Consider the following 54325-nt stretch of genomic DNA (forward strand, 5'->3'; position numbering starts at 1 on the left):
GACGTCCAGGGCAGGGGTTTGCGGTCTCATGTCTCTCTCTTCTGATTGTTGGGGTGGTACGGCTGTTTTGTTTTTTTGTGCGAAAAGTATAAAACAATGCCGAACGAATGTGTTCGGTCATTGCGCATCTGTGCGGTAAGCGAACAAAATCGTGTTTTGTGAAGGAAAGCACAAAGGCCCCCGTCGGCCGGACCGCGGCAGGCAGGGGGAGAAGCTTGGATGAAGGAAATTGTCCAAAACCGGAGCGCAGCATGCGCGCCGGCCTCAGCCGGTTCTGCTCAGGGCGTGCGGATATGATCGATCAGCGCGATGGTGGCTTCATCCGGCGGCGGAGTGAGCAGGCTGACGATGACCATGGCGGCGATGCCGACCGGCACGCCGAAGATGCCTGCCGAGATCGGTGCGATATGGAACCACTGCCCGGCCACGCTGCCGCCGAAGGAGGGATTGGTATGCAGCATGTAATACACGCACATGAGGAAGCCGCAGACGATGCCGGCAATCGCTCCGGGCTGGTTGGCGCGTTTCCAGAAGACCCCCAGCACCAGTGCCGGGAACAGCGTGGAGGCTGCCAGCGAAAAGGCTGCGCCGACCATGGAGAGGATGTCGCCCGGTTTGAGCGAGGCCGCATAGGCCGCCAGCAAGGCCACCACCAGCAAGAGCAGCTTGGAGATGGTCACGCGCTTCTGTGTGGAGGCGCTCGGGTCGACCACCTTGTAATAGACGTCGTGCGAGAGGGCATTGGAGATGGTCAGCAGCAGTCCGTCCGCCGTCGACAGCGCCGCGGCCAGGCCACCTGCGGCCACCAGTCCGGAAACGAAATACGGCAGCCCGGCGATCTCCGGCATGGCCAGCACGATGATGTCGCCATCCATGGAAATCTCGCCCAGCTGCACCAGTCCGTCGTGGTTGAGATCATGGATGGAGACCAGCGGATTGAGCTTGTCCATGTTGGCCCAGTAATACACCCAGTCCGGCAAATGGCTGTAGCTGCTGCCCACCAGCGAGGTGTAGATGTCGTATTTCACCAGTACCGTCAGCGCCGGCACGGTGAGGTAGATCAGCATGATGAAGAACAGCGTCCAGAATACCGAACTGCGCGCCCCCGCCACGGTGGGCGTGGTGTAGTAGCGCATGAGGATGTGCGGCAAGGCGGCGGTGCCCAGCATCAGGCAGAACACCAGCGCCAGGAAGTTGTTGCGCTTGATGTCCGAGCTTTGCTGGTCGCGCCCGGGGAAGGGTTCGGTCTGCGACACCGGTGGCTGCGCTCGCGCCAGATTGGCCGCACGCGCCTCGGTCCATTTGCGTTCGGCTTCCTCGGGCGACTTGGGATAGGCCGACAGCGCCCGGCTGGCGGCCTTGATGTCGGCCAGCGAGGCGTGCGTATTGCGACGCACCTGGTCGGCGTGGTTCTGCGCTTCCACGCGGCCGTCAAGCCAGGACTGCGGCAGGTGCTTCAGGCGGCGGTCGTAGTCATCGGCCTGCGCCTGGAAGATCTGACGCACTTCCTGTTCCTTGGGATCACTCTCCAGCCGGTGTTCCAGCGCCGAGAGCTTGGGCAGCACCGCGCCATAGGCCACCGGCGGTACCGGTACGGTGGCATGCTTGGCCGACAGCCAGATTACCGGGATCAGGTATGCCAACAGGATGATGATGTATTGCGCCACCTGGGTCCAGGTGATGGCGCGCATGCCACCGAGGAAGGAGCACACCAGGATGCTGGCCAGTCCGAGGAAGATGCCGATGGAAAAGTCGATGCCGGTAAAGCGCGAGGTGATCAGGCCCACGCCATAGATCTGCGCGACCACATAGGTGAAGGAGATCAGGATGGTTGCTGCCACCGCCAGGATGCGGATCACGTTCACACCGTGGCTGCCGGGTTTGCCCGGATAGCGCGCGGCGAGGAAATCGGCGATGGTGTATTGCCCGAACTTGCGCAGGTAGGGTGCGATCAGCAAGGCCACCAGGCAGTAGCCGCCGGTCCAGCCGATGATGTAGGCCAGGCCGTCGAAGCCCTGCAGGTAGAGGCCGCCGGCCAGGCTGATGAAGGTCGCCGCCGAGATCCAGTCGGCGGCGGTGGCCATGCCGTTGAACAGCGGCGGCACGCGTCGTCCGGCGACATAGTATTCGGGCACGTCGGAGGTGCGGCAGACCACACCGATGCCGGCATACAGGCCGATGGTGACGAACAGGAACAGATAGCCGATCCATGAGCGCGGCATGCCTTCGTGCTCCAGGATGGCCAGTACGCAAAGGAAGATGATGAAGCCCAGCGTGTAGAGGCCGTAGTAACGGCACAGGCGCCGGAAGAAATCCTTGTTACTCTCCATGCCAGGGCTCACCTTGTTCACGTCTGACCAGTTGTTCGATGCGGCGCATGCGGCGCAGGTAGATCACCACGATGGCCAGGTAGACCAGCATCATGCCCTGCGCGGCCATGTAGAAGGAGATCGGCCAGCCGAACAGGTGTACCTGATCCAGCTCGCGCGCGAAATAGATGAAGAAGAACGTGGCCAGGAACCACAGTGCCAGCAGCCAGGCCGTCATGCGGCGAGTGCGGTGCCATTGGTTGCCGGGGTCGTTGGGAGGGGCGCCGTGGTCCATGTCAGGTGATGTCGTCGAAGAAGGGCGTGTGCGGCATCATGCGAAAGCACACGCGAAACAGGCTGCCCGGGTAGCGAGGATCGGTACTGCGCGGATTGTGCGTGACCTCGACTGCGGCCTCATGCTGCTGCGCAATCTCGCGCACGATGGCCAGACCCAGGCCGCTGCCGGTGCTGGGTGTGCCGAGGATGCGATAGAAGCGCTCGAAGACGTTGGTGCGTTCGGCGGCCGGGATGCCGGGACCGTTGTCTTCCACTTCGAGGATGGCCAGGCCACCGCCCTCGTCGGTACGGGCGCGCACCGTGACCCGGCCATTGCCATCGTGCGGTGTGTAATGCAGGGCATTGTCCAGCAGGTTGGACAATAGTTCGCGCAGCATCACCGCATTGCCGGTGATGAGGATGGGGTGATCGGGCTGCTCGAAACCCAGATCGATGCGCTGGGTGAAGGACATCGGCACCCAGTCCTGCACCACGCTGCGCGCCAGTTCGTTGAGTTCCAGCGGCAACATGCCACCGGATTGTGATTGCTGGTTTTCGGCACGTGCCAGGGAGAGCAACTGATTGACCAGGCGGGTGGCGGTTTCCGAACTCTTGGCCAGTTGCTCCAGCGAGCGGCGCACGTCGTCCTGGTCCTCCTGGCGCAGCGCCAGTTCGGACTGCATGCGCATACCGGCCAGTGGGGTTTTCATCTGGTGCGCAGCATCGGCGATGAAGCGCTTCTGGATGGCGATGGTCTGCGACAGCCGCGCCAGCATGTCGTTGAGCGAGCGCACCAGGGGCGAGATTTCTTCGGGGACCTGGCCGGAATCGATGGGGGAGAGATCATCGGGGCGGCGTGCGCGGATGCGTTGCTGCAATTCCGACAGCGGAGACAGCCCGCGCGAGAGCGCGAACCACACCAGCGCCAGCGCCACCGGCAGGATCACGAACTGGGGCAGGATCACGCCCTTGATGATTTCATTGGCCAGCTGGGCGCGCTTTTCCAGCGTCTCGCCGACCTGCACCGTGGCCAGGCGCGGCTCGTGCTGGGCAGCGCGCTGGGCCGGGCTGCGGCGCAGGTCTACTTGCAGGGTGGCGATGCGCACGTCGCTGCCGTGCAGGATGTCATTGCGGAACTGCACCGTGCCCAGCGTGGCGCGCTCATCTTCTCCAGGTGGCTGGGGCATGTCGACGTCGCCCTCCACATATTCGCCGTTGGGGCCGGTGACCTTGTAGTAGATGTTGTCGATGTCATCGGCCCGCAGCAGGTCGCGCGCCGACACCGGCAATCTCGCCACCACCTTGCCATTGACTTCGGAGACCTGCTGCGCGAGCACGGTCACGCTGTCTTCCAGGGCGCGGTCGAAGGGCTGGTTGGCGATCGACTGTGCAATCAGATAGGTGATGGCGATGCTCATCGGCCATAGCAGCAGCAGCGGCGCCAGCATCCAGTCAAGGATCTCGCCGAAGAGCGAACGCTGGATGCGTTCGACCGGCTGCGTGGCCAGGGCGGCGCGGCGTTTCTTGCGGGGGGCTGGGGCGGCAGGCGCCTCCTGTGCCGGCTCGGCAGGTGAGGCAGCCGCAGGGGAGGGATCGCGCGCGGTCATCGGTTCTCAGCGCGCGGCTGTCGGGGCCAGTGCCGCGCAGGGCGCGCCGTCAAGCCGCGCCGCTGGAGACTGCCAGCGGTGCGGCACCGGTCTCGGGCAGCTTTTCCAGGCAATAGCCGAGTCCGCGCACGGTGGCGATGCGTACGCCGCCGACCTCGATTTTCTTGCGCAGACGATGGACATAGACCTCGATGGCATTGTTGCTGACTTCCTCTCCCCATTCGCACAGGTGGTCCACCAGCTGTTCCTTGGAGACCAGGCGACCCGTACGTTGCAATAATACTTCCAGCAGGCCCAGTTCCCGTGCCGACAGCTCCAGCATCTGCTCGCCGATGTAGGCGATGCGGCCGACCTGGTCGAAGGACAGCGGTCCATGCCGGATGACGGTCGGACCACCACCGGCACCGCGCCGGGTCAGGGCGCGCACCCGCGCTTCCAGTTCGGAGAGGGCGAAGGGCTTGGCCATGTAATCATCGGCACCGAGATCGAGTCCCTGGACGCGCTGTTCGACCGAGTCCGCCGCCGTCAGGATCAGCACCGGCAGGCGCGAATTGCGCGCGCGCAGGCGGCGCAGTACTTCCAGACCGGACATCTTGGGCAGGCCCAGGTCCAGGATCAGCAGGTCGAAATCCTGGGTGGACAGGGCCGAATCAGCTTCCACCCCGTTCTTGACACAGTCGGCTGCATAGCCGGAATGGCGCAGGGAACGGGTCAGGCCGTCGGCCAGTACGCTGTCGTCTTCAGCAAGGAGGATGCGCATAGGAATCGGTCAGCGGGGCGGCCCGGCTGAAATGTCTCGGATGGTTGAATTATTGTGCTGGCTTTTCATTCATATTCCACTAATTGCAATCTCAATGCAAATCAGGGATATCCTGAGGCAGCCTGTCCTTGACGGAGGTCATCTTGTTGCCTTTAAGTGTAACAATTGAAGGCGGGTCATTGAAGTTGGGCGCTTAGGCCTTATAGTAGTGAGCGTCAGCAAGATTTACTTGCTGACGGCGCAATTTTTGTTGATATAATTTCTCGCATCCATTGCTGGAAAAATCTGATGAAACGTTTGTGGGTCCTCCTGCTGATCTGTCTGTTACCGGTGCAAGTTTTTGCAGCGGTGCTGACGTACGCCAGCTCGATGGCCGCCACCGACTTCTCGGTACCGGCCCCGGTGCAAGCCGCCGTGGCGACCCAGCATCTGGTTTCCAAGACCGTTTCCCTGTCCGACCAGGCCCCCGCCGTGGGTGAGGACCAGTCCCATGCCGCGCTCTCCGACGTGGCTGGCAACGACGACGACAGCACCGGCTATGCCGACAACGGTGAAGACTTCTCCACGCACGCCGGCATCGGTGACGAGCCCGTGCTGATGCAATCCCTGGCCATGGTGCCGCAAACCTCCCGCCTGGCGCCCGCTCTGCGTAGCGATGCCGCCCTGCAACCCCCGTTCCTGCCGCGCGCAGGACGTCCTCCCCGGGCCTGATTCCGTCGCCACGCGCGACAGGACTTGCTGCGCCCGCTGAACTGCCCCTGATTGCCTGAGGCTTCGCGTCGTGCGACAGCAGGATCCTGCGCGTGTGCGACCAGCGCCGGCCTGCCCGCGCCGCTGCTGATCCCGCCGGGCACACCTGTTCCAGACATTCCAGAATCACGGCCGATGTGACCGCATCACATCATCAGAATCCTCTAGGAGATAGCATGAAAAAAGCATTTGTCGCGCTGATAGTGGCGGTCATGACGCTGTCTGTTGGCATGTCGGCCGTCGAAGCCAAGCGTCTTGGCGGTGGCGGTTCGATCGGCAAACAGTCTTCCAGCGCCAGCCGTCAGGCGCAGAGCCCTGCCCCGATGCAGCAGAACCAGGCCGCCGCTGCCAAGCCGGCCGCTCCTGCTGCGGCTCCGGCTGCCGCAGCCGCCAAACCGAGCATGTGGAAGGGCCTGCTGGGTGGCGCCCTGCTGGGCCTGGGTCTGGGCGCGCTGCTGTCGCACTTCGGCCTGGGTGGCGCACTGGCCAGCATGATCAGCACCATCCTGACCGTGGCCCTGATCGCCCTGGCGATCATGTTCGTCATCCGCATGTTCCGCCGCAAGTCGGAGTCGGCACAAGCCTCGCAACCGGCACCGGCCTGGGCCAGCGCCGCACCGCAAGCAGCTGATACCCAATCGGCCACGCCGCAGATCGGCTCCATGCTCAAGACCGACCAGTCCGCCGCAGCGACCACCCAGAGCGGTTTTGGTGGCGGTTTCGGCAACGCCGAGGCAGCCCCTGCCTACGGCATCCCGGCCGGTTTCGACACCGTGGGCTTCGTGCGCAATGCCAAGACCTACTTCATCCGCCTGCAAGCGGCATGGGACAAGGCTGACATCAACGACATCCGCGAATTCACCACCCCCGAGATGTTTGCCGAGCTGCGCCTGCAGATCCAGGAACGCGGTGCGGTCGCCAATCAGACCGATGTGGTCTCGCTGGATGCGGAAGTGCTGGGCGTGGAAACGGTGGGCAATGATTACCTTGCCAGCGTGAAGTTCTTCGGCTTCATCAAGGAAGACCCGACCGCCTCGCCAGTCCAGTTCGCCGAGATCTGGAACCTGTCCAAGCCGGCTGCCGGTCAGGGCGGCTGGGTGCTGGCAGGTATCCAGCAGCTCGATGCAGTCCAGGCCTGAGCTCTGGGCCAGTAGCCTGCAAGAATTGGCAAGAACGTTCACGTAGTACGTATTTGTTTGGCGCGGAAGGCGGCGGTTAGTGGATGAGCGTCGCCAGTCCGTTTTACCGCCGGCTTTTGCCGGCGGTTTTTTTTGTTCACTTCGTTTGTCATTGCGCGCCTGAATTTCTCTTCATTTCGGCCCGGAACCGCCCAGATGGCGCGGCTTTCCTCTGCGCTCCCGTCCTTTTCCTTCCTGTTGCTGCTCGCCAATAAAAAAGCACCGCCTTGGCGGTGCTTGTGGTGCTTGTGGTGCTAGTGGTGCTGGTGCCCGGGGACCTCCCATGGACTTACGGCAGGCACAATTCGAACAGCGCACCGCCCTCGGGATGATTGGATAGCCGCGCTTCCCCGTGCCGGGTCTCCTTGTTGTGGGCGGTGGCAATCGCATTGCACAAGTCCATGCCCAGTCCGGTGGAGGGCTTCTTTTCCTGGGTGCCGATGCCGGGGCCGTCGTCGCGTACCGTGAAGATCACCCCACCCTCCGGATGCTTGCGGCAGCCCAGCGCGATCTGCGAACGCGCAAAGCGGCTGGCATTCTGGAGTGCCGCTTCCAGCGCCAGTGCCACCAGGTGTTCATCGAAGAAGCCGATGAGCGGCATGTCGGTTTCGTCCACCTGCAGCAGGATGTCACTGCTGCGGGCCACGCCGTGCTCGCGCACCAGCGCATCGAGGAAGTCCAGCGGCGAGACCGCCTCGACCTGCGCGCGCAGGCCCTGGGAGTCGGCCTTGTAGAGGGTCAGGAAGGCGATCAGCTTTTCCTGCAGGGCCAGGCAGGTGACATGGGCCTGCTGGACGCGCGGCACGTCGTCGGACAGGCGGCGCAATTCCCCCTCCAGCACGCCCAGGGAGTTTTTGATGTCGTGAATGATGATCGCGGCAAGCTTGGGATCCATGGTCAGCTCTTCGGGGCTACTTTGGTCAGGGTGTCGCGCAGGAACTTGTGCATCTTGGCGACTCTATCGTTGCCGGGAATCAGACGGTCCAGGGTGGCCAGGTAGCGGCGCACGCGCTTGACATAGTCTTCGTTCCAGCCGCGCTGGCTCATCCAGAGCAGGTGCAACTGGGCCGAGGCCAGCAGCACGCCGGTGTTCTCGGGCATGCTGGCCAGCGCTTCCTCCAGCTTGGCCAGCGACTCGTCGGGCTTGGCGCTGCGCATCAAGGCATTGGCTTCGGCGATGATGCTCATGCACTGCTTGACGGCACCGTCGATGAGTTCCTCGGCCAGGTTGGCGCGACCGGTATCGGCCAGCACCTTGCGCGCCAGCATCTGCAGGGTCTTGTTCTCGTGGTCGGACTTGACTGCCTCGGCGATCAGCTTGGCGCCTTCCTCGTCCTTGCCCATCGAGAAGGCGGCCTTGGCCAGGGCCAGGGTGGCGGTATCCGAGGCTTCCTTGCCGGCGGCCTGGCGGGCCGTCTCGAAGGCCTGCTGGGCCGAAATGGTATCCCCCAACTGAACGTAGGCCTGGGCTTGCACTGCGGCCTGGGCGGAGACGAAGATGTTGGATTCCTCGTAGCGACGTGGCGCGCTTTCCAGCAGACGCAGGGCGGCATCGGGATCGCCGCTGTCGATGTGGACCTGGGCCAGCGAGAGCAGGTCGGTCGGCTGTGCCGTGAGCGAACCCTTGGTGTGCTTGAGGACGCGGTCATAGGCTTCGCGCGCCTGATCCAGGTGGCCGCTGCGGTAGGCCACGTCGCCTACCAGCCGACTGCGGCGCGCCGAGGGAATGATCTCGGAGGACTTGGTCAGCGCCTCCAGCGCGCCTTCCTGGTTGCCCTGGGCTTCGTCGATCTGCGCCAGCAGGTCGTAGGCGGCGATGAACTGCTTGTTCTGCGCTAGCACGTCCTCCACGATCACGCGCGCATCATCCATCTGGCCGGCCACGATATTGCAGCGGGCCAGTCCGATCTTGGCCCACACCAGGTCGTCGCGCATGGCCAGGGCCTGCTTGTAGACCTCGCGCGCCTCGTCGATGCGGCGCTGCTCGATCAAGAGCGTGCCCTTGGTCTTCATGATTTCCACGATCCACTTGGGCGCAGCCTTGAGCACGCTGTCGCATTCGAGGATGGCACCGGCGAAGTCCTTGCGCTTCATCTTCTCGGTCACCGGCAGCATGGCGTGCTGCTTTTCCAGCAGGCGGTCCACGCGCTCGGCGATGCGGCTGGCCGTCAGCGGCTTCAACATGTAGGCGTCGGGCTGGAACTCGGCTGCGCTGGCTACCAGGTTGTAGCCGCTCTCGGCGGTCACCATGATGAACATGCAGGTCGGCGAGAGCATGTTCTGCGTACGGAAGAACTCCAGCAGCTGCTGGCCGTTGCTTTCCTTGTTGAGGTTGTAGTCGCAGATGATCAGGTCATAGGTACCGGATTGCACGAAGCGGATCGCTTCGTCGGGCGTGGCGGCCTGGTCGACCTTGGTCACGCCAAGCTGCCCGAGGTGCATGCGGATGTTCTGGCGCATCGTCGGCATGTCGTCGATGACCAGGCAGCGCAGGGCGCTGATATGGCTGAAAGGCACTAAACTCATGAGAACGTTCTGTAAAGCGATCTGTGAGACGATCTGTTCGGGATTGCGGAAAGCCAGGGCAGCATGATTGCCGCAGCGCAATATCGTGCACGATGACGACGATTGCATGCCAGTTGACCTCGGCTGACCAATTATTCCTACCAATGCGCGAGTGTGCCGCTTTTTTTCCTTCCACGCATCATTCCTCTGCGATTTATGAAGTTTTTGGCTGGGCGGGCTCTCGTATAATTGTGGTTTTCGCCTCGGGATGAATCGAGAGCCGAGAAAAAGGCTTGCACCGGGCACTGTTTTTTTATACAGTATCGCTCTATCGGGGCGGTCATCCACTGCCGCCGAGCAACATCAGCAAGACCTATCAGCAAGACCTCCCCCTGACACCCGTCTTCACGACATTTTGCCGAGAGAGATTTATGGACGACAAAAAAGCTGCGAACAACTCTGAAAAGAGCAAGGCGCTGGCCGCCGCGTTGGCACAGATTGAAAAGCAGTTTGGCAAGGGCTCGGTGATGCGCATGGAAGACGGCGTCATCGCCGAGGAAATCCAGGCCGTTTCCACCGGCTCCCTGGGCCTGGACATCGCCCTGGGCATCGGTGGCCTGCCGCGTGGCCGGGTCATCGAGATCTACGGTCCGGAATCCTCCGGCAAGACCACCCTGACCCTGCAGTCGATCGCCGAGATGCAGAAGCTGGGCGGTACCTGCGCCTTCATCGACGCCGAGCACGCCCTCGACGTCACCTACGCCCAGAAGCTGGGCGTGAACCTGAACGACCTGCTGATTTCGCAGCCAGATACCGGCGAACAGGCCCTGGAAATCTGCGACGCCCTGGTGCGTTCGGGTGCCGTGGATCTGATCGTGGTCGACTCCGTGGCCGCGCTGACCCCCAAGGCTGAAATCGAAGGCGACATGGGCGATTCCCTGCCCGGCCTGCAGGCCCGCCTGATGTCGCAGGCGCTGCGCAAGCTGACCGGTAGCATCAACCGTACCAACACCACTGTCATCTTCATCAACCAGATCCGCATGAAGATCGGCGTCATGTTCGGCAACCCGGAAACCACCACCGGCGGCAATGCGCTGAAGTTCTACGCCTCCGTGCGCCTGGATATCCGCCGCACCGGGTCGATCAAGTCGGGTGACGAAGTCATCGGCAGCGAAACCAAGGTCAAGGTCGTCAAGAACAAGGTCGCGCCGCCGTTCCGCGAAGCCCACTTCGACATCCTGTATGGCGAAGGCACTTCCCGCGAAGGCGAAATTCTGGACCTGGGTTCCGAGCACAAGGTAGTCGAGAAGTCCGGCGCCTGGTACAGCTATAACGGCGAACGTATCGGCCAGGGCAAGGACAACGCCCGCAACTATCTCAAGGAACATCCGGAACTGGCCCGCGAAATCGAGAACAAGGTCCGCGTCGCCCTGGGCGTGCCGGAACTGGCCGGTGGCGAAGCGGAAGCCAAGGCTTCCTGAGTCCCCGCCTAAAGGATTCAAGCGCTATCCCGGCGACAGGGTTTGCCTGAGCCTTGGAGGTCGTGATGGTGCTTGTTGATCTCTCTGTGCCGCGCCGTGTTGGCGGTCTCGGAGAGAGGCAATACCGCAGTACTGCAAGTTCGCAACATGCCAAGACCCCCGATCAGCCTGAAAGCACGGGCGCTCAAATATCTCTCTTCACGTGAGCATAGTCGCCTGGAACTTGCGCGTAAGCTTGCCCCTTACGCGCAAGAGGGCGATGACATCGAAGCCCTCCTGCAATGGCTGGAGCAATCCCGTTTTCTCTCCCAGGAACGTTTTTCCGAATCGCTGGTGCATCGTCGCTCGGCGCGTTACGGCAATCAGCGCATCTTTTCCGAGCTTCATGGTCACGGCATCGAAGGTGAAGCCATTGCCGAATTGAAGGCCGATCTGGCGGCAGGCGAGGGCGAGCGTGCCGCGCAGGTGTTGCGCCGCAAGTATGACGCCCCCCCAGCGGATGCCGAAACCCGGGCGAAACAGATGCGTTTCCTGCAGCAGCGCGGCTTTTCCCATCGCAGCATCCGCGAAGCCTTCCAGAAGGCCTGGGCGGATGATGAAGACGCCCTCTGACAGCGCCAATAGCAGGATAGACCTGCTCGGTACAGCTTTCCCGTTGTTCTCACAAAATCCGCCAGGACAGCCCGTCCTGATCCCGTCACATGGTAATCCAGTGGCTTTGCAGTTGCTGATAGCGCTACCAGCCAACAGGCTGCGTGGCGTGTGCTAGAATTCGGAAGTTTTTGCTGCGGCGCGCAAGCCTGAGGAGATACTGCATGTTGCCGGTTCGTTAAAACGGCGCAACGGTGCAAGGCCCACGTCAGGAGCAGGAATGGATAATGCGAACGCTTCGGCGCAAGCTGGCGCGTTTCGAATATCAGACCAACTAAAGCAGACGGCATGAACATGCCCAATTCTACGAATTCACTCGCAACCCGCGCAGCTCACGCCTGCGCCCGACTCCATCCGGCAACGGATGCGACACCCGCCTGCGGGTTGCAGTCTGCTTTCTGGTCGGCCGGCTCGATGCCGGCTACCGAATTTCAATCCGGCAAGTTTCATTCATTCAGTGTCTAAAGGGAAGCTCCCATGAAAATCCATGAGTATCAGGGTAAAGAAATCCTGCGCCAGTTCGGCGTAACCGTGCCGCGCGGCATTCCTTGCATGTCGGTCGACGAAGTCGAAGCGGCAGCCCAGAAGCTCGGCGGCCCGGTGTGGGTCGTCAAGGCCCAGATCCATGCAGGCGGTCGCGGCAAGGGCGGTGGCGTGAAGGTGGCCAAGTCCATCGAGCAGGTCAAGGAATACGCCAACCAGATCATGGGCATGCAGCTGATCACCCACCAGACTGGCCCTGAAGGCCAGAAGGTCCGTCGCCTGCTGATCGAAGAAGGCGCTGACATCAAGAAGGAACTGTACGTTTCCCTGGTGACCGACCGCGTTTCGCAAAAGGTCGTGCTGATGGCCTCCAGCGAAGGCGGCATGGACATTGAAGAAGTCGCCCACAGCAACCCGGAAAAGATCCACAACGTCATCATCGATCCGATCGATGGCCTGACCGACGCGCAAGCCGACGACGTGGCCGCCAAGATCGGCGTGCCTGCCGAATCGATCCCGGCTGCCCGCCAGAACCTGCAAGGTCTGTACAAGGCCTACTGGGAAACCGACGCTTCCCTGGCTGAAATCAACCCCCTGATCCTGACCGGCGACGGCAAGGTCATCGCCCTGGACGCCAAGTTCAACTTCGACTCCAACGCCCTGTTCCGTCACCCGGAAATCGTCGCCTACCGCGACCTGGACGAAGAAGATCCGGCTGAAGTCGAAGCCTCCAAGTTCGATCTGGCCTACATCTCCCTGGACGGCAACATCGGCTGCCTGGTCAACGGCGCCGGCCTGGCCATGGCCACCATGGATACCATCAAGCTGTTCGGCGGCGAGCCGGCCAACTTCCTGGACGTGGGCGGCGGTGCCACCACCGAGAAGGTCACCGAAGCCTTCAAGATCATGCTGAAGAACCCCGAACTGAAGGCCATCCTGGTCAACATCTTCGGCGGCATCATGCGCTGTGACGTGATCGCCGAAGGCGTGATCGCGGCTTCCAAGGCCGTTTCGCTGAAGGTGCCCCTGGTGGTCCGCATGAAGGGCACCAACGAAGACCTGGGCAAGAAGCTGTTGGCCGATTCCGGTCTGCCGATCATCTCGGCCGATTCCATGGAAGAAGCCGCCCAAAAGGTCGTGGCAGCTGCCAAGTAAGTAACCCAACACGCAAGCCTGCGCGGCGCGAGCCGCCGGCTGCAAGCCATTGCAGCCCAGGCGCCGCCCGCGGCGCAGGCATCACAGTCAAGGAAGAGAAATGTCGATCCTCATCAACAAAGACACCAAGGTCATCACCCAAGGTATCACCGGCAAGACCGGCCAGTTCCACACCCGCATGTGCCGCGACTACGCGAACGGCAAGAATGCCTTCGTCGCAGGCGTGAACCCGAAGAAGGCCGGTGAAGACTTCGAAGGCATCCCCATCTATGCCAACGTCACCGAAGCCAAGAACGCCACCGGCGCAACCGTTTCCGTGATCTACGTGCCGCCCGCCGGCGCTGCTGCTGCCATCTGGGAAGCCGTTGAAGCCGAGCTGGACCTGGCCATCTGTATCACCGAAGGCATCCCCGTGCGCGACATGCTGGCCCTGAAGGACCGCATGGCCAAGGCCGGTTCCAAGACCCTGCTGCTGGGCCCGAACTGCCCCGGCCTGATCACCCCGGACGAAATCAAGATCGGCATCATGCCCGGCCACATCCACAAGAAGGGCCGCATCGGCGTGGTTTCCCGCTCGGGCACCCTGACCTATGAAGCCGTGGGTCAGCTGACCGCCCTGGGTCTGGGCCAGTCCTCCGCCGTCGGTATCGGTGGCGACCCGATCAACGGTCTGAAGCACATCGACGTCATGAAGGCCTTCAACGACGATCCGGAAACCGATGCCGTCATCATGATCGGTGAAATCGGTGGTCCTGACGAAGCCAACGCTGCGCGCTGGATCAAGGACAACATGAAGAAGCCGGTGGTTGGCTTCATCGCCGGCGTGACCGCGCCCCCGGGCAAGCGCATGGGCCACGCAGGTGCCCTGATCTCCGGTGGTGCCGACACCGCCGAAGCCAAGCTGGCCATCATGGAAGAGTGCGGCATCAAGGTCACCCGCAACCCGTCCGAAATGGGCCGTCTGCTGAAGTCCGTGCTGTAATCGGCGTCTGGCTGAACCAGCCACAGCAGCAAGATCAGTACCCGCAAGACCAGCATGGGGAGCTCCGGCTCCCCATGTCATTTTTGGAGAGCTGCCCTAAAGGGCGGGCACTCATCGCGCACGGCGCGGTCATCCAGCCATGTGCCCGATCCGAGGCGCTGTTTTTCCAAGAGGACATACATGGAATTCCTGACCAACCTGAACTGGGTGGCAGTGGCGCAGATCATCCTGATCGACATCCTGCTCGGCGGCGACAATGCCATCGTCATTGCGCTGGCCTGTCGCAACCTGCCCGACCAGCTGCGCATGAAGGGGATCGTCTGGGGTACCGTGGGCGCCATCGGCATCCGCATTGCGCTCATCGCCTTTGCCGTGACGATGCTGCAATTGCCTTTCCTGAAGCTGGTCGGCGGCGTCCTGTTGCTGTGGATCGGCATCAAGCTGCTCAATGAAGACGACGATCACGCCGACATCAACGGCAGTGACCGCCTGTGGGGTGCGGTCAAGACGGTGATCGTGGCGGACCTGGTGATGAGCCTGGACAACGTGATTGCCATCGCCAGTGCAGCCGAGCAAGCGGCGGGCGAGCACCAGTTGCTGCTGGTGGTGTTCGGCATTGTGGTCAGTATCCCCATCATCGTCTGGGGCAGCACCCTGGTATTGAAGCTGATGGAGAAATTCCCGGTCATCGTCACCCTCGGCGCGGCCTTGCTGGGCTACATCGCAGGTGGCATGATCTTCAGCGACGTGGCCGTGCAGGGCTGGCTCAAGGGCCTCATCGCCGACACCGAATTCGTGCTGCCGGGGGCAGCCGTCCACCTGAGTCTGCCGGGCCTGGTCGGCGCGCTGGGGGTGGTGCTGACCGGCTTCACGCTCAAGCGCAGGAAGCAGGAGCGGCAGGGGCCTGCCCTCTGATCCGCCCAAGCCCGCTCTCCCTGCTTGAGCCATATCAGCGCCATGGCCCCACAAACCTGATAGCTTTGCAATTTTTTCGCTAGTGCGCATGACCGGCGCTGCCGATACTGGCAACGCCCTTTTCTTTTTTACGAGGATCCCATGAAACCCGTCGTCACCCGTCGCCCCCAACAAGGCTTTACTTTGCTCGAACTGATGGTCACGCTGGCCATCATCGGCATTCTTGCGATGCTGGGCGCCTCGCAATATCAGGACTACATCGCCCGTGCGCGCGTTTCGGAAGGCTTCAACCTGGCCGAGCCCTACAAGCTGGCCGTGACCGAGCAGATCAGCTCCAACAATGGTGTCTTCACCGTGGCGCAACTGGGCCTGCCGGCCTTCACGGCGACCGACAACGTCAGCAAGATCGAGGTCTCTCCCATGGAAAAGCGTGGCGTGGGCGGCGTCATCACCATCACCTACGGCCCGCGCGTGGGTGACGGCGGCACCCTGACACTGACGCCCACCATCACCTCCGGCACCATTCAGTGGCAGTGCGCAGCCAAGGATGTCAAGCAAGCCCCCACTCCGGAAGGCGCCACGCCCAACACCGGTTTCGTCGCCGGTACCCTGCCGGCCAAATTTGCACCGGCCAACTGCCGCGGTTGATTCGCAGGTGCACGCTGCGGATTCCGGCAAGAAAAAACGCGCCCTCGGGCGCGTTTGTCTTATCCACGGGAGCATCGGACCGCAGCCCCGGCTCAGGGCCGCGCCATACTGATGTCACTCTTGCCGCCGCGCTTTTCGGTCACGCAGATATCGGTCATGACCATGCTCTTGTCGACCGCCTTGCTCATGTCATAGACCGTCAACAGTCCTACCTGGACGGCCGTCAGCGCTTCCATCTCCACCCCGGTCTTGCCGAAGGTTTCCACGCGCGCGGTACAGCGCACCGATGAGCTGGCCGCATCAGTCTCGAACTCCACCGACACATGCGTCAACGCCAGCGGATGGCACAGCGGGATCAGTTCACCGGTACGCTTGGCCGCCATGATGGCGGCGATGCGGGCGATGCCCAGGACGTCTCCCTTCTTGGCGGTGCCGGCTTCGATGATGGCCAGCGTGGCCGGCTGCATGCGGATCACGCCCGTGGCCAGGGCCACGCGGTGAGTCTCGTTCTTGCCGCCGACATCGACCATGTGCGCTTGTCCGCCCTGGTCGAAGTGAGTGAGGCCGCCGTTGGGCGCGGGTTCGCCGGATGTGCTCATGGTGATGTACTGAAGATGAAATGAAGGGAAAGGAGCGGGTATCATAGCAGGCAGCCCGCAGCGCACGCTGCCTCTCCTTTTTCCTGTCCGACATTGATGACTGGTCCATGCAGCGAACCGTGACTGATCCTTCCCGCCGACCCTTGCGTCGCCTGCTCATGCCTGCCGTGAGTGCCGCCTGTTTCTTGCTGCCCGCTGCCCCGTTGACGCTGCTGCCGCATCCCGGCGTGGCCCAGGGTTTGCCGACGCTGGGCGATACCGAACGGGAAGGGCTCTCGCCACTGATGGAGCGCAAGCTGGGCGAAGAGATCATGCGCGACATCCGCACCGATCGTGATTACGTCGACGATGGTCCGGTCTCGGAATACCTCAACAATTTCGGCCAGCACCTGGTCTCGATTCATCCTGAAGTGCGTGGCGAGGCGGGGTTCGACTTCCAGTTCTTCATGGTCCGTGATCCCATGCTCAACGCCTTCGCGCTGCCGGGCGGCTTCATCGGCGTCAACAGCGGGCTGCTGCTGGCGGCGCAGTCGGAGTCCGAACTGGCCGGTGTGATGTCGCACGAAATCGGCCACGTGGCCCAGCGCCACATCGCCCGCATGCTGGGCCAGCAGAAGCAGAATTCGATGATCCAGCTGGCCGCCATCGTGCTGGGCGCACTGGCCGGCGTGTCCAAGGCCGGGGGCGATGCCGCCATGGCGACCATGATGGGCGGCACCGGGCTGGCCGTGCAGCGCCAGCTCAACTTCAGCCGCGACGCCGAACGCGAAGCCGATCGCATCGGCCTGCAGATCATGCGCGACGGCGGTTTTGATCCGTCCGGCATGGTGACCTTCTTCGGTCGACTGCAAGCGGCTTCGCGCAACTACAGCGATGCCGTGCCGCCCTACCTGATGACGCACCCGCTGACCACCGAACGCATCGCCGACATCCAGGCCCGCATCCGCGAGCAGCGCTACAAGCAGCGGGTGGACAGCCCCGAATTCCAGCTGGCGCGCGCCCGTACCCAGGTCTTGCAGAATGACGGCGTACAGGGATTGCGCGACAACGTCGCCAAGTTCACCGACCAGGCCAAAGGCAATACCAAGCTCATGACGGCCGCCGCCAAGTACGGACTGGCCTACGCCTACTATCGCCAGAACCGTTTCGAGCAGGCCGAGACGGCCTTGAAGGAGGCGCAGGAGGCAGCCGTTCCGATGAAGACCGGCATCTTCTTCGGCAGTCTGGACATCGATATCAAGATCGCCCGCAAGCAGACCCAGCAGGCTCTGCAGGTGGCGGAGACCTTGCGCCAGCAGTTTCCCATCTCGCGCGCCATCGCGCGCCAGTATGCCGATGCCCTGATCGCCGCCAGGCGCTATGACCAGGCCGTGGCCTACCTGCGCGACCAGGCACAGCTGTATCGGTCGGACGCCCAGGTGCAGGAGTTGCTGGCCAAGGTCTACGCCGCCCAGGGCAAGCAGGCCTTGCAGCACCTGGCACTGGCGCAATCCTATGCACTCAACGGCAGCCTGCTGGCCGCCATCGATCAGCTGGGAATTGCACGCAAGGCACCGGATGCGACCTTCTACGACCAGTCGCAGGTCGACGCCCTCGAGCGCGAATGGAAGGCGCGCTGGAAGGATGAGCAGAAAGATCTGAAAGAGCGCGGCTGAGCACCGGCCGGAAAGTCAGTACTGGCGGGGGGTGGCGACGAATCTGAAGGTTTCTTCCAGGTGGTCGCTGGCGATGCGTTGCAGCGCCAGTTCCTGTCCCTTCCAGATGAAGGAAAGTGTCAAATCGTCGCTGCCCTCCAGCCACCGCAGCAGGGCGTCTTCGTCGGCATGATCGGCCGGATGCAGACAGGGCAGCAAGCTGGCCAGGTCACGGTCATCGACCCCGGCAACGATCTGGTCACTGCGCAGATAGAGCCGTCCGCGCTCATCCATCCAGGCGGCATCAACCTGCTCCACCGCGCCCTGCGTATGCAGCAGCAGGGCGGGGGCATTCTGGTCCGCGCCGGGCTGGGTGCGCAGCAGATGCGGCATCCATTCCAGATCGACATAGACCCGCTGCGGCCCGTTCTGGAAATACCAGCGTCCCGTGTCGTCGACGGCATAGTTGCGTTCGATGAAGGCCAGCAGGGCGGGGTGGCGAATCGGATCGCCGGCCAGCTTCAGTTGCTGCGCGCGTTCATCGCGCATGCGCCACTGGCCGCGCGCGTCCAGCCGCAGCCAGCCGAAGCAGTGCGGTACGTTGGGCCAGCGGGCCATGGCCTGGTGGACGATCTCATCCATGGGCCAGCTCCGGGCGGACGTCGAAGGCACTCTCGGCCCGGCCTTCGAGGAAATGCAGTAGTCGCTGCGGCAGCCACGCCAGGCTGCCCGGCGGCCCCCCTGCGGCAAAGCCGACATGTCCGCCCTGTTCGGGATATTCCAGCACCACTTCCGGCGCCGCCGAGCGTGGCAGATGGCGGGCCGGCAGGAAGGGATCGTTCTGCGCATTCAATACCAGCGTGGGCACGCTGATGTCGTGCAGGATGTGCTTGGCGCTGGCGCGGTCCCAGTAGTCCTCGGTATTGCGATAGCCGTGCAGGGGCGCGGTGACCACGTTGTCGAAGGCATACAGATCGCGCGCCGACAGCAGGGCATCGCGGTCGAACAGGCCCGGGAACTGCTCCAGCTTGGCCAGGCACTTGGGCCGCATGGTGCGCAGGAAGACCCAGGTATAGAGCCGGTTGAAGCCGCTGGCCAGGGCCGCGCCGCCACCGGCCAGATCCAGCGGGGCCGATACCGCGCAGGCGGCATCGACGATCTCGGCCTCGTGCTGCGATTCGCCCAGCCAGCGCAGCAGCGCATTGGCACCGAGCGACACGCCGCAGGCGTACAGGTGGGTGGCGGCCAGGTCTTGCTGGCGCAGCTTGAGGCGACGGATGATCCAGTCCAGCTCGGCGCTATCGCCCGAGTGATAGAAGCGCGGTGCCAGGTTGATTTCACCCGAGCAACCGCGAAAATGCGGAATTGCCCCATGCCAGCCACGCCGCTCTACCTCGGCCATGAGTGCGCGGCTGTAGTGGCTGTCGGACGAGCCTTCCAGCCCGTGGAACAGCAGCAGCAGCGGTCGTCCCGGCTGACCATCGACGAAATCGATGTCGATGAAGTCGCCATCCGGGGCTGCCCAGCGCTCGCGCCGGTAGGCCACCTGCGGCTTGGGCAGGAAGGTGGACGGATAGATGGTCTGGAGATGGCCGCCGGGAAGCCAGCGGGGCGGGACGTAAAGCATGATGCAGCCTTGCTCGGAATCGGATGGCGCAAGCGCCTGTGGATAAATCAGGCCGCCGTCAATGCAGCATGGCCCCGCTGATCACCGGCTCCACCGGTGCCGCACCGGGGGCTACCGACGCGTGGTGCATCACCAGGCGCCAGCCCAGGGCAGTCTTGAGGTAGACATTGGTGGCGATGACGTGCACGTCGGGTTGCGGCTCGCCGCCGTGGTCGATGTCTTCCACCACGCTGTGCACGGCGGTCATCATGTTCTGGGTGGCGTGCAGCTGGCGCGGGCGGATATGCAGGCCGCCGTTGGAGAGGATGTCTTCCCACACGGCGCGGATGTCCGCATGGCCGACCAGGCGTTGTGCGCCGGGATGGATGCAGACGATTTCCTCATCCTCGGCCCACAGGTCCATCAGCGCGTCCAGATCGGCGCGGGCCAGGGCGTCGTAGTAGGCAGCTTCGATTTCATCGGGCGAACCATGGATCAGTTTGTTGCGGGACATGAGAATCTCCGGATCAGATGAAAAGAGGGCCTTGTGGGCCCTCTCGTGTCTGGTGCGAAACCTGAATCTTAATGGCCTTTGACCACGGTGCCCGGTTTGAGCTGGTACTGGGTTCCGCAGTAAGGACATTTGGCCGCGCCGTGCGCGTCCAGTTCCAGGAACACGCGCGGGTGCGAATTCCAGGCCGACATGCTGGGGTTGGGGCAATGGGCCGGGAGGTCCTTGCCTTCGAGCAGGATCACGCCCTGCGATGCTTGAGCTTGGCTCATGTTGTTCTCCGTTGCTTGCAATTGACTGAAGTTGATACGTGAAAACCCGCGCTGATCGGCCGCGCTTACACCAGCGTGAGCCAGTGCTTGTACTGCGGTGCCCGGCCCGAGACCACGTCGAAGAACAGGGTCTGCAGCTTCTCGGTGATGGGGCCGCGGGCGCCGTTGCCGATGATGCGGCGATCCAGTTCGCGGATCGGCGTGACCTCGGCGGCGGTGCCGGTGAAGAAAGCTTCATCGGCGCAATACATTTCGTCGCGGGTGATGCGTTTCTCGATGACCTCGATGCCCAGGTCGCGCGCCATGGTCAGCACGGCGTCGCGGGTGATGCCATCCAGGCAGGAGGCCAGGTCGGGAGTATAGATCTTGCCGTTCTTGACGATGAAGACATTTTCACCCGAACCTTCCGAGACGTAGCCGTCGGTATCCAGCAGCAGGGCTTCATCATAGCCGTCGGCCAGCGCTTCCTGGTTGGCCAGGATGGAATTGATGTAGTAGCCGCTGGCCTTGGCGCGCACCAGCGAGACATTGACATGATGGCGGGTGAAGGAAGAGGTCTTCACGCGGATGCCCTTGTTGATGCCGTCCTCGCCCAGGTAGGCGCCCCACGGCCAGGCGGCGATGGCCACGTGGATCTGGTTGCCCTTGGCGGACACGCCCAGCTTTTCCGAGCCGATCCAGATCAAGGGGCGGATGTAGCAGGATTCCAGCTTGTTCTCGCGCACCACCTGGCATTGCGCCTCGGCCAGGGTGGCCTGGTCGAACGGAACTTCCATCTGGAAGATCTTGGCCGAGTTGAACAGGCGCTGGGTATGCTCCTTGAGGCGGAAGATGGCCGTGCCTTCCGGGGTCTTGTAGGCGCGCACGCCCTCGAAGACACCCATGCCGTAGTGCAGGGTGTGGGTCAGTACGTGGATGGTGGCGTCTCGCCAGTCGATCAGCGCGCCATCCTTCCAGATCTTGCCGTCGCGGTCAGCCATGGACATGGTGGTCTCCCTCTGTGCAGTGATTGCAGATTTCCTGAAATGGACCTCAGTTCGGTCATGAAGAACTGAGCAAAGAGCTCCATTCTAGCGGATTCACGCGAGTAAAAACTTTCATCTGTAGAATGAAAGTACTGAGCGAAAATGCACACATCACCGCGCGCCCCGACGCCGGTCGCGTCATCCATCCCGTCACGGAACAAGCATGCAGAAGGAGACAGGCGAGGACGATTCAGGAGCAGCGCCGCGCACCCACGCGCCCGATTCCGAAGCCGCCCGCCGCATCGAGAAGGAAGCTTTCCAGGAAGGCTGGCGCGCCAGTGCCTCGACCATTCCGGCCGTGCTGGCCTGGGGCATGGTCTCGGGCATGGCCATGGTCAAGTCGGGACTGACGATCTACCAGTCGCTGGGCATGAGCCTCCTGGTCTACGCCGGTTCGGCCCAGTTTGCCGCGCTGCCGCTGCTGGCGGCCGGGGTGCCGCTCTTGGTGGTGTTCTTCACGGCCATGATCGTCAACCTGCGCTTCGTGATCTTCTCGGCGGCGGTGGCGCCGCACTTCGAACATCTGCCCTGGTATCGCCGGGTCTGGTACGGCTTCTTCAATGGCGATATCTCGATGGCCTTCTTTCCGCAGCGCTATCCTCCGTCTACGTTTCATCAACCCGCTGGCAAAGTCGGTTATTTTGCGGCGATCTGTTACCCCGGCTGGCTTGCCTGGCAATTGGGGGCGACCATCGGCATCCTGCTGGGCAGCCAGATTCCGGAAAGCTGGAACATCGGCTTTGCCGGCACCCTGGCCCTGATTGCGGTGATGATTCCGATGACCAGCAGTCTGCCGGCCCTGGCCGGCGTGGTGGTGTCGGGCACGGTGGCGGTGCTGGCGCTGGGGCTGCCCTACCGGCTGGGCCTGTTGCTGGCCATGGTGCTGGGCATGGCCACGGCAATGCTGGTCGACAAATTGCTTCCCGGTAATGATGGCGATGCGGAGGCGGCAGCATGAATGAGTGGTATGTCTGGGGTGCCATCGTGCTGATGACCGTTTCCACCGTCATCACCCGCAGCGGTTTCTTCCTGTTCGGCCATGCGGTCAAGCTGCCACCTCGGCTCAAGCATGCGCTGAGCTATGCGCCGGCGGCCGCCATGGCGGCCATCATCTTCCCCGATCTGGTGACCACGGGCGGTGCCGTCGAGATCAGCCTGGCCAATCCCAAGTTGCTGGCCGGCATCGGTGCCGGCGCTTTCTTTTTGGCAACACGTCATCTTTTGGGAACTATTGTGGCAGGAATGTCACTCTTTACACTGCTGCGCTGGTTCTTGTGAAGTTTTGCGCAGATCCGCAGGCGCCGCTCCGGATGTTGTTCAGGCTGCCAAAAAGCCGTCAGGAGCGGGTCAGGCTGGAGTAAAATACGACGTTTTTCGCCCCCTTCTTCGAATTCCTACCTATGAAATTCAACCGACTGAGCGATCTGATTTCCGCTGGCCAATTGCAAGGCAAACGCGTCTTTATCCGTGCTGATCTGAACGTCCCGCAGGATGATGCCGGCAATATCACCGAAGATACGCGTATCCGCGCGTCGGTCCCGGCCATTCGCGAGGCCCAGCAGGCAGGTGCTGCAGTGATGGTGACCTCCCACCTGGGCCGTCCCACCGAAGGCGAGTTCAAGCCCGAGGATTCGCTGGCCCCGGTGGCCCGGCGTCTCTCCGAACTGCTGGGCAGTGAAGTCAAGCTGATCGCCAACTGGGTTGATGGCGTGGATGTGCAGCCGGGCCAGGTCGTGTTGCTGGAAAATTGCCGCCTGAACAAGGGCGAAAAGAAGAACAGCGACGAGCTGGCACAAAAGATCGCCAAGCTCTGCGATATCTACGTCAACGATGCTTTCGGTACCGCACACCGTGCCGAAGCCACCACCTATGGTGTAGCCAGGTTTGCCCCCATCGCCTGCGCCGGCCCGCTGCTGGCCGCCGAGCTCGATGCCCTGGGCCAGGCACTGAATCAGCCGGCCCGTCCGCTGGTGGCCATCGTGGCCGGTTCCAAGGTCTCCACCAAGCTGACCATCCTGAAGACCCTGGCCGAGAAGGTCGACAATCTCATCGTCGGTGGCGGCATCGCCAACACCTTCATGCTGGCTGCCGGTTTGAAGATCGGCAAGTCGCTGGCCGAGCCTGACCTGGTGGATGACGCCAAGGCCATCATCGAGTTGATGGCCAAGCGCGGCGCTTCGGTGCCCATCCCCACCGACGTCGTGGTGGGCAAGGAATTCTCCCCGACCGCAGCGGCCACCGTGAAGGCGGCCAGCGACGTGGCCGACGACGACATGATCTTCGACATCGGCCCCGAAACTGCGGCCGCCCTGGCCGAGCAGCTGGGCCGCGCCGGTACCATCGTCTGGAACGGTCCGGTGGGCGTGTTCGAGTTTGACCAGTTCGGCCGTGGCACCGAGACCCTGGCCCGCGCCATCGCGGCTTCCCCGGGCTTCTCGATTGCCGGTGGTGGCGACACCCTGGCCGCCATTGCCAAGTACGACATCGCCGACAAGGTCGGCTACATCTCCACCGGTGGTGGCGCTTTCCTGGAATTCCTGGAAGGCAAGACCCTGCCGGCTGTCGAGATCCTGCTGCAACGCGCGCAGTAAGCATGACCGGCGCTGCGCCCTGTTGCCGGGCGCGGCGCCCGGCTGTTCCATCCGGATTCTGAGTCTGTAGCACCACCAATGATGAACGCGTCCGAGACGCGCGTTCGGGGCGGAAGCTCTCCGCCTGATCGGCCCTGCATCGGGCCGGGCAGCGGGCTTCTATCACCAAGTCGCAACCAGAAGGTATTCATGTCCAGAGCAACAAAAATCGTCGCCACCATCGGTCCCGCTTCCAGCGACCGTGAGACCCTGACCCGCATGATCCGCGCCGGCGTTGACGTCGTGCGCCTCAATTTCTCGCACGGCAAGCCGCAGGACCACATCGACCGCGCTACCCTGGTGCGCGAAGTGGCCGACGAATGCGGCAAGAAGGTCGCCATCATGGCCGACCTGCAAGGTCCCAAGATCCGCGTGGGCAAGTTCGAGAATGGCAAGATCATGCTGGCCAACGGCGACAAGTTCATCCTCGATTCCGATTGCCAGATGGGCAACCAGGAACGCGTGGGCCTGGACTACAAGGCTCTGCCGCGTGACCTGAAGGGCAACGACATCCTGCTGTTGAACGATGGCCTGATCGTGCTCAAGGTCGAGCGCGTGATCGGCAACGAGATTCACACCGTGGTCAAGATCGGCGGCGAGCTGTCCAACAACAAGGGCATCAACCGCCAGGGTGGCGGCCTGTCCGCACCGGCGCTGACGGCCAAGGACATGGACGACATCAAGACCGCCATGAGCTTCCAGGCTGATTACGTGGCCGTGTCCTTCCCCAAGAACGCCACCGACATGGAAATGGCGCGTCAGCTCTCCAACGTGGCCGGTGAGCCCTTCGGCCACAAGCCGATGATGATCGCCAAGATCGAGCGCGCCGAAGCCATCCCCCTGCTGCAGGAAATCCTGGATGCCTCCGACGGCATCATGGTGGCCCGTGGCGACCTGGCCGTGGAAGTGGGCAATGCCGCCGTGCCGGGCTTGCAGAAGCGCATGATCAAGATGGCGCGCGCCTCCAACAAGCTGACCATCACCGCGACCCAGATGATGGAGTCCATGATCGTCAACGCCGTGCCGACCCGCGCCGAAGTCTCGGACGTGGCCAACGCCGTGCTCGATGGCACCGATGCCGTCATGACCTCGGCCGAGACCGCCTCCGGCAAGTATCCGGTAGAAACCGTGGAAGCCATGTCGGCCATCTGCCTGGAAGCCGAGCGCTCCGAGAATGTGCAGCTGGATGCGGACTTCCTGAACCTGCGCTTTACCCGCGTGGACCAGTCCATTGCCTACGGCGCGCTGTTCACCGCGCACCACCTGCGCGTGAAGGCGATTGCCGCGCTCACCGAATCCGGTTCGACGGCGCTGTGGATGAGCCGTCACAACATCGATATCCCGATCTTCGCGATCACCCCCAATGTCGCCACGCGCCGCAAGGCGGCCCTGTTCCGCAACGTGCACACGCTGGAACTGGCCCAGGCGCCCGACACCGAAGCCATGTTGAAGGGCGCCCAGGATCTGCTGCTGGCGCAAGGCGTGGTGCAGAAGGGTGATCTCATCGTCGTGACCTGGGGCGAGCCCATCGGTCAGGTCGGCGGCACCAATGCGCTGAAGATCCTGCGCGTTGGCGAGTACTGATTTTTTCATCGTTCTGGAGTTTCATCATGCCTCTCGTATCCATGCGTCAATTGCTGGACCACGCCGCTGAAAACGGTTATGGCCTGCCGGCTTTCAACGTCAACAACCTGGAGCAGGTCACCGCCATCATGGAAGCCGCCAACGAAGTCGGCGCGCCCGTGATCATGCAGGCCTCCGCCGGTGCCCGCAAATATGCCGGTGAAGCCTTCCTGCGCCACCTGATCTCGGCGGCCGTGGAAGCCTATCCGCACATCCCGGTGGTGATGCACCAGGATCACGGCCAGTCGCCGGCCGTCTGCATGGCCGCCATCAAGTCCGGTTTCTCTTCGGTCATGATGGATGGTTCGCTGGAAGCCGACGGCAAGACCGTGGCCAGCTACGAGTACAACGTCGAAGTCTCGCGCAAGGTGGTGGAGTTCTCGCACGCCATCGGCGTGACCGTGGAAGCCGAACTGGGCGTGCTGGGTTCGCTGGAAACCATGAAGGGTGACAAGGAAGACGGTCACGGCGCCGACGGCACCATGACCCGCGAACAGCTGCTCACCGACGTGAACCAGGCTGCCGACTTCGTCAAGGCCACCCAGTGCGATGCGCTGGCCATTGCCATCGGTACTTCGCACGGTGCCTACAAGTTCTCGCGCAAGCCCACCGGCGACATCCTGGCGATTGATCGCATCAAGGAAATCCACGCCCGCATCCCCAACACCCACCTGGTGATGCACGGTTCGTCTTCGGTGCCGCAGGAACTGCTGGCCGAGATCCGCGAATTCGGCGGTGACATGAAGGAAACCTACGGCGTGCCCGTTGAGGAAATCCAGGAAGGCATCAAGCACGGCGTGCGCAAGATCAACATCGACACCGACATCCGTCTGGCCATGACCGGTGCGATCCGCCGCTACCTGTTCGAGAACCCGTCCAAGTTCGACCCGCGCGACTACCTCAAGCCCGCCCGCGAAGCCGCCAAGCTGGTCTGCAAGGCGCGTTTCCTGTCCTTCGGTTGCGAAGGCCAGGCTGGCAAGATCAAGCCGGTCTCGCTGGAAAAGATCGCCGAGAAGTACAAGAGCGGCGAACTGGCACAGATCGTCCAGTAAGCGCACAAGCGTTCATCGGCCTACGCCGGACGCAAGGCCCCACCGACCGGAATCGCCCTGAAAATGGCGATTCCGGTTTTTGACTTTACGAGAAGACCACCATGAGCAGTCTCTACAAATCCTCGATCACTTCCCTGCCGCTGTTGGGCACAGGCAAGGTCCGCGAAAACTATGCCGTCGGCGACGACAAGCTGTTGATCGTGACTACCGATCGCCTGTCGGCCTTCGACGTCATCATGAATGAACCGATCCCCGGCAAGGGCAAGGTCTTGAACCAGATGAGCGATTTCTGGTTCGACAAGCTGGGCCATATCGTGCCCAATCACCTGACCGGCGTCGATCCCGAGTCCGTGGTGAGCCCGGCCGAAGTGGAGCAGGTGCGCGGACGCGCCGTGGTGGCCAAGCGCTTGAAGCCCATCCTGGTGGAAGCCGTGGTGCGCGGCTACATCATCGGTTCCGGTTGGAAGGATTACCAGGCCACCGGTGCGATCTGCGGCATCCAGCTGCCGGCCGGTCTGCAACAGGCTTCCAAGCTGGAGCAGCCGATCTTCACCCCGGCCGCCAAGGCCGACCTGGGCGAACACGACGAGAACATCAGCTTTGAAGAAACCGAAAAGCGCATCGGCTCCGAGCTGGCCCACAAGATCCGCGACGTCGCCATCCAGCTCTACAAGGAAGCTGCTGACTATGCGGCCACGCGTGGCATCATCATCGCCGACACCAAGTTCGAATTCGGCCTGGACGACAACGGCGTGCTGCACCTGATGGATGAAGTGCTGACTGCGGACTCTTCGCGTTTCTGGCCGGCCGACAGCTACCAGGTCGGCATCTCGCCGCCGTCCTTCGACAAGCAGTTCGTGCGCGATTACCTGGAGACCGTCGAGGGCTGGCAGAAGACCCCGCCTGCACCGGCGCTTCCGGCCGATGTGATCGAAAAGACCGGCGCCAAGTACCGCGAGGCGCTGGAACGCCTCACCGGCGAGAAGCTCAAGGACTGACGGGGGCGGATATGAATGATACTGTCAAACCGCTGATCGGCGTGGTCATGGGCTCGTCCTCCGACTGGGAGGTGATGCAGAATGCGGTCGCCATCCTGAAGGACTTCGGCGTGCCCTTCGAAGCCCAGGTGATTTCTGCGCACCGCATGCCGGACCAGATGTTCGCCTACGCCGAGAGCGCCCGCGCGCGCGGGCTGCGCGCCATCATCGCCGGTGCCGGCGGTGCTGCGCACCTGCCCGGCATGATCGCCGCCAAGACCATCGTACCGGTGCTGGGTGTGCCCGTGCCCTCCAAGTACCTGCGTGGCGAGGATTCGCTGCTGTCCATCGTGCAGATGCCCAAGGGCATTCCGGTGGCCACCTATGCCATCGGTGAAGCCGGTGCCGCCAATGCGGCGCTCTCCGCCATCGCCATGCTGGCTACCACCGACGCGGCCCTGGCTGAAAAGCTGGAAGCCTTCCGCAAGACCCAGACGCAAGTCGCCCTCGACATGAAGTTGCCTGTATGACCCAGCAGTCCGCCTCCACCCTTCGTCCCGCCGTTCCCTCGACCACCCCGGCCACCTGGCTGGGCGTGATGGGCGGTGGCCAGCTCGGCCGCATGTTCGCCCACGCGGCGCAGAGCATGGGCTTCAAGGTCGCCGTGCTGGAAGCCGATGCCGACTGCCCGGCCGGGCAGGTGGCGGACCGCCTCATCAACGCCGCCTACGACGATGGCGCGGCGCTGGCGGAGTTGGGGGCGCTGTGTGCAGCGGTGACGACCGAGTTTGAAAATGTCTCGGCCAGGAGCCTGGCCACGCTGGCGGCGCAGACCTTCGTGGCACCGGCTGCGTCTGGTGTGTCGATTGCGCAGGACCGCACGGCCGAGAAGGCTTTCTTCACCGAATGCGGATCGCATTCCGGCGTGCTGCCGGCACCGCACCTGGTGATCAACAGCGAGGCCGACATCGATGGCCTCGATGCCAACCTGCTGCCGGGCATCCTCAAGACGGCCCGCATGGGTTACGACGGCAAGGGCCAGGTGCGCGTGCGTTCGGTGGAGGAAGTGCGCAGCGCCTTCGCCGCCATGAAGGGCGTGACCTGCGTGCTGGAGAAGATGCTGCCGCTGGCCTATGAAGTTTCGGTGCTGGTGGCGCGCGGGCATGATGGTCAGGCCGTGGTCTATCCGATTGCCGAGAACGTACATCGCGATGGCATCCTCTTCACCACCACCGTACCCGGCCCCAACATCAAGGCCGATGCCGCCGAGCGTGCGCAGCAGGCGGCTTTGCAGATCATCGGTGCGATGCAGTACGTGGGCGTGCTGTGCATCGAATTCTTCGTGCTGGAAGACGGCGCGCTGGTGGTCAACGAGATGGCCCCGCGTCCGCACAACAGCGGTCATTACACCATCGATGCCTGCGTCACCAGCCAGTTCGAACAACAGGCCCGCGCCATGGCGCGCCTGCCGCTGGGCGATACGCGCCAGCATTCGCCTTCGGTGATGCTCAACATCCTGGGTGATGTCTGGTACGAAGGCGAGGGCGATCAGCAGCGCGAGCCTGCCTGGGATCAGGTGCTGGCGCTGCCTGGTGCGCACCTGCACCTGTACGGCAAGGCCGAAGCGCGCCGTGGCCGCAAGATGGGCCATGTCACCTTCACCGGTGCCACCTTGGCTGATGCGCAGCGCCAGCTGGCAGCAGCCTGCGCCATCCTAGGCATCACGTTGTAAGCGAGGCGGGTGATGAACGACAAGCGCGCTTCTTCCACACCGGTCATCGATGCGGCAGCCATCATGTATGCCGCCCGCAAGCTGGAGCAGGGTGGCCTGGTGGCGTTCCCGACCGAGACCGTCTACGGCCTCGGTGGCGATGCCGAGAACCCGGCCGCGATTGCCGCCATCTATGCGGCCAAGGGACGACCGGCCAATCATCCGGTGATCGTGCACGTGTCGCCAGAAGCTGATATCGCTTACTGGGCCGCCTCGGTACCGGTGGAAGCGCGTCGACTGATTGCCTCGTTCTGGCCGGGTCCGCTCACGCTCATTCTCAAGCGTGCGGCGCACATTCCCGATGCCGTGGCCGGTGGCCAGGATTCGGTGGGGCTGCGTTGCCCTTCGCATCCGGTGGCGCAGGCGCTGCTGCGGGAATTCCGCGGCGGCAAGGGCGGTATCGCCGGCCCCTCGGCCAACAAGTTCGGACATGTCAGCCCGACTACCGCCGAGCATGTGCGCGAGGAATTCGGCAACGATGCCCACAGCCTGGTGGATTACGTGCTCGATGGTGGGCAGAGTGAAGTGGGCATCGAGTCCACCATCGTCGATCTGTCCCGCATCGACACGCATGGTCCGGTGCTGCTGCGTCCTGGCCAGATCAGCGCCGACCGTATCGCTGCGGTACTGGGCGTTCCCCTGGCCACGCCCGATGCCACTGCACCGCGTGCTTCGGGGACGCTCGATGCTCATTACGCGCCGCATACGCCGGTGGTGCAGGCGGCGGTGAGCGAGCTCCCTGATCTGTTGCACAGGCTGGCTGGCATCGGCCAGAAGCTCGCCCTGATTCAACGCCAATTCCGTGGCGAAGAGCTGCCCGCAGTGATGGCCACCCGTACCATGCCCCAGAGCGCCGATGCCTATGCCCATGACCTCTACGCCGCGCTGCGTGACATGGATCATGCCGGGGCTGACCTGATCGTGGTGGAGTCCTTGCCGCCGGCTGCAGAATGGCAGGGCGTCAATGACCGCCTGCGGCGCGCCGCTTTTGATTCGCTGGGTGTGCTGGCGCGGCTGCTGGAGCGCTGAACCGCAACACCGCAGCAGCGCACAGGCCATTGCACGCCACTAGCGCGACGGCGCTCGTATCGTGCTTGCAAAGCCCCCCGGCCTGGTCGCTGCAGTCCCTCCCTTGTCCGGCCCTATCCCGGTCTGCCGCTCTGGTACTGACTTTCGGGTCAGTACTCGGTTGCCAAAAGAAGACAAGCACGGTCGTGCTCTTCACATCTTCTATACAAACTGTGACAAAGCTGGCATAGTATCTCCACGAAATAGCACGCGCGTTCTTTTTGTTTCGTCAGCGTAAAAACGCGTATCCATCAGTTACGTGAACTTACGCAGAATAATGAAAAAACGGTAACCAGCCGTGAACCCAATCCCGTCAGACGCCAGACGTCGGGAATAAAAAATCCGGGCACTGCCCGCAACTCTTGGAGACAGCAATGCAAAAACAATTTTCCTTCCTGCCCAAAATCGCCGCCCTGTCCGTGATGGCGGCGTGCGCTGTACCGGCCATGGCGCAGACGGCGGGCAGCAATATCGTCAACCTGGGCTGGTTCCATCTGTCGCCGCAGGATTCCAGCGAGACCCTGCGCAAGAACGATGGTCCTGGCGCTGGCCCGGTCGCTGGTTCGGGCGCCACCATCGGCAACGCCGATACACTGGGTATCGCCTTCACCCACTTCTTCACCGACAACATTTCGCTGACTGCTGACTTGGGCATTCCGCCGACCTTCGAGCTCGACGGCACCGGCACGCTGGCCGGCGTGGGCAAGATCGGCCAGGCCAAGCAGTGGAGCCCGGCGATTGTGGCGAAGTATCACTTCGGTGATGCCAACAGCGCCTTCCGCCCCTTCGTCGGTGCCGGCGTGACCTACGTCTGGTACGACAGCGTTGAGCTGACCAATGGCTTCCAGAGCACCATCTCCAGCAAGTACACCAATGGTGCCGTTACCAGCGCCAAGTCCAGCGCCAGCCTGAGCTCATCGTGGGCGCCGGTGCTGACCGTGGGTGCCAACTACAACTTCGACAAGAGCTGGTCCGTGGGTCTGTCCGTGTCGTACATTCCCTTGAAGACGGATGCCACGATTACCACCGAGTTGCCAGCACTGGCCGGTGGTACTACGCACTCCAGCACCAGCCTGACGATCAATCCGATCGTGACCTTCCTGTCGGTGGGCTACAAGTTCTAAGACTGAAAACCCGCTGCAAAAAAATGGCGCCCGGAGCAAATCCGGGCGCCATTTTCATTGATGCGACCGGCAACAGCGCCGGCCCTGGTGTTCAGAATGTTTCGGTCTTGACGAAGCGACCATTGTGGAAGACCAGGGCAGCCTTCGGATCGACTTCGCAGTGTTCGACTTCACCGACGAAGATGACGTGGTCGCCTTCCGGGTACTGGCTGCGGTTGTGGCATTCGAACCAGGCCGAGGCGCCATCCAGCACGGGCTGGCCGGTGCGCGAGAGGGAGTAGGGCACGCCTTCGAAGCGGTTTTCCATTTTGCTGGCGAACTGTTGCGCCAGATGTGCCTGGTCGGCGCCGAGGATGTTGATGACGTAATGCGAATTGCCGGAGAACACCGGCAGGCTGTTGGCGCGCGTACCCAGGCTCCACAGCACCAGGGGCGGGTCCAGCGAGACCGAGTTGAAGGAGCTGGCGGTCAGTCCCAGCAGGCTGCCATCGGCCAGCCGGGTGGTGATGACGGTGACGCCCGTGGCGAACTGCGACAGGGCCTGGCGAAAGTGCGCCGCGTCGAACTGACGCGCTTCGGCGCGGGGGAAACGTGTGTGCATCGGGAGTCTGGTTGGAGGTCGAAGCGCCCGGTATTTGCCTTGCGGACAGCCGGTCAATGCGCAGAGATGCACATGATAGCGGATCGCGCGCAGTCTTGCCGTGTCGGCCGGTCACGGTTGCCTGGCAGCTTGACACTGCTTCACATCGACCGCACCTGAAGCACTGAATTGGGGTAAAGTTTGGCAACAAGCAACTTAACGGGAGAACATCATGGCCACGGAAATTGCAGTACTGGGCGGCGGTTGCTTCTGGTGCCTGGAAGCGGTCTACCAGCAGGTCAAGGGCGTGCAGTCGGTGGAGTCCGGCTATACCGGCGGCAGCGTCGCCAATCCCAGTTATGAACAGGTGTGTGGCGGTCAGACCGGGCATGCGGAAGTGGTCAAGCTGGCCTTCGATCCGCAGCAGATCAGCTTCCGCGAGATTCTGGAAATTTTCTTCACCATCCATGATCCGACCACGCTCAACAGACAGGGCAATGACGTGGGCACGCAATATCGTTCAGTTATTTACTATCAGGACGACATCCAGCACGACACGGCCAGACACATCATCGCCGAGATGGCGCTCGTATGGGACGCCCCCATCGTGACCGAACTCTCGCCGCCGCAAACCTATTACCGTGCCGAGGACTACCATCAGAACTACTTCGTGCAGCATCCCTTTCAGGGGTACTGTGCCTTCGTGGTGGCGCCCAAGGTGGCCAAGCTGCGGGAGGTGTTTGCCGAGAAGAGCAAGCCTGAATAAAGCCTCGCTGCGCGTCACTACGTACCACGTATGACGTACAACGGGCCTGCCCCCGGAAGAGGGCAGGCCCGTTGCTTTATGGAGCTGGCGAATGCTTATTGTTGTGCGTAGATGTACTTGCGCGACCAGGGCAGCTGCTGTGCGCTGCGGGCGGCCTTGGTGCAGATGACCTGATACAGCGAAATCCAGTCACGTTCGAAACCGTAAGCACTGCCGGCCAGGTAGACGCGCCAGATGCGGTAGCGCTTCTCGTCGGTCGCGCGATGGATGGCCTCGGCATTGGCTTCGAAATTGTCGGCCCAGATACCGCAGGTGCGGGCATAGTGGCGCCGCAGGTTTTCCACGTCAAAGGCTTCCAGTCCGCCTTCCTGCATGGTTCGTAGTACCGTGCTGATGTGCGGCAGTTCGCCGGCGGGGAAGACGTACTTGTCGATGAACTCACCGGCGCCATAGGGCGACTCGCCATTCTCGATGTCGGTGCTGGTGATGCCGTGGTTCATGGCCATGCCGCCATCGGCCAGCAGCTTCCTGATCTGGGCAAAATACGTCGGCAAATTCTTGATGCCCACATGCTCGAACATGCCCACGGAGGTGATGCGGTCGAAGGTGCCGGTGACGTCGCGGTAGTCCTGCAGGCGGATTTCGATGCGGTCGCTGAGACCGGCCGCTTCCACCCGCTCACGTGCCAGGGCGTACTGGTTCCTGGAGAGCGTCACCCCCACGCAGCGCGCGCCAAATTTCTGCGCCGCCCGCAATACCAGTGCGCCCCAGCCGCAACCGATGTCGAGCAGGGTCTGGCCGGGCTTCAACTGGATCTTCTGCAGGATGTGGTCGATCTTCTTGAGCTGAGCCGTGGCGAGGTCCTCGTCGCCGTTCTCGAAGTAGGCGCAGGAATACACCATGTTCTCATCCAGGAACAACTTGTAGAAGTCGTTGGAGACATCGTAGTGATACTGGATGGCTTCGGCGTCGCGCTTCTTGGTGTGCGTCACGTTGCGCACCATGCGGCCCAGCCGGCCCTCGGCCTTGAGGGTGTTGGAAGCCAGGCCGTTGGCGACCTGAATGATGCTCTTGACCTTGCCCTCGACCTCGATCTTGCCCTCGACGTAGGCCTCGCCCAGGTTGGCCAGCGAGGGCGTGAGCAGTGAAGTGATGGCTGAGGCATGCGGAACCTTGAGCGTGACTTCGGGCGTGCCGCTGCTGAAGTCGTAATGCTGTCCGTTCCATAGCTCCAGCCGCAGTGGCAGGGCCGACACGTTGCGAATGTTTTCTACCCAGGCGTCTAGCTTCTTTTCCCAAAACACGATGTCCTCCGCGTCAGTGATGAATGCTGTACGGCCCTGCCTGGCATGGGGATGTCGTCAGGGCTGCAGGCGCTGCCGTTGCCACTGGCCCGCATCGGAACGCGTATAGAGCACGCGGTCGTGCATGCGGGAGGGGCGGCCTTGCCAGAATTCAATGCGATCGGGAATCACGCGGTAACCGCCCCAGTGCTGCGGACGGGTCGGATGCTCCCCGAACTGTTGCTTGGTCGTTTCGTATTGCTGCTCCAGTGCCTCGCGGCTGGCCACGGTCCGGCTCTGCTGCGAGGCGATCGCGCCGAGCTGGCTGGCCAGCGGGCGACTGTAGAAGTACGCGTCGCTTTCTTCCATGCTCACGCGCTCGATCTTTCCTTCGATGCGGACCTGGCGTTCAAGTTCTACCCAGTGGAACAGCAGCGCCACGTAGGGATTTTCCGCTACATCGACGCCCTTGCGGCTGTCGTAGTTGGTAAACCAGGTAAAGCCCTGCGCATCGAACTGCTTGATCAGCACGATGCGCGAAGAAGGCCGCCCATCGGCCCCGACGGTGGCCACGCTCATGGCGTTGGGCTCGGGGACCTGGGCCTTGGTCGCTTCCTCGAACCAGACGGCAAACTGGTCAATCGGGTCGGCGGCCGTGTCGACTTCGGACAGGCTGGCGCGGCTGTAGTCTTTACGTAGGTCTGCTAACGACATGCTTCTTGCTCCTTGGGGAGTGGCGCTAGATTAGCGCGTTTCAAAATGTTTTGCAGAGCAGCAAAACGGCGAATGCGAGCCATTGTGCGGCCTGGCAGCCGATTGCTCCATGATCGCAAGCAAGGCGCGCCAATAAAAAAGCCGATGCATTATCGCATCGGCTTTCACGCCTGGTCTGGGCGGAACCAGGTCCCGCCCGTACCGGGAAAGATCAGTTGGTCTTGATGGCTTCGACCTGGATGGCCAGCTTGGTCTCCATCGAGAAGCCATATTTGGCACCGTAGTCGATACCGAAGTCGGCGCGGTTGAAGGATGCCGAGGCATCGCCGCCACAGACTTCGCGCTTGAGCATGGGATGCTGGATGCAGGTGAACTTGTTCAGGGTCAGGGTGACCGGCTTGGTCACGCCGTGCAGGGTCAGCTTGCCTTCGACCGTGGCCGGCTTGTCGCCGTTGAACTTGATCGTGCCCTTGTATTCGGCGGTGGGGTACTTGGCGACGTCGAACATGTCGGCGCTCTTGGCGTGATCGTTCATCTTGGCCATGCCGAAGTCGATCGAGGCGGTGTCGACAATGATGTCCACGGTGCCGGTCTTGGCGGCGCGATCCAGCGTGACGGTACCGCTGGTCTTGTCGAACTTGCCGCGCCAGATGGACACGCCCATGTGGTCCGCTTCAAAGCTGGGATAGGTGTGGCTGGGGTCGATGCTGTAGGTGTCAGCCGCGTTGGCGGAGACGGCGGCAGTGGCCGTGAGCAGAGCGAGCAGGAGGTGATTCAGTTTCATGTGTATTGATTCCTTGAGTGAGAAAAACCGCTGGGGAGCCCGCCCCTTGCAGGGCGGTGCGTCATGGCGCGGAACGACTTCTTGTGATGTTGTCGGGTCGAATTACTGGGCGACGATGTGGAACTTGATGCTCACCTCATCGGCCACCATGCCGGTGTCCTTCCATTCACCTTCGCCGATGTTGTAGGTCAGGCGCTTGATGGGGAGCACACCGTCGAAGACTTGCGCAGCACCGTCCTTCTTGACGGTCAGCGGGAAGCTGACATCGGTGGTCTTGCCCTTGATGGTCAGCTTGCCGGCCACGTCATACTTGCCTGCCCCGGCGGCCTTGATGCTGCTGCTCACGAAGCTGGCCTTGGGGAACTGGGCGGCGTTGAACCATTCCTTCTTCTGCACTTCCTTGTTGTACTCGGCTTCACCCAGGTCGAAGCTGGAGACGTCGATGTCCACCGAGGCCTTGCCCTGTTCCGGCTTGGCGGCGTCGAAGTCGATGGCGGCGTTGATCTTCTTGAACTTGGCATCGACCGGCACGTTCAGTTGCTTGAAGGTGGCGACGACGGTGCTCTTGGCGGCATCCACCTTGAGCGGGGCCGCCTGGGCGGAGAGGGTGAAGCAGGCCGTGGCGAGGGCCAGCAGGGTGGGTTTGAAGAAGCGGGAGGTGGTCATGGCGGGTTCCGTAAAAAAAACGAGCAATATGAATGTTCTTGCGTAACAAGCGGCTTGCAGGGCATCAGGGCAGCATGCGCTTGAAGATATTGTCGCGATCGATGAACTGATGCTTCAGCGCAGCCAGCACGTGCAGGGCAAAGGCGGCCAGCAGGGTCATGTTGAGCCAGTAGTGCACATCCTTGAGCAGCGGCTTGAGCTCAGGGCTGGGGGCCATGAGCACCGGCAGCGGCACCACGCCGAGATACACCACCGGAACGCCCGCAGAGAGGCTGTAGAAATAGCCCGAGACCGGAATGGCGAACATCAGCACATACAGCCCCAGGTGCAGACCATGCGCGGCCGATTGCTGCCAGCCCGGCATGTTGGCCGGATAGGCCGGAGCCTTGTGCGTGAGACGCCACAGCAGTCGTACGCAGACCAGGGCCAGCACGGTCACGCCCAGCCACTTGTGCCAGGAAAAATACTTCAGCTTGGTCGGCGTCAGGCCGGGAATGTTGACCATGGTCAGTCCCAGACCGAAGGCGGAGATGATCAACAGGGCAATCAGCCAGTGCAGCAGCACGGCGGGTTTGGTATAGCGTTCCATAGGATGTGGCGAGCGTAGGTGGCAGTTGGAGCGGCTGGCTCTGCAATGGTTCTGCAGGCGGGCGGGCCGGGCTGGCGTCGAGAAATCCCGAAAGATTCCTGGCGGCAAGCGATCATGCCACTTTTTTTGACCTTGCCGAGTATAAAGAGCTTTGGCTGCTCGCATTACTCGCTGAAATGGCACTTCAGCCGTCCGGTTTTGCGAGTAATCCTCAGAATGCTTCACGATTTTGATGGCATAAATGAAAAATGGCGCACATTGCTGTGCGCCATTCGTTCAGTTTGTGGATCTTGAAGAGGAACGATCAGATTTGCTTGGCCAGTTCCACGGCGGTGCCGATGTAATTGGCCGGGGTCATGGCCAGCAGATGATCCTTGGCCTCTTGCGGGATGGCCAGGCCATTGATGAAGTCGCGCAGGGCGTCCTTGGAGATGCCTTTGCCGCGGGTCAGCTCCTTGAGTTGCTCATACGGATTCTCGATGCCATAGCGGCGCATGACGGTCTGCACCGGCTCGGCCAGCACTTCCCAGGTGGCGTCGAGGTCGTCGGCCAGGCGTTGCGGATTCACTTCCAGCTTGTTCAGGCCGCGCAGGCAGCTGTCGTAGGCCAGCAGGGTGTAGCCGAAGCCCACGCCGATGTTGCGCAGCACGGTGGAATCGGTCAGGTCACGCTGCCAGCGCGAGACCGGCAGCTTCTCGGCCAGGTGCTTCAGGACCGCATTGGCCATGCCCAGGTTGCCTTCGGAGTTTTCGAAGTCGATCGGATTGACCTTGTGCGGCATGGTCGAGGAGCCGATTTCGCCGGCCTTGGTGCGCTGCTTGAAGTAGCCCAGGGAGATGTAGCCCCAGATGTCGCGGTTCAGGTCCAAGAGGATGGTGTTGGTGCGGGCCACGGCATCGAACAGCTCGGCCATGTAGTCGTGCGGCTCGATCTGGATGGTGTAGGGGTTGAAGGTCAGGCCCAGGCGCTTTTCCACGACATCCTTGGAGAAGGCGGCCCAGTCGGTCTGCGGGTAGGCCGACAGGTGGGCGTTGTAGTTGCCCACGGCACCGTTCATCTTGCCCAGGATCTCGACGGCGGCGATGCGCTTGGCTGCGCGTTGCAGGCGCGCCACGACGTTGGCCACTTCCTTGCCCAGGGTGGTCGGGCTGGCCGGCTGGCCGTGGGTACGCGAGAGCATCGGCACGGCGGCGTGTTCGTGGGCCAGCGCGGTGAGCTTGGCGATGACGGCTTGCAGCGAGGGCAGCAGCACGGTGTCACGCGCGGCCTTCAACATCATGCCGTGCGAGGTGTTGTTGATGTCTTCGGAGGTGCAGGCGAAGTGGATGAATTCGGAAGCGGCCACCAGTTCGGGCACATCCTTCACTTTTTCCTTGAGCCAATATTCGACCGCCTTCACGTCGTGGTTGGTGACGGCTTCGATTTCCTTGATGCGGGCGGCGTCGGCTTCGGTGAAGTCGGCGGCCAGCTTGTCCAGCAGCGCGCGCGCCTGGGCCGAGAACGGCTTGATCTCGGCAAAACCGGCTTCGGACAGCGCTTGCAGCCAGGCAATCTCGACCTTCACGCGATGGTGCATGAAGCCCGCTTCAGACAGCAGCGGACGCAGTTGATCGGTCTTGGAGGCGTAGCGGCCATCCAGCGGGGACAGGGCCGAAAGAGCAGAGAGGGACATGATGGAAAAGATGAAAACGGATGAGATGCGTTGACTGAAGATTGGCGAGTTTTGGCAGGCTTTTGTGCCAAAACCCGAACCGCCCGAGCCAAGCATTTTACCATCGGCACGCCGGACGGCCCAATTTTCCCGTCCGGCGCGGTCCGCAGGGACCGTTGCTTTCCGTTCCTGGCTTGATTCTTCATAAATTTGTCAGGAAATGCGAATGTTATAATCGAACGAGATCATTACTCCACACGCTATGCTAAAACTCATCGGCTCCAATGCCAGTCCGTTCGTGCGCAAGGTGCGCGTCGTGATGGCCGAAAAAAAGATCGATTACGAATTCCTCCTGGAAGATGTCTGGAGTGCATCGACCACCATCCAGGAAAGCAATCCGCTGGGCAAGGTGCCCTGCCTGTTGATGGATGATGGCGGTGCCATGTTCGATTCGCGGGTGATCGTCGAATACCTCGATACTCTCACGCCGGTAGGCAAGCTGCTGCCGCCGAACGGTCGCGAACGCGCCGAGATCAAGTGTTGGGAGGCGCTGGCCGACGGCGCGCTGGATGCGGCCGTGCTGGTACGTCTGGAAAAGACCTTGCGTCCAACCAAGCAGCAGAGTCCGGAATGGATCAAGCGCCAATGGAGCAAGGTCGAGGCGTCGTTGAAGGCGATGGCCGACGGCCTGGGGGAAAAGCCCTTCTGCGTGGGCAACCACTACACCCTGGCCGACGTGGCCGTGGGTTGTGCACTGGGCTGGCTGGCATTCCGTTTCCCGGACCTGGCGTGGCGCGAGGATCATCCCCAGCTGGCACGCCTGTTTGACAAGGTGTCGGAACGGGCCAGCTTCAAGGAAACCGTGCCGCATCTGTGAGGCAATGCAACATTGCCGTCCTGGTGATGGACCCATGAAAAAAGCGCGCCCGAATGAGCGCGCTTTTTGTTTGCCCGGGGCTGGCGATTACTCGCTGGCCGGGGACATCTGGCTTTGCAGGTAATTCTGGATGCCGACCTTGTCGATCAGATCCAGTTGGGTTTCCAGCCAGTCGATGTGTTCTTCGGTGTCGTCCAGGATCATCTGGAACAGTTCGCGCGAGACGTAATCGCCATGCTGCTCGCAGGTGGCGATGCCTTCCTTGACGGTCTTGTGGGCCGCCTGTTCCAGCTTCAGGTCGCATTGCAGCATTTCCTGGGTGTTTTCGCCGATCATCAGCTTGTGCAGCGCTTGCAGATTGGGCAGGCCATCGAGCATCAGGATACGGTCGATCAGCTTGTCAGCGTGCTTCATTTCGCCAATGGATTCGGCGTATTCCTTGGCGCCGATCTTGTCCAGGCCCCAGTGCTTGTACATGCGCGCATGCAGGAAGTACTGGTTGATGGCGGTGAGCTCATTGGTCAGTTGAGCATTGAGCAACTTGATGACTGCGGGATCGCCTTTCATGGGGATTACCTTTAAAAATGATGTGAGAGGAAAACCGCGTTAATTATGGGTGACGTATAGCTGCCGGACCGCGGACGGTCGGATGATAGTCGAGTTGGTTTGATTGTTCATCAAGAATTAGCAGTAATCATTCTTACCTTGATTGTCTCGTTGACTGAAAATCAAAAAAAAACCTCCCTCGCGACGCGAGGGAGGTTTTCCGGGAGCAGGCCCGCCTGGCAGGCGGATGCGGGGATGCGCCTTGCCGGGCAGCAGTCCCTGGTGGGCTTGCGACGGGGGATTACTTCTTGTCAGGATCGGTCACGAAACCGATCTTGGTGAGTCCCCCGGATTGCACGGCCGACATCACCTGCGCCACCTTTTCATACTGGGTGGTGCGCTCGGCGCGCAGGTGGATTTCGGGTTGCGGCTGCTTTTGGGCCGCTGTGGCGATGCGCACGCTCAATGCGCTGCTGTCGATCTTTTCCTCATTCCAGAACACGTTGCCGGCCGCGTCGATGGAAAGATTGATGCTTTCCGGCTTGACCTGGTCCGGCTGGCTGCTGGCCTTGGGCAGATCGATCTTGACCGCATGGTTCATCACCGGGATGGTGATGATGAAGATGATCAGCAAGACCAGCATCACATCCACCAGCGGCGTGGTGTTGATCTCGGGATTGAAATCGTCGTCCGAATCGGACAGGGAACCCATGCCCATCATGCCCTCCCGACGGCGGTCAGCTTGGCCTTGCCGCCATTGGGCTGGCCATCTTCACCGGCCGCGCGGGCACCGGTGACGAACAGGGCATGCAGGTCGAAGCCGAACTTGTTGAGCTTGGCGATGGTGGTCTTGTTGCCGCGCACCAGAGCGTTGTAGCCGAAGGTGGCGGGAATGGCCACGGCCAGACCCAGGGCGGTCATGATCAGGGCTTCGCCCACGGGACCGGCGACCTTGTCGATGCTGGCCTGGCCGGTGGTGCCGATGGACACCAGCGCGTGGTAGATGCCCCAGACGGTGCCGAACAGGCCAACGAAGGGTGCGGTCGAGCCGACCGAGGCCAGCACGGCCATGCCGGTCTGCAGCTTGCCGGAGGCTTCGTCGATGGCCTGGCGCAGCGACAGGGTGACCCAGTCGCTCACTGACAGCTGGTCATGCAGGTGACCCTTGTGGGCGGTGTGGTGGCTCATGGCGGTAACACCGGCCTTGGCCACTTCGGCGAAGGGATTTTCATGACCCAAGGTGGCGACGCCTTCTGGCAGGCTGGTGGTATCCCAGAACTGGTGACCGGCAGCGGCCGAGGCCTTGCGGAAACGCAGCAGCTGGAAGGCCTTGGTGAAGATCACGTACCAGGACGCAATCGACATGGCCAGCAACAGGACGGCGACGCCCTTGGTAACGAAATCGCCTTGGGCCCAGAGGCTTTCCAATCCGTACGGACTAACTTCCATGATGTTTCCTTCTATTTTTGGCTATCAGATGGGGAATGATGAAACGAAATGACTGCCTGGCCGGGAAAACCCCGGCCAGGCCAGATGCTTTGCTCAGTTCAGGCGGAAGGCCAGGCTGCCGACCGTGCTGACGGTGATCGCACGGCCGTTTTCGATGTACGGCTTGAAGACGGCGCGCATGATGGCGTTGCGGGCAGCATCATCCAGGCGCGAATAACCGGAAGACTTGGTGATCTCGACCTTTTCGGCACGGCCGCTGGTGTTGACCGTCACGCGGAACTCCACCACGCCTTCTTCACCCATGCGGCGCGAGACGCTGGGATAGGTCGGGTTGGGCTTCTCGATGTATTCGATGCCGGAGGTGATCTGCTTGGGCAGCACCGGTCCGGGCGGCGCGGCGGGCGCCGGGGTCGGCTCGGCGGCCACCTGTGGCGCCGGGGCGGCAGGCTGCGGCGGTTGCGGCGGTGCGGTGATGGCGGTCGGGGCCGGGGTTTCGGTCACCGGGATCGGTTTGGGCGGGGTCACGACCTTCTTGACGATCTTCACCGGTTTGGGCGGGGCCGGCTCGGCCTTGGGCGGCGCGGGTTCGGGCGCCTTCTCGGGGACGATGAAGGTGGCGATCACTTCCTTGGGAACGGCGCTGGCAACCTGGTGGACCAGGCCGCTTTGCAGCGCCCAGAAAAAGGCGATGTGCAACAGGATGATCAGGCCCAGGGGGCCGATCTTGCGTGCCTGGCGCATCAGGGCGCTGGGTGGGCTGATACTCATGAGAGACGGTGAAATGGCGTTCATTGATCTGAATCAGGCGGCGACCAGCGAGGGATGGAACACCATCGGACGCGCACCTTGCTGTGTTTGACGGGAACTGCTGAGGCATTCGCGCAGGACGTTCTTGGCGCAGGAATGGCATTTGCCGCAGCAAGTCCCCACGCCAAGCTGCTTGCGCAGCTCGGCCATGGAGGTCATGCCTGCGTCGACCGCCTGATGGATCTTGCCTTCAGAGATGTTGTTACAAACACATACGATCATTTTACGCCTTGCTGCCTGCTTCATCAGGCTCTTGTCTTGACGATGGCTAGGATCTCGCTCCTGCAACCATGCGCGAGAAGAAGTTGAATTTTTCCTGTGGCGGCATCGTCCGTTCCACCACATGCGCCCACTGTTCCGACAACTGCTGGCAGGTCGCCCGCAGCACCGGTGCCAGATTGGGCAAATCCGCCAGCGCCTTCAGGTGTCTTTCGATCACCGAAGCCAGCTTCACGCAGCTCTGCGTTTCCTGGCTGTTGTTGGCGGTGTAGTGCGACATCAGATGCAGCACGGCGGACACCAGAAGTTCAGGCTGGGCCGGTGCGTTGCTCGGTTCCACGAATGTGGACGTCATGTTCTCGTTGACCATCAAACTCTCCTCGCTGGGCTAGCTTGGCTGGCGGTGCGTCATGACGGACGACACTGGCTGGCCTGTTTATGGATCCACCTGGTCTTGATGCTGCCGGCTTACGCCGTCAGGATCAGCTTGTTCAACTGCGTCAGCCGCAGCTTGTAGATGCGGCCGCCATGATCGATCTCCAGTTCGCGCATCTGACGGAACAGGTCCGTGCTCTTGATGCGTGTGATCGGAGTCCCGTTGGCGGTCGTGCCCGGCTTGTTGCGACGGTCCATGCTGTTGTCGTTCAGTTGGCTCATTACAATCACCTCCTATTAAATGCGAACAATTCTTATTTAGATTATTTGCGATTTGCGGCGGGATTGCAAGTCCTTTTATCGCCCTGATTGATAATTTTTATCATTTAGGGTCTTGCGGGAAACACTTCAAGGCTAACAAGGCTGTCAAGCTTGCCCAAAAGAAAACGCCCCGCCGCGAAGTTCGCGCACGGGGCGTTCAAGAATTGCCTTGATGAAAGATCAGTCCGGCAGGGCAGCGCTTTCGATGATGCCGCCACCCAGACAGACGTCGCCGTCGTACAGCACTGCCGACTGTCCCGGGGTGACCGCCCATTGCGGCGTGTCGAAGGCCAGCGAGAAGCTGCTGCCGGCATCGGCAAAGCCACAGGGTACGTCAGCCTGGCGGTAGCGCGTCTTGGCCGACAGTGCCGGCAGTTGCGGCGCGTGGCCGGCCACCCAGCTGATCTGTCCGGCCGACAGCGTCGGCGAGAGCAGCCAGGGATGCTCATGTCCCTGGACGATATAGAGGGTGTTGTTGTCCACATCCTTGCGCGCCACGTACCAGGCATCGCCATGGCCATCGGCGTTCTGGTGCGCCTTCAGGCCGCCGATGCCGATGCCCTTGCGCTGGCCCAGCGTATAGAAGGACAGGCCCACGTGTTCACCCACGGTCTTGCCATCGGCGGTCTTGATGGGGCCGGGCTTGTAGGAAAGATAACGGTTCAGGAATTCACGGAAAGGCCGCTCGCCGATGAAGCAGATGCCGGTCGAGTCCTTTTTCTTGGCGTTCGGCAATTGCAGCTGCTCGGCGATCTTGCGCACTTCGGTCTTGTGGATCTCGCCCAAGGGGAAGACGGTGCGCGAGAGTTGCTCCTGGTTCAGGCGATGCAGGAAATAGCTCTGGTCCTTGCTGGCGTCGAGCGCCTTGAGCAGCTGGAAGTCACCCTGCGGCCCCTGGCGCACTCGCGCGTAGTGGCCGGTGGCGATCAGGTCGGCCCCCAGCTTCATGGCATGGTCGAGGAAGGCCTTGAACTTGATCTCGGCATTGCACAGTACATCCGGATTGGGCGTGCGGCCAGCCTGGTATTCGCGCAGGAATTCGGCGAAGACGCGATCCTTGTATTCGGAAGCAAAATTGACTGCCTCGATATCCACCCCGACCACATCGGCCACGCTGACCGCGTCGATCCAGTCTTCGCGGGTGGAGCAGTATTCCGAATCGTCGTCATCTTCCCAGTTCTTCATGAACAGGCCGATGACTTCATAGCCCTGTTCCTTCAGCAGCCATGCCGATACCGACGAATCCACGCCGCCCGACATGCCGATGACTACCCTTTTCTTGCTCATGTTGTTTCCGTTCAATGCGGCCTCCCGTAAAGAAGTCCGCCAGGTGATGCGCCCGCGTCAGGCGGGCAGGGTGCCGATGGCGCTGGGATCCGTATGCACCAGTTCCAGCGCTGCGCGCTGGCCGGCCAGGTAATCGTCCACGCAACGCAACACCAATGGGCTGCGATGTCGTCCGGCGCAAGCCGCCAGTTCGTCGCGTGTCATCCAGACGGCACGCACGATGCCCTCGTCCAGCGGCCGGTCCAGGGCCTCGCCGACCGTCCCCGCAAAGGCAAAGCGCAGGTAGGTGACCGACAGGCCACCGCGCGAGGACGACACGTTGCGCGAAAGATAAGTCCCCACCAACGCCGTGGGTGTGAAGACATGCGCCGATTCTTCCAGCGCCTCGCGGACAGCCGCCTCGATCAGGGATTCGCCCGGTTCCAGATGGCCGGCCGGCTGGTTGATGCGCAGCCCGCCGGCGCTATGTTCCTCCACCATCAGAAAGCGCCCGTCGCGCTCGATGATGGCGGCTACGGTGACAGAGGGTTTCCAGACTTCAGACATTGATGACCTCGTGAATCCCTCATTTTACCCTGTCGAGGCCCATTCTTCAGCGCCAGCGCCGCTGTGGCGCGGCATCGCGAGGCTTTCTTGCAGGCTGGACAATTTCTCGCCCGGCAAGGCGAGTCGTGTAAGATTGGGCCAAGAATCCACAAAAAAAGGAGTCAGGAATGAGGATAGCGATCCCCGCCGAAAGCCGGGACGGAGAAACCCGTGTCGCCGCCACCCCCGAAACCGTCAAGAAACTGGTGGCGGCCCGGCACGAAGTGATGGTGGAGTCCGGCGCCGGGGTGAAGTCCAGCATTCCCGACGAGGCCTATGTGGCCGTCGGTGCCAGCATCGGCAGCGCCGAAGCCGTCTACACCGCCGAGATCCTGCTCAAGGTGCGCGCCCCCAATGAGGCCGAACGGGCTCGCCTCAAGCCGGGCACCGTGGTCATCGGCATGTTGAATCCCTTCGATGCCGACAACATCGCCGCCATGGCCGCCGCCGGCCTCACCGCTTTCGCTCTCGAAGCCGCACCCCGCACCACCCGCGCGCAATCGCTGGACGTGCTGTCCTCGCAGGCCAACATTGCCGGCTACAAGGCCGTGCTGATGGCCGCCAACACCTATCAGCGCTTCATGCCCATGCTGATGACAGCAGCTGGCACCGTGAAGGCTGCGCGCATGTTGATCATGGGCGCCGGGGTGGCGGGCCTGCAGGCCATTGCGACGGCCAAGCGCCTGGGGGCGGTGATCGAGGCGTCCGACGTGCGTCCGGCGGTCAAGGAACAGATCGAATCGCTGGGCGCCAAATTCCTTGACGTGCCCTTCCTGACCGAGGAAGAAAAAGAGATTGCCCAGGGCGTGGGCGGCTATGCCCGCCCCATGCCTGCGGACTGGATGAAGCGCCAGGCCGAGCTGGTCCACGAACGCGCCAAGCAGGCCGACATCATCATCACCACCGCCCTGATCCCCGGCCGCAAGGCACCGGTGCTCATCAGCGAAGACACGGTCAAGGCCATGAAGCCCGGTTCAGTGATCCTGGACATGGCAGTCGACCAGGGCGGCAACTGTCCCCTGTCGGAACCCGGCAAGACCGTCATCAAGCACGGCGTGCACATCATCGGCGAAGGCAATCTGGCGGCCCTGGTAGCGGCCGACGCCTCGGCGCTGTATGCGCGCAACGTGCTGGATTTCCTCAAGCTGATCATCGACGCCGAGGGCAAGCTGGTCATCAACAAGGAAGACGATATCGTCGCGGCCACGCTGCTCTGCCAGGGCGGCGAGATCCTGCGCAAATGAATCTGCCGGCCCGGGTCGGCAGAAAACCCGGGCGTTTAGCCCCCCTCAAGTCCATTACATTCAGAATCAAGAAGGAAGAAGTCCATGCAACGCATCATGCTGCGCGCCAAGATCCATCGCGCCTCGGTCACCCAGTGCGACCTGAACTATGAAGGTTCCTGCGGGATCGACGAAGACCTGCTGGAAGCGGCCGACATCCGCGAGTTCGAGAAGATCGAACTCTACAACGTCAACAATGGTGAACGTTTCTCCACCTATGCCATTCGCGGCAAGCGCGGCAGCGGCGAGATTTCACTCAATGGCGCGGCTGCCCGCCTGGCGCACCTGGGCGACCTGCTCATCATCTGTACCTATGCCCCGATGAGCGATGAAGAAGTCGCCAGCTACAAGCCCAAGGTGGTCTTCGTGGACGACAAGAACCGCATCACCAGCCTCAAGGCAATCTGACCCTCGACAAGAACCATGCGGCCCGTTTCACCGGCGGGCTGCCTCACAAGGAGGAACACCATGGAAGTCAGCCACACCATCATCAACCTGATCATCTTCGTGCTGGCCATCTACGTTGGCTACCACGTGGTCTGGACGGTGACCCCGGCCTTGCACACGCCCCTGATGGCGGTGACCAATGCCATCTCGGCCATCATCATCATCGGCGCCATGCTGGCGGCGGGCCTCACTGAAGGCACGGTCGGCCGCATCGCCGGTACGCTGGCCGTGGCGCTGGCGGCGGTCAACGTGTTTGGCGGCTTCATGGTGACCCAGCGCATGCTGGAAATGTTCAAGAAGAAAGAGCCCAAGGCCAAGTCGGGAGAACAAGCATGAGCATGAACCTGGTGACCCTGCTGTACCTGATCGCATCGATCTGTTTCATCCAGGCCCTGAAGGGCCTCTCGCACCCGGCCACGGCGCGTCGTGGCAACAGCTTCGGCATTGCCGGCATGGTCATCGCGGTGCTGACCACGTTGGCGCTGATCGTCAAGCTCAAGGGCGAGGGCGGCAATCCGTCCGGCGACATCGGCTACCTGCTGGTGGCCGGTGGCGTGATCGTAGGTGGCGGCATCGGCGCCTATCTGGCGCGCAGTGTGGAGATGACCAAGATGCCCGAACTGGTGGCGGCGATGCACTCGCTCATCGGTCTGGCGGCGGTCTGTATCGCGGTGGCGGCGGTGGCCGAGCCGTGGGCGCTGGGCATTTCGGCGCACGGGCAGCTGATCCCGGTGGGTAACCGGGTGGAACTGTTCATCGGTACCTTCGTGGGGGCCATCACCTTCTCGGGTTCGGTGATCGCCTTCGGCAAGCTCTCGGGCAAGTACAAGTTCCGCCTGTTCCAGGGTGCGCCGGTCAACTTCGCCGGCCAGCATTTCCTGAACCTGCTGCTGGCGGTGGCCATGATCGGCTTCGGCATCATCTTCGTACTCACGCAAAACTGGCTGCCCTTCATCATCATGGCGGCCATTGCCTTTGCGCTGGGCGTGCTCATCATCATCCCGATTGGCGGGGCGGACATGCCGGTGGTGGTCTCGATGCTCAACAGCTATTCCGGCTGGGCAGCGGCGGGTATCGGCTTCTCGCTGAACAACTCCATGCTGATCATCGCCGGTTCGCTGGTCGGTTCATCCGGCGCGATCCTCTCCTACATCATGTGCAAGGCGATGAACCGCTCCTTCTTCAACGTGATCCTGGGCGGGTTTGGCGGCGAAGCGGCCGCCGCCGGTGGCGGGGCGCAGCAGCAGCGCAGCGTCAAGTCGGGATCGGCCGATGATGCGGCGTTCCTGATGGGAAATGCAGAAACCGTCATCATCGTGCCAGGTTACGGGCTTGCCGTGGCACGTGCGCAGCACGCACTGAAGGAATTGACCGAAAAGCTGACCCACAACGGCGTGACCGTGAAATACGCGATCCACCCGGTGGCGGGACGCATGCCCGGCCACATGAACGTGCTGCTGGCTGAAGCCGAAGTGCCGTATGACCAAGTGTTCGAGATGGAAGACATCAACAGCGAATTCGCCCAGGCCGACGTGGTGCTGGTGCTGGGCGCCAACGATGTGGTCAACCCGGCGGCCAAGGATCCCAAGTCACCCATTGCCGGCATGCCCATCCTGGAAGCCTACAAGGCCAAGACCGTGATCGTGAACAAACGCTCCATGGCCGCCGGTTATGCCGGCCTGGACAATGAACTGTTCTACATGGACAAGACCATGATGGTCTTTGGCGATGCCAAGAAGGTCATCGAGGATATGGTCAAGGCGGTGGACTGAGTCTGGTCTGTTCCAGCAGAAATGAAAACGGGCTGCGCAGTGATTGCGCAGCCCGTTTTTCTTTGCTTCCGCCCAGGCGGAGAGTGCCGCTTACTTGGTACCGAAAATGCGATCCCCCGCATCGCCCAGTCCTGGGACGATGTAGGCATCCTCATCCAGGTGGGAATCCAGAGAAGCGACGTAAAGCTTCACATCCGGATGCGCATCAGCGAACACCTGTACGCCTTCCGGGGCCGCCACCAGCGCCACGAAAACGATGTGCGAAGCCGGCACACCACGCTTCTTGAGCGCATCCACGGCATAGACGGCCGAGTTGCCCGTGGCCACCATCGGGTCGCACAGGATCATGATGCGGTCTTGCAGGTCCGGCAGGCGCACCAGGTATTCCACCGGCTTGTGGTTCTCGTCGCGATAGACGCCGATATGGCCCACGCGCGCCGAGGGGATCAGTTCCAGCAGGCCATCGCTCATGCCCACGCCCGCGCGCAGCACCGGCACCACGGCCAGCTTCTTGCCGGCGATCACCGGGGCTTCATAGGTTACCAGCGGGGTTTCGATGGTCTCGGTGGTCAGCGGCAGGTCGCGTGTGATTTCATAGCCCATCAGCAGCGTGATCTCGCGCAGCAGGTCGCGGAAGGTGCGGGTGGAGGTGCGCTTGTCGCGCATGTGCGAGAGCTTGTGCTGGATCAGCGGGTGGTCGAGGATGAAGAGATTCTTGAAGCGCGGGTCTTGTTTCATGGCAAATGCGTGTCTGCTGGATGGAGTGCTCAGTGGAGCGGCGGGCGCCGCAAGTCAGCATTGTCGCATTTCCTGACCGCCTGCGCGACGACAGGACGTCGCGCATATGCAGCATTGTTCACCTCATCGGCGACCGAACATCATCTGTTCCGCCAGCAGCCCGCGTGCTGCCGGGAGCAGGTCGATGGCGCCCAGGGACAAGCCCAGAGCGGCCTGCAGAGGCGAGCCCTGGGGCGATCCGGCAAAGATGCGGGCCATCAGGTCGGTCAGGCGGATGGTCAGGCCGCGATCCTGGCCGCGTTGGCGCTCGAACGCCTGCAAGGCTTGGGGAGAAATCTCGCGCGCCAGCACGTCGGCCAGCACGCGGGCATCGCGCAGGCCCAGGTTCAAGCCCTGGCCCGCTACCGGATGAAGGGTTTGCGCGGCATTGCCGATGGCCACCACGCGCCGGCTCTGGCCGGGACGGGCATTCAAGCCAAGCGGGAAGGCATGGCGCGCGCTGATGTGGGTGAAGCGGCCGACCCGTTGGCCGAAGGTGCGCTGCAAGGCCGCCAGGAAAGCCGCATCGTCCAGCGCCATCAATTGCTCGCCGGTGGCCGGGCGCACACACCAGACCAGCGCATAGCCGTCGTCCTGCGGCAGCAGGGCCAGCGGGCCTTCATCGGTGAAGCGTTCGAAGGCGCGATGGGCGATGACGCCATCGGCCAGCACGTGGGCGATGATGCCCAACTGCTGGTAATCGCGCTGCAAAGTCTTTTGCTGTTGCTCGCCGAAGACACCGCCCTCGGCCTGGATCAGCAATTGCGCGCGCAGCACGCGGCCATCCTTCAGGGTGACGGCGACGTGATCGTCGTCTTCCGCGATGTCTTGCGCCTCGGCCGGGCGCATCAGGCTCAGTCCCAGCGGCGTGATGGCTGAGGCCAGGGCGCGGTTGACCTGGCCATAGTGCGCCACATAGCCCAGCGCGGGCAGCTGGTAATCCTTGCGGTCCAGCAGGGTGCGTCCGAAGTGGCCTCGGCGTGAGACGTGGATCTGTTGGATGGCAGTGGCGCTGCGGCCGATATCGTTCCAGGCGCCCAGTTCGTCGAGGATCTGGCGGCTGCCGTAGGAGAGGGCGATGGTGCGCGGGTCGGCGGCGGCTTGCTCGGGCGACTTCATGTCCACCAGCGCGATGCGCTCGGCAGGCAATTGGCGCCGGGCCAGCAGGCCGGCCACGCTCTGGCCGACCGGGCCGCCGCCGCAGATGATCAGGTCGAAATCGACGGATTCCATGATGCCGGGAGATGCCTTCTACAGAAGATTCAAGAAGGCGTCATTGTAGCGGAGCCGCGCCGGCCGGGCTTGATCCGGCGCATGCGCGGTCTGCGCAGGCGCTCGCTTCAGCCCTGGCGCATCAGCGCTTCAATGTCCTCGACCTTGCTGGGCACGCCCGTGGTCAGGAGTTCGCAGCCCGATGGCGTGACGTGGGCGTCATCCTCGATGCGGATGCCGATGTTCCAGAACTGCTCCGGCACCCCTTCGCCCGGACGCACGTAGATGCCCGGCTCGATGGTCAGCACCATGCCCGGTTGCAGCGTGCGCCATGGCTTGTTGCCGTCGGCCGTGGCCGGGTCGCGGTAATCTCCCACGTCATGCACGTCCATGCCCAGCCAGTGGCCGGTGCGGTGCATGTAGAACTGGCGGTAGTCGCCTTTTTCGATGACGTCGTCCAGCGAGCCGACCTTGGATTTGTCCAGCAGACCGGTGTCGAGCATCCCTTGCGCCAGCACCCGCACGGCGGCGTCATGGCCATCCATGAAGCGCTTGCCGGGAGCGGTCTCGGCGACGGCGGCGGCTTGTGCGGCCAGCACGATCTCGTAGAGCGCCTTCTGCGGTCCGCTGAACTTGCCATTGGCGGGGAAGGTGCGGGTGATGTCGGAGGCGTAGCTGTCCAGTTCGCAGCCGGCATCGATCAGGACCAGGTCACCGTCCTTGATTTCGGCATCGCCCGCGCGATAGTGCAGCACGCAGCTGTTGGCGCCGGTGGCGACGATGGAACCGTAGGCCGGATATTGCGAACCGTTGCGACGGAATTCGTGCAGCAGTTCGGCTTCCAGATGGTATTCGCGCAGGCCGGGGCGGCAGATGCGCATGGCGCGGCAATGCGCTTCGGCGGAGATGATGCCGGCGCGCTTCATGACGTCGATCTCAAAGGCATCCTTGAACAGGCGCATATCGTCCAGCAGCACGCTCACATCGACCACCGCGCCAGGTGCGGACACGCCGCTGCGTGCCAGGGCGCGCACGCCTTGCAGCCAGCGCTGCAACTGGGCATCGCGCTTCTCATCCTGGCCCAGCGCGTAATAGACGGCGCGGGCGTCGGAGAGCAGGGCGGGCATGTTCTTGTCCAGCTCCTCAATGGGGTGGGCTGCATCCAGCGCGAACATTTGCTGCGCGGCCTGCGGGCCGTGGCGGTAGCCATCCCAGATCTCGCGTTCCAGGTTCTTGTCGCGGCAGAACAGGATGCTGCGGTTTTCCTGGCCGGCCACCAGCACCAATACCGCTTCGGGTTCGGTAAAGCCGGTCAGGTAGTAGAAATAGCTGTCATGGCGATACGGATAATCGGCATCGCGGTTGCGCATCACCTCGGGCGCGGTCGGGATGATGGCCACGCCACCCCCGGCTTGTTGCAGGCTGGCCAACAGGCGGGCGCGGCGGGCGGCGAAGGGGGAGGCGTCGAAGCTCATGGTCGGTTTCCTTGCGGTGGCAGGTTCAGTGCTTCCAGTTGTTCGATGGTGCCGACGTTGTGCCATTGGCCCCGGTAGACGTCGCCGCCGATGCGGCCCTGGTCGGCATACTGGCGCAGCAGCGGTCCCAGCTTGGCATGGGTGCCGGGGGCGATGCCATCGAACATCTGCGGGCGATACACGCCGATGTTGGCAAAGGTCAGCTTGGGCTGGCCTTCGTTGGCCAGCGCAAAGTTGTTCAGGGCGAAGTCGCCCTCGGGGTGGAAGGGCGGATTCTTGACCAGGTACAGCCAGGCCATGTCGCGCTGGTCTTGCGGCAGCGGGTTGCCCCACGGGTCTTCGTCTTCCAGCACGGTCAGCAGTTCGCTGTAGTCAAAATGCGGGCACCAGATGTCGCCTGAGACCGCTATGAAAGGTTCTTCACCCAGCAGGTGGCGCGCCTGGGCGATACCGCCTGCCGTTTCCAGGGCCGTGGTTTCCGGTGAATAAAAGAGTCTGGCGCCGAAGCGGCTGCCGTCACCGAGGGTGTCTTCGATCATCTGGCCCAGGTGGGCGTGGTTGATGACGATCTCGGTGATGCCGGCGCGTACCAGCGAGAGGATCTGCCAGACGATCAAGGGGCGGCCACGGACTTTGAGCAGCGGCTTGGGGCAGGTATCGGTCAGCGGACGCATGCGCTCGCCGCGCCCGGCTGCGAAGATCATGGCTTTCATGGTCGCAGCCTCAGAAGGTGTAGCCGAACTTGGGCGCGTGTTCCTGCTCCAGCTTCTCGATCAGGCGCACCAGGGGCGTGAAGGCCACGTAGCGGCGCGCGGTCTTGAGGGTGTATTCCATCACCAGCGGGATGTCCTTCAGGTAGCCATCCTTGCCGTCGCGGTGCCACAGGCGGGCGAAGATGCCCAGCACCTTCAGGTGGCGCTGCAGGCCCATCCATTCGAAGTCGCGGTAGAAGGTATCGATGTCGGGCGTGACCGGCAGGCCGGCGCGGCGCGCCTTTTCCCAGTAGCGGATGGCCCAGTCCAGCACCATCTCTTCATCCCACTGGATGTAGGCATCGCGCAGCAGCGAGACCAGGTCGTAGGTGATGGGGCCATAGACCGCATCCTGGAAATCGAGAATGCCGGGGTTGCCCTTGGGCAGCACCATCAGGTTGCGCGAATGGTAGTCGCGGTGCACGTAGACCTGCGGCTGGGCCAGGTTGTTGGCCAGGATGGCGTCGAAGGTCTTGTCCAGCACCGCGTTCTGCTCGTCGGTGAGCGTCACGCCCAGGTGCTTGCCGATGTACCACTCGCGAAACAGCTCCAGCTCCCGCAGCAGCAGGGCACGGTCGTATTCGGGCAGGGCTTCGGGCTTGCTTTGCGCTTGTAAAAGTACCAGGGCCTCGATCGCATCCATGTATAGTGCGTGCGCGCTGTCGGCCGAGAGCTGCGAGAGGTAGGTCGTGGAACCCAGGTCCGAGAGCAGCAGGAAACCGCGCTCGGTATCCTGCGCCAGTACCTTCGGCACGGTCACCCCGGTCTCGCCGAAGAGGCCGGCGACTTTCACGAAGGGGCGCACGTCCTCCTGCGGCGGCGGGGCATCCATCACGATGGCGCTGCCGCCCTCGGGTGTATCCACCCGGAAATAGCGGCGGAAGCTGGCGTCGGCCGAGGCCGGGCGCAGGGTGGCGGACAGCACCGGGGTATCGGCCAGGGTGGCCAGCCAGGCTTGCAGTTCGGACAGGCGGAGATCGGGGGTGGAACCAGGTGAAGACATGAACTATCTGAGGAAATCGTTTGACGTGGTTGAGTTCCCATATAATAAGGGATTCAACCCAAAAAATCCGCCTGCACGGTATCTAGCCTCTCTTTTCATGATCCGGTTTTCCAAGTCTTTCACTGAACGTACTGTCAACTGGCGGCTGGCGCGTCTGTTCTCTTCGGCAATGGTGGTGGCCTCGGCCTCTGCCTTGTTGCCCTTGTCGGTGCACGCCCAGATGTCGCTGCCTGCGGCCACGCCGGTCCCGGCGCAGGACGCGGATGCGCCGGTCAACGTCAGCGCCGAGCAGATGACCGGCCGTCCCGACCGCCAGGTCAACCTTGACCGCGACGTGGAACTGGTCAAGGGGGCGACCACCATCAAGGCCGACAAGGCCGAATACCGCATCATCCAGGATGAAGTCGAGGCCACCGGCCACGTCTGGATGCGTCGTCTGCAGGACCAGTACACCGGCGACCGCGCCGAGATGAACATGGGTACCGGCTCCGGCTACGTCACCAGCCCGACTTA

60 protein-coding genes (2 of these 60 cut by a window edge) are annotated in these 54325 nt (G+C 62.5%); 26 read left to right on the plus strand and 34 right to left on the minus strand.

Annotation, left to right across the window (positions count from 1 at the left end):
- From GWL_RS00710 to GWL_RS00730, 5 genes are all read right to left on the minus strand, one after another.
- On the minus strand, window positions 1–30 hold the 5' end (the start) of the coding sequence (locus tag GWL_RS00710; protein WP_008325542.1) for an MFS transporter. The gene continues 1350 nt to the left of window position 1, outside the view; only the first 30 of its 1380 coding nucleotides appear in the window; it begins with the start codon at window positions 28–30; its stop codon lies beyond the left edge, outside the window.
- 248 nt (window positions 31–278) lie between these two features.
- Entirely contained in the window at window positions 279–2330 is a 2052-nt protein-coding gene (locus GWL_RS00715; RefSeq protein WP_008325544.1) for a sodium:solute symporter family protein, read from the minus strand.
- On the minus strand, window positions 2320–2604 hold the full coding sequence (locus GWL_RS00720) for a DUF4212 domain-containing protein (protein ID WP_034349659.1): 285 nt from the start codon (window positions 2602–2604) through the stop codon (window positions 2320–2322). Before GWL_RS00720 ends, GWL_RS00715 begins: the two co-directional genes overlap by 11 nt.
- Before the next feature lies 1 nt (window position 2605).
- The gene (locus GWL_RS00725; RefSeq protein WP_008325547.1) at window positions 2606–4192 is read right to left on the minus strand and encodes a sensor histidine kinase; all 1587 of its coding nucleotides are present in this window, start codon (window positions 4190–4192) and stop codon (window positions 2606–2608) included.
- Between the two features lie 49 nt (window positions 4193–4241).
- The gene (locus GWL_RS00730) at window positions 4242–4952 is read right to left on the minus strand and encodes a response regulator transcription factor (protein WP_008325548.1); all 711 of its coding nucleotides are present in this window, start codon (window positions 4950–4952) and stop codon (window positions 4242–4244) included.
- A gap of 288 nt (window positions 4953–5240) precedes the next feature.
- Here GWL_RS00730 and GWL_RS00735 point away from each other — a divergent pair, with 288 nt between their 5' ends.
- Window positions 5241–5663, plus strand: coding sequence for a hypothetical protein (locus GWL_RS00735; RefSeq protein WP_034349661.1), 423 nt, complete (start codon window positions 5241–5243; stop codon window positions 5661–5663).
- A gap of 215 nt (window positions 5664–5878) precedes the next feature.
- Entirely contained in the window at window positions 5879–6841 is a 963-nt protein-coding gene (locus GWL_RS00740) for a Tim44 domain-containing protein (protein ID WP_008325550.1), read from the plus strand.
- 328 nt (window positions 6842–7169) lie between these two features.
- On the opposite strand, the gene GWL_RS00745 is transcribed toward GWL_RS00740, so the two are convergent.
- Together GWL_RS00745 and GWL_RS00750 are read right to left on the minus strand one after the other, a co-directional pair.
- Window positions 7170–7775, minus strand: coding sequence for a sensor histidine kinase KdpD (locus GWL_RS00745; protein WP_008325551.1), 606 nt, complete (start codon window positions 7773–7775; stop codon window positions 7170–7172).
- Between the two features lie 2 nt (window positions 7776–7777).
- On the minus strand, window positions 7778–9406 hold the full coding sequence (locus GWL_RS00750; protein WP_034349748.1) for a tetratricopeptide repeat-containing response regulator: 1629 nt from the start codon (window positions 9404–9406) through the stop codon (window positions 7778–7780).
- A 410-nt stretch (window positions 9407–9816) separates the two neighbouring features.
- On the opposite strand from GWL_RS00750, the gene recA reads away from it, so the two are divergent.
- From recA to GWL_RS00780, 6 genes are all read left to right on the plus strand, one after another.
- Window positions 9817–10866, plus strand: coding sequence for a recombinase RecA (recA, locus tag GWL_RS00755; protein ID WP_008325554.1), 1050 nt, complete (start codon window positions 9817–9819; stop codon window positions 10864–10866).
- A 147-nt stretch (window positions 10867–11013) separates the two neighbouring features.
- Window positions 11014–11478, plus strand: coding sequence for a recombination regulator RecX (gene recX / locus GWL_RS00760; RefSeq protein ID WP_008325556.1), 465 nt, complete (start codon window positions 11014–11016; stop codon window positions 11476–11478).
- A 516-nt stretch (window positions 11479–11994) separates the two neighbouring features.
- A complete protein-coding gene (sucC, locus tag GWL_RS00765) occupies window positions 11995–13155 on the plus strand; it encodes an ADP-forming succinate--CoA ligase subunit beta (RefSeq protein WP_008325557.1) in 1161 nt (386 codons plus the stop codon).
- Between the two features lie 100 nt (window positions 13156–13255).
- Window positions 13256–14137 carry a succinate--CoA ligase subunit alpha gene (sucD, locus tag GWL_RS00770; RefSeq protein ID WP_008325558.1) on the plus strand — a complete coding sequence of 294 codons (882 nt, stop codon included), beginning with the start codon at window positions 13256–13258 and terminating at the stop codon, window positions 14135–14137.
- Between the two features lie 180 nt (window positions 14138–14317).
- Window positions 14318–15052, plus strand: a complete 735-nt coding sequence (locus tag GWL_RS00775; protein WP_008325559.1) for a TerC family protein — start codon at window positions 14318–14320, stop codon at window positions 15050–15052.
- Between the two features lie 141 nt (window positions 15053–15193).
- The gene (locus GWL_RS00780; RefSeq protein WP_008325560.1) at window positions 15194–15700 is read left to right on the plus strand and encodes a pilin; all 507 of its coding nucleotides are present in this window, start codon (window positions 15194–15196) and stop codon (window positions 15698–15700) included.
- A gap of 92 nt (window positions 15701–15792) precedes the next feature.
- On the opposite strand, the gene moaC is transcribed toward GWL_RS00780, so the two are convergent.
- Window positions 15793–16299, minus strand: coding sequence for a cyclic pyranopterin monophosphate synthase MoaC (gene moaC / locus GWL_RS00785; RefSeq protein ID WP_034349663.1), 507 nt, complete (start codon window positions 16297–16299; stop codon window positions 15793–15795).
- A gap of 107 nt (window positions 16300–16406) precedes the next feature.
- On the opposite strand from moaC, the gene GWL_RS00790 reads away from it, so the two are divergent.
- Window positions 16407–17954, plus strand: coding sequence for a M48 family metalloprotease (locus GWL_RS00790; protein ID WP_008325562.1), 1548 nt, complete (start codon window positions 16407–16409; stop codon window positions 17952–17954).
- Window positions 17955–17969: 15 nt separating this feature from the next.
- Here the strand turns inward: GWL_RS00790 and GWL_RS00795 are convergent, their stop codons facing one another.
- The 5 genes from GWL_RS00795 to GWL_RS00815 form a co-directional block, all read right to left on the minus strand.
- Window positions 17970–18575 carry a DUF2946 family protein gene (locus tag GWL_RS00795; RefSeq protein WP_008325564.1) on the minus strand — a complete coding sequence of 202 codons (606 nt, stop codon included), beginning with the start codon at window positions 18573–18575 and terminating at the stop codon, window positions 17970–17972.
- On the minus strand, window positions 18568–19560 hold the full coding sequence (locus tag GWL_RS00800; RefSeq protein WP_008325568.1) for a YheT family hydrolase: 993 nt from the start codon (window positions 19558–19560) through the stop codon (window positions 18568–18570). Before GWL_RS00800 ends, GWL_RS00795 begins: the two co-directional genes overlap by 8 nt.
- Window positions 19561–19618: 58 nt before the next feature.
- A complete protein-coding gene (locus GWL_RS00805) occupies window positions 19619–20053 on the minus strand; it encodes a nuclear transport factor 2 family protein (RefSeq protein ID WP_008325570.1) in 435 nt (144 codons plus the stop codon).
- A 68-nt stretch (window positions 20054–20121) separates the two neighbouring features.
- Window positions 20122–20322: a zinc-finger domain-containing protein gene (locus GWL_RS00810; protein WP_008325571.1), complete on the minus strand. Its 201-nt coding sequence runs from the start codon at window positions 20320–20322 to the stop codon at window positions 20122–20124.
- A 65-nt stretch (window positions 20323–20387) separates the two neighbouring features.
- Window positions 20388–21308 (minus strand): branched-chain amino acid transaminase, encoded by a 921-nt coding sequence (locus GWL_RS00815; RefSeq protein ID WP_008325572.1) that lies wholly within the window; start codon window positions 21306–21308, stop codon window positions 20388–20390.
- A gap of 202 nt (window positions 21309–21510) precedes the next feature.
- Here GWL_RS00815 and GWL_RS00820 point away from each other — a divergent pair, with 202 nt between their 5' ends.
- From GWL_RS00820 to GWL_RS00865, 10 genes are all read left to right on the plus strand, one after another.
- Window positions 21511–22305: an AzlC family ABC transporter permease gene (locus GWL_RS00820; RefSeq protein WP_008325573.1), complete on the plus strand. Its 795-nt coding sequence runs from the start codon at window positions 21511–21513 to the stop codon at window positions 22303–22305.
- Window positions 22302–22625, plus strand: a complete 324-nt coding sequence (locus GWL_RS00825) for an AzlD domain-containing protein (RefSeq protein ID WP_008325574.1) — start codon at window positions 22302–22304, stop codon at window positions 22623–22625. Before GWL_RS00820 ends, GWL_RS00825 begins: the two co-directional genes overlap by 4 nt.
- Window positions 22626–22747: 122 nt before the next feature.
- Window positions 22748–23938, plus strand: a complete 1191-nt coding sequence (locus tag GWL_RS00830) for a phosphoglycerate kinase (protein WP_008325576.1) — start codon at window positions 22748–22750, stop codon at window positions 23936–23938.
- A gap of 189 nt (window positions 23939–24127) precedes the next feature.
- Entirely contained in the window at window positions 24128–25561 is a 1434-nt protein-coding gene (gene pyk, locus GWL_RS00835) for a pyruvate kinase (protein ID WP_008325578.1), read from the plus strand.
- A gap of 26 nt (window positions 25562–25587) precedes the next feature.
- Entirely contained in the window at window positions 25588–26652 is a 1065-nt protein-coding gene (gene fba, locus GWL_RS00840; protein WP_006461735.1) for a class II fructose-bisphosphate aldolase, read from the plus strand.
- A gap of 101 nt (window positions 26653–26753) precedes the next feature.
- Window positions 26754–27650, plus strand: a complete 897-nt coding sequence (locus tag GWL_RS00845) for a phosphoribosylaminoimidazolesuccinocarboxamide synthase (protein ID WP_008325584.1) — start codon at window positions 26754–26756, stop codon at window positions 27648–27650.
- Window positions 27651–27661: 11 nt separating this feature from the next.
- Entirely contained in the window at window positions 27662–28159 is a 498-nt protein-coding gene (purE, locus tag GWL_RS00850; protein WP_008325593.1) for a 5-(carboxyamino)imidazole ribonucleotide mutase, read from the plus strand.
- Entirely contained in the window at window positions 28156–29361 is a 1206-nt protein-coding gene (locus GWL_RS00855) for a 5-(carboxyamino)imidazole ribonucleotide synthase (RefSeq protein ID WP_008325595.1), read from the plus strand. Before purE ends, GWL_RS00855 begins: the two co-directional genes overlap by 4 nt.
- A 12-nt stretch (window positions 29362–29373) precedes the next feature.
- Window positions 29374–30429: an L-threonylcarbamoyladenylate synthase gene (locus GWL_RS00860; protein WP_008325597.1), complete on the plus strand. Its 1056-nt coding sequence runs from the start codon at window positions 29374–29376 to the stop codon at window positions 30427–30429.
- Window positions 30430–30842: 413 nt separating this feature from the next.
- Window positions 30843–31592, plus strand: coding sequence for an OmpW family protein (locus GWL_RS00865; protein ID WP_008325599.1), 750 nt, complete (start codon window positions 30843–30845; stop codon window positions 31590–31592).
- A gap of 91 nt (window positions 31593–31683) precedes the next feature.
- Here the strand turns inward: GWL_RS00865 and GWL_RS00870 are convergent, their stop codons facing one another.
- Window positions 31684–32193 carry a flavin reductase family protein gene (locus tag GWL_RS00870; protein WP_008325604.1) on the minus strand — a complete coding sequence of 170 codons (510 nt, stop codon included), beginning with the start codon at window positions 32191–32193 and terminating at the stop codon, window positions 31684–31686.
- A gap of 211 nt (window positions 32194–32404) precedes the next feature.
- Here GWL_RS00870 and msrA point away from each other — a divergent pair, with 211 nt between their 5' ends.
- Window positions 32405–32938: a peptide-methionine (S)-S-oxide reductase MsrA gene (gene msrA / locus GWL_RS00875; RefSeq protein ID WP_008325606.1), complete on the plus strand. Its 534-nt coding sequence runs from the start codon at window positions 32405–32407 to the stop codon at window positions 32936–32938.
- 95 nt (window positions 32939–33033) lie between these two features.
- On the opposite strand, the gene GWL_RS00880 is transcribed toward msrA, so the two are convergent.
- From GWL_RS00880 to purB, 6 genes are all read right to left on the minus strand, one after another.
- Window positions 33034–34242: a cyclopropane-fatty-acyl-phospholipid synthase family protein gene (locus GWL_RS00880; protein WP_008325611.1), complete on the minus strand. Its 1209-nt coding sequence runs from the start codon at window positions 34240–34242 to the stop codon at window positions 33034–33036.
- Between the two features lie 57 nt (window positions 34243–34299).
- The gene (pdxH, locus tag GWL_RS00885) at window positions 34300–34935 is read right to left on the minus strand and encodes a pyridoxamine 5'-phosphate oxidase (protein ID WP_008325612.1); all 636 of its coding nucleotides are present in this window, start codon (window positions 34933–34935) and stop codon (window positions 34300–34302) included.
- 211 nt (window positions 34936–35146) lie between these two features.
- Window positions 35147–35719, minus strand: a complete 573-nt coding sequence (locus GWL_RS00890; RefSeq protein ID WP_008325614.1) for a YceI family protein — start codon at window positions 35717–35719, stop codon at window positions 35147–35149.
- Window positions 35720–35821: 102 nt separating this feature from the next.
- The gene (locus tag GWL_RS00895; RefSeq protein WP_008325615.1) at window positions 35822–36385 is read right to left on the minus strand and encodes a YceI family protein; all 564 of its coding nucleotides are present in this window, start codon (window positions 36383–36385) and stop codon (window positions 35822–35824) included.
- Between the two features lie 64 nt (window positions 36386–36449).
- Window positions 36450–36974: a cytochrome b gene (locus GWL_RS00900; RefSeq protein WP_008325621.1), complete on the minus strand. Its 525-nt coding sequence runs from the start codon at window positions 36972–36974 to the stop codon at window positions 36450–36452.
- A gap of 304 nt (window positions 36975–37278) precedes the next feature.
- Window positions 37279–38646: an adenylosuccinate lyase gene (purB, locus tag GWL_RS00905; RefSeq protein WP_034349750.1), complete on the minus strand. Its 1368-nt coding sequence runs from the start codon at window positions 38644–38646 to the stop codon at window positions 37279–37281.
- A 241-nt stretch (window positions 38647–38887) separates the two neighbouring features.
- Between purB and GWL_RS00910 the strand changes: the two genes are divergently transcribed.
- Entirely contained in the window at window positions 38888–39502 is a 615-nt protein-coding gene (locus GWL_RS00910; RefSeq protein ID WP_008325623.1) for a glutathione S-transferase family protein, read from the plus strand.
- Between the two features lie 87 nt (window positions 39503–39589).
- Here GWL_RS00910 and bfr read toward each other — a convergent pair whose 3' ends face one another.
- The 9 genes from bfr to GWL_RS00955 form a co-directional block, all read right to left on the minus strand.
- Window positions 39590–40069 (minus strand): bacterioferritin, encoded by a 480-nt coding sequence (gene bfr, locus GWL_RS00915; protein ID WP_008325625.1) that lies wholly within the window; start codon window positions 40067–40069, stop codon window positions 39590–39592.
- A gap of 280 nt (window positions 40070–40349) precedes the next feature.
- Window positions 40350–40766 carry a biopolymer transporter ExbD gene (locus GWL_RS00920; RefSeq protein ID WP_008325633.1) on the minus strand — a complete coding sequence of 139 codons (417 nt, stop codon included), beginning with the start codon at window positions 40764–40766 and terminating at the stop codon, window positions 40350–40352.
- The gene (locus tag GWL_RS00925) at window positions 40766–41497 is read right to left on the minus strand and encodes a MotA/TolQ/ExbB proton channel family protein (RefSeq protein WP_008325634.1); all 732 of its coding nucleotides are present in this window, start codon (window positions 41495–41497) and stop codon (window positions 40766–40768) included. Before GWL_RS00925 ends, GWL_RS00920 begins: the two co-directional genes overlap by 1 nt.
- Before the next feature lie 93 nt (window positions 41498–41590).
- Complete coding sequence (locus GWL_RS00930) at window positions 41591–42289, minus strand: energy transducer TonB (RefSeq protein ID WP_008325637.1); 699 nt, start codon at window positions 42287–42289, stop codon at window positions 41591–41593.
- Window positions 42290–42298: 9 nt separating this feature from the next.
- On the minus strand, window positions 42299–42526 hold the full coding sequence (locus GWL_RS00935) for a bacterioferritin-associated ferredoxin (RefSeq protein WP_008325638.1): 228 nt from the start codon (window positions 42524–42526) through the stop codon (window positions 42299–42301).
- Between the two features lie 46 nt (window positions 42527–42572).
- A complete protein-coding gene (locus GWL_RS00940) occupies window positions 42573–42893 on the minus strand; it encodes a hypothetical protein (protein ID WP_008325640.1) in 321 nt (106 codons plus the stop codon).
- Window positions 42894–42991: 98 nt separating this feature from the next.
- Window positions 42992–43180, minus strand: a complete 189-nt coding sequence (hemP, locus tag GWL_RS00945) for a hemin uptake protein HemP (RefSeq protein WP_008325641.1) — start codon at window positions 43178–43180, stop codon at window positions 42992–42994.
- 219 nt (window positions 43181–43399) lie between these two features.
- The gene (mnmA, locus tag GWL_RS00950) at window positions 43400–44506 is read right to left on the minus strand and encodes a tRNA 2-thiouridine(34) synthase MnmA (RefSeq protein WP_008325643.1); all 1107 of its coding nucleotides are present in this window, start codon (window positions 44504–44506) and stop codon (window positions 43400–43402) included.
- Window positions 44507–44563: 57 nt separating this feature from the next.
- Complete coding sequence (locus GWL_RS00955; RefSeq protein WP_008325648.1) at window positions 44564–45052, minus strand: NUDIX hydrolase; 489 nt, start codon at window positions 45050–45052, stop codon at window positions 44564–44566.
- Between the two features lie 167 nt (window positions 45053–45219).
- Here GWL_RS00955 and GWL_RS00960 point away from each other — a divergent pair, with 167 nt between their 5' ends.
- From GWL_RS00960 to GWL_RS00975, 4 genes are all read left to right on the plus strand, one after another.
- Window positions 45220–46335, plus strand: a complete 1116-nt coding sequence (locus tag GWL_RS00960; protein ID WP_008325649.1) for a Re/Si-specific NAD(P)(+) transhydrogenase subunit alpha — start codon at window positions 45220–45222, stop codon at window positions 46333–46335.
- A gap of 84 nt (window positions 46336–46419) precedes the next feature.
- Window positions 46420–46782: an aspartate 1-decarboxylase gene (panD, locus tag GWL_RS00965; RefSeq protein ID WP_008325650.1), complete on the plus strand. Its 363-nt coding sequence runs from the start codon at window positions 46420–46422 to the stop codon at window positions 46780–46782.
- Window positions 46783–46842: 60 nt separating this feature from the next.
- A complete protein-coding gene (locus GWL_RS00970; protein ID WP_006461707.1) occupies window positions 46843–47157 on the plus strand; it encodes an NAD(P) transhydrogenase subunit alpha in 315 nt (104 codons plus the stop codon).
- The gene (locus GWL_RS00975) at window positions 47154–48593 is read left to right on the plus strand and encodes an NAD(P)(+) transhydrogenase (Re/Si-specific) subunit beta (RefSeq protein ID WP_008325655.1); all 1440 of its coding nucleotides are present in this window, start codon (window positions 47154–47156) and stop codon (window positions 48591–48593) included. Before GWL_RS00970 ends, GWL_RS00975 begins: the two co-directional genes overlap by 4 nt.
- A 90-nt stretch (window positions 48594–48683) precedes the next feature.
- Here the strand turns inward: GWL_RS00975 and upp are convergent, their stop codons facing one another.
- From upp to GWL_RS01000, 5 genes are all read right to left on the minus strand, one after another.
- Window positions 48684–49331, minus strand: coding sequence for a uracil phosphoribosyltransferase (gene upp, locus GWL_RS00980; RefSeq protein WP_008325656.1), 648 nt, complete (start codon window positions 49329–49331; stop codon window positions 48684–48686).
- Between the two features lie 123 nt (window positions 49332–49454).
- On the minus strand, window positions 49455–50603 hold the full coding sequence (locus GWL_RS00985; RefSeq protein WP_008325657.1) for an FAD-dependent monooxygenase: 1149 nt from the start codon (window positions 50601–50603) through the stop codon (window positions 49455–49457).
- Between the two features lie 107 nt (window positions 50604–50710).
- Window positions 50711–52057 (minus strand): Xaa-Pro aminopeptidase, encoded by a 1347-nt coding sequence (pepP, locus tag GWL_RS00990; RefSeq protein ID WP_008325658.1) that lies wholly within the window; start codon window positions 52055–52057, stop codon window positions 50711–50713.
- Window positions 52054–52770 carry an N-acetylmuramate alpha-1-phosphate uridylyltransferase MurU gene (murU, locus tag GWL_RS00995; protein ID WP_034349671.1) on the minus strand — a complete coding sequence of 239 codons (717 nt, stop codon included), beginning with the start codon at window positions 52768–52770 and terminating at the stop codon, window positions 52054–52056. The genes pepP and murU overlap by 4 nt, the downstream gene beginning before the upstream one ends.
- Window positions 52771–52780: 10 nt before the next feature.
- Window positions 52781–53812: an aminoglycoside phosphotransferase family protein gene (locus GWL_RS01000; protein WP_008325660.1), complete on the minus strand. Its 1032-nt coding sequence runs from the start codon at window positions 53810–53812 to the stop codon at window positions 52781–52783.
- 97 nt (window positions 53813–53909) lie between these two features.
- Between GWL_RS01000 and GWL_RS01005 the strand changes: the two genes are divergently transcribed.
- Window positions 53910–54325 carry the beginning of an LPS-assembly protein LptD gene (locus tag GWL_RS01005; protein WP_008325667.1) on the plus strand. The gene runs 1861 nt beyond the window's last position, so only the first 416 of its 2277 coding nucleotides appear in the window; its start codon is at window positions 53910–53912; its stop codon lies off the right edge, out of view.

Source organism: Herbaspirillum sp. GW103, assembly GCF_000261365.1.
In the GTDB taxonomy this organism is placed as follows: domain Bacteria; phylum Pseudomonadota; class Gammaproteobacteria; order Burkholderiales; family Burkholderiaceae_D; genus Herbaspirillum.

What these genes read in the sequence shown, in the direction of transcription:
- GWL_RS00715 (WP_008325544.1), bottom strand. Translation starts at nt 2,330, where the DNA reads ATGGAGAGTAACAAGGATTTCTTCCGGCGCCTGTGCCGTTACTACGGC.
- GWL_RS00720 (WP_034349659.1), bottom strand. Translation starts at nt 2,604, where the DNA reads ATGGACCACGGCGCCCCTCCCAACGACCCCGGCAACCAATGGCACCGC.
- GWL_RS00725 (WP_008325547.1), bottom strand. Translation starts at nt 4,192, where the DNA reads ATGACCGCGCGCGATCCCTCCCCTGCGGCTGCCTCACCTGCCGAGCCG.
- GWL_RS00730 (WP_008325548.1), bottom strand. Translation starts at nt 4,952, where the DNA reads ATGCGCATCCTCCTTGCTGAAGACGACAGCGTACTGGCCGACGGCCTG.
- GWL_RS00735 (WP_034349661.1), top strand. Translation starts at nt 5,241, where the DNA reads ATGAAACGTTTGTGGGTCCTCCTGCTGATCTGTCTGTTACCGGTGCAA.
- GWL_RS00740 (WP_008325550.1), top strand. Translation starts at nt 5,879, where the DNA reads ATGAAAAAAGCATTTGTCGCGCTGATAGTGGCGGTCATGACGCTGTCT.
- GWL_RS00745 (WP_008325551.1), bottom strand. Translation starts at nt 7,775, where the DNA reads ATGGATCCCAAGCTTGCCGCGATCATCATTCACGACATCAAAAACTCC.
- GWL_RS00750 (WP_034349748.1), bottom strand. Translation starts at nt 9,406, where the DNA reads ATGAGTTTAGTGCCTTTCAGCCATATCAGCGCCCTGCGCTGCCTGGTC.
- recA (WP_008325554.1), top strand. Translation starts at nt 9,817, where the DNA reads ATGGACGACAAAAAAGCTGCGAACAACTCTGAAAAGAGCAAGGCGCTG.
- recX (WP_008325556.1), top strand. Translation starts at nt 11,014, where the DNA reads ATGCCAAGACCCCCGATCAGCCTGAAAGCACGGGCGCTCAAATATCTC.
- sucC (WP_008325557.1), top strand. Translation starts at nt 11,995, where the DNA reads ATGAAAATCCATGAGTATCAGGGTAAAGAAATCCTGCGCCAGTTCGGC.
- sucD (WP_008325558.1), top strand. Translation starts at nt 13,256, where the DNA reads ATGTCGATCCTCATCAACAAAGACACCAAGGTCATCACCCAAGGTATC.
- GWL_RS00775 (WP_008325559.1), top strand. Translation starts at nt 14,318, where the DNA reads ATGGAATTCCTGACCAACCTGAACTGGGTGGCAGTGGCGCAGATCATC.
- GWL_RS00780 (WP_008325560.1), top strand. Translation starts at nt 15,194, where the DNA reads ATGAAACCCGTCGTCACCCGTCGCCCCCAACAAGGCTTTACTTTGCTC.
- moaC (WP_034349663.1), bottom strand. Translation starts at nt 16,299, where the DNA reads ATGAGCACATCCGGCGAACCCGCGCCCAACGGCGGCCTCACTCACTTC.
- GWL_RS00790 (WP_008325562.1), top strand. Translation starts at nt 16,407, where the DNA reads ATGCAGCGAACCGTGACTGATCCTTCCCGCCGACCCTTGCGTCGCCTG.
- GWL_RS00795 (WP_008325564.1), bottom strand. Translation starts at nt 18,575, where the DNA reads ATGGATGAGATCGTCCACCAGGCCATGGCCCGCTGGCCCAACGTACCG.
- GWL_RS00800 (WP_008325568.1), bottom strand. Translation starts at nt 19,560, where the DNA reads ATGCTTTACGTCCCGCCCCGCTGGCTTCCCGGCGGCCATCTCCAGACC.
- GWL_RS00805 (WP_008325570.1), bottom strand. Translation starts at nt 20,053, where the DNA reads ATGTCCCGCAACAAACTGATCCATGGTTCGCCCGATGAAATCGAAGCT.
- GWL_RS00810 (WP_008325571.1), bottom strand. Translation starts at nt 20,322, where the DNA reads ATGAGCCAAGCTCAAGCATCGCAGGGCGTGATCCTGCTCGAAGGCAAG.
- GWL_RS00815 (WP_008325572.1), bottom strand. Translation starts at nt 21,308, where the DNA reads ATGTCCATGGCTGACCGCGACGGCAAGATCTGGAAGGATGGCGCGCTG.
- GWL_RS00820 (WP_008325573.1), top strand. Translation starts at nt 21,511, where the DNA reads ATGCAGAAGGAGACAGGCGAGGACGATTCAGGAGCAGCGCCGCGCACC.
- GWL_RS00825 (WP_008325574.1), top strand. Translation starts at nt 22,302, where the DNA reads ATGAATGAGTGGTATGTCTGGGGTGCCATCGTGCTGATGACCGTTTCC.
- GWL_RS00830 (WP_008325576.1), top strand. Translation starts at nt 22,748, where the DNA reads ATGAAATTCAACCGACTGAGCGATCTGATTTCCGCTGGCCAATTGCAA.
- pyk (WP_008325578.1), top strand. Translation starts at nt 24,128, where the DNA reads ATGTCCAGAGCAACAAAAATCGTCGCCACCATCGGTCCCGCTTCCAGC.
- fba (WP_006461735.1), top strand. Translation starts at nt 25,588, where the DNA reads ATGCCTCTCGTATCCATGCGTCAATTGCTGGACCACGCCGCTGAAAAC.
- GWL_RS00845 (WP_008325584.1), top strand. Translation starts at nt 26,754, where the DNA reads ATGAGCAGTCTCTACAAATCCTCGATCACTTCCCTGCCGCTGTTGGGC.
- purE (WP_008325593.1), top strand. Translation starts at nt 27,662, where the DNA reads ATGAATGATACTGTCAAACCGCTGATCGGCGTGGTCATGGGCTCGTCC.
- GWL_RS00855 (WP_008325595.1), top strand. Translation starts at nt 28,156, where the DNA reads ATGACCCAGCAGTCCGCCTCCACCCTTCGTCCCGCCGTTCCCTCGACC.
- GWL_RS00860 (WP_008325597.1), top strand. Translation starts at nt 29,374, where the DNA reads ATGAACGACAAGCGCGCTTCTTCCACACCGGTCATCGATGCGGCAGCC.
- GWL_RS00865 (WP_008325599.1), top strand. Translation starts at nt 30,843, where the DNA reads ATGCAAAAACAATTTTCCTTCCTGCCCAAAATCGCCGCCCTGTCCGTG.
- GWL_RS00870 (WP_008325604.1), bottom strand. Translation starts at nt 32,193, where the DNA reads ATGCACACACGTTTCCCCCGCGCCGAAGCGCGTCAGTTCGACGCGGCG.
- msrA (WP_008325606.1), top strand. Translation starts at nt 32,405, where the DNA reads ATGGCCACGGAAATTGCAGTACTGGGCGGCGGTTGCTTCTGGTGCCTG.
- pdxH (WP_008325612.1), bottom strand. Translation starts at nt 34,935, where the DNA reads ATGTCGTTAGCAGACCTACGTAAAGACTACAGCCGCGCCAGCCTGTCC.
- GWL_RS00890 (WP_008325614.1), bottom strand. Translation starts at nt 35,719, where the DNA reads ATGAAACTGAATCACCTCCTGCTCGCTCTGCTCACGGCCACTGCCGCC.
- GWL_RS00895 (WP_008325615.1), bottom strand. Translation starts at nt 36,385, where the DNA reads ATGACCACCTCCCGCTTCTTCAAACCCACCCTGCTGGCCCTCGCCACG.
- GWL_RS00900 (WP_008325621.1), bottom strand. Translation starts at nt 36,974, where the DNA reads ATGGAACGCTATACCAAACCCGCCGTGCTGCTGCACTGGCTGATTGCC.
- purB (WP_034349750.1), bottom strand. Translation starts at nt 38,646, where the DNA reads ATGTCCCTCTCTGCTCTTTCGGCCCTGTCCCCGCTGGATGGCCGCTAC.
- GWL_RS00910 (WP_008325623.1), top strand. Translation starts at nt 38,888, where the DNA reads ATGCTAAAACTCATCGGCTCCAATGCCAGTCCGTTCGTGCGCAAGGTG.
- bfr (WP_008325625.1), bottom strand. Translation starts at nt 40,069, where the DNA reads ATGAAAGGCGATCCCGCAGTCATCAAGTTGCTCAATGCTCAACTGACC.
- GWL_RS00920 (WP_008325633.1), bottom strand. Translation starts at nt 40,766, where the DNA reads ATGGGCATGGGTTCCCTGTCCGATTCGGACGACGATTTCAATCCCGAG.
- GWL_RS00925 (WP_008325634.1), bottom strand. Translation starts at nt 41,497, where the DNA reads ATGGAAGTTAGTCCGTACGGATTGGAAAGCCTCTGGGCCCAAGGCGAT.
- GWL_RS00930 (WP_008325637.1), bottom strand. Translation starts at nt 42,289, where the DNA reads ATGAACGCCATTTCACCGTCTCTCATGAGTATCAGCCCACCCAGCGCC.
- GWL_RS00935 (WP_008325638.1), bottom strand. Translation starts at nt 42,526, where the DNA reads ATGATCGTATGTGTTTGTAACAACATCTCTGAAGGCAAGATCCATCAG.
- GWL_RS00940 (WP_008325640.1), bottom strand. Translation starts at nt 42,893, where the DNA reads ATGGTCAACGAGAACATGACGTCCACATTCGTGGAACCGAGCAACGCA.
- hemP (WP_008325641.1), bottom strand. Translation starts at nt 43,180, where the DNA reads ATGAGCCAACTGAACGACAACAGCATGGACCGTCGCAACAAGCCGGGC.
- mnmA (WP_008325643.1), bottom strand. Translation starts at nt 44,506, where the DNA reads ATGAGCAAGAAAAGGGTAGTCATCGGCATGTCGGGCGGCGTGGATTCG.
- GWL_RS00955 (WP_008325648.1), bottom strand. Translation starts at nt 45,052, where the DNA reads ATGTCTGAAGTCTGGAAACCCTCTGTCACCGTAGCCGCCATCATCGAG.
- GWL_RS00960 (WP_008325649.1), top strand. Translation starts at nt 45,220, where the DNA reads ATGAGGATAGCGATCCCCGCCGAAAGCCGGGACGGAGAAACCCGTGTC.
- panD (WP_008325650.1), top strand. Translation starts at nt 46,420, where the DNA reads ATGCAACGCATCATGCTGCGCGCCAAGATCCATCGCGCCTCGGTCACC.
- GWL_RS00970 (WP_006461707.1), top strand. Translation starts at nt 46,843, where the DNA reads ATGGAAGTCAGCCACACCATCATCAACCTGATCATCTTCGTGCTGGCC.
- GWL_RS00975 (WP_008325655.1), top strand. Translation starts at nt 47,154, where the DNA reads ATGAGCATGAACCTGGTGACCCTGCTGTACCTGATCGCATCGATCTGT.
- upp (WP_008325656.1), bottom strand. Translation starts at nt 49,331, where the DNA reads ATGAAACAAGACCCGCGCTTCAAGAATCTCTTCATCCTCGACCACCCG.
- GWL_RS00985 (WP_008325657.1), bottom strand. Translation starts at nt 50,603, where the DNA reads ATGGAATCCGTCGATTTCGACCTGATCATCTGCGGCGGCGGCCCGGTC.
- pepP (WP_008325658.1), bottom strand. Translation starts at nt 52,057, where the DNA reads ATGAGCTTCGACGCCTCCCCCTTCGCCGCCCGCCGCGCCCGCCTGTTG.
- murU (WP_034349671.1), bottom strand. Translation starts at nt 52,770, where the DNA reads ATGAAAGCCATGATCTTCGCAGCCGGGCGCGGCGAGCGCATGCGTCCG.
- GWL_RS01000 (WP_008325660.1), bottom strand. Translation starts at nt 53,812, where the DNA reads ATGTCTTCACCTGGTTCCACCCCCGATCTCCGCCTGTCCGAACTGCAA.